Annotated in this window: 51 protein-coding genes and 2 pseudogenes (1 of these 53 running past the window's edge); 30 read left to right on the forward strand and 23 right to left on the reverse strand. The window is 73.9% G+C overall.

From position 1 onward, the window contains the following. Nucleotides 1-107: 107 nt before the first annotated feature. Nucleotides 108-698: pseudogene (locus tag ACVJO7_RS29350) on the reverse strand (transposase family protein); the annotation flags it as partial. 188 nt (nucleotides 699-886) lie between these two features. Between ACVJO7_RS29350 and ACVJO7_RS29355 the strand changes: the two are divergent. Both ACVJO7_RS29355 and ACVJO7_RS29360 read left to right on the forward strand, forming a co-directional pair. Continuing rightward, entirely contained in the window at nucleotides 887-1,030 is a 144-nt protein-coding gene (locus tag ACVJO7_RS29355; RefSeq protein ID WP_491675614.1) for a hypothetical protein, read from the forward strand. Between the two features lie 200 nt (nucleotides 1,031-1,230). Next, nucleotides 1,231-1,926, forward strand: a pseudogene (locus ACVJO7_RS29360) (transposase family protein); the annotation flags it as partial. On the opposite strand, the gene ACVJO7_RS29365 reads toward ACVJO7_RS29360, so the two are convergent. Continuing rightward, on the reverse strand, nucleotides 1,845-2,024 hold the full coding sequence (locus tag ACVJO7_RS29365) for a hypothetical protein (RefSeq protein WP_491675661.1): 180 nt from the start codon (nucleotides 2,022-2,024) through the stop codon (nucleotides 1,845-1,847). The pseudogene ACVJO7_RS29360 and the gene ACVJO7_RS29365 sit on opposite strands and share 82 nt — an antisense overlap. 123 nt (nucleotides 2,025-2,147) lie before the next feature. Beyond that, nucleotides 2,148-2,303, reverse strand: a complete 156-nt coding sequence (locus ACVJO7_RS29370; protein WP_491675615.1) for a hypothetical protein — start codon at nucleotides 2,301-2,303, stop codon at nucleotides 2,148-2,150. A 308-nt stretch (nucleotides 2,304-2,611) separates the two neighbouring features. On the opposite strand from ACVJO7_RS29370, the gene ACVJO7_RS29375 reads away from it, so the two are divergent. Both ACVJO7_RS29375 and ACVJO7_RS29380 read left to right on the forward strand, forming a co-directional pair. Next, entirely contained in the window at nucleotides 2,612-3,373 is a 762-nt protein-coding gene (locus ACVJO7_RS29375; RefSeq protein ID WP_491675616.1) for a hypothetical protein, read from the forward strand. Then, nucleotides 3,366-4,307, forward strand: coding sequence for a hypothetical protein (locus tag ACVJO7_RS29380; protein ID WP_491675617.1), 942 nt, complete (start codon nucleotides 3,366-3,368; stop codon nucleotides 4,305-4,307). The genes ACVJO7_RS29375 and ACVJO7_RS29380 overlap by 8 nt, the downstream gene beginning before the upstream one ends. 13 nt (nucleotides 4,308-4,320) lie before the next feature. Here the strand turns inward: ACVJO7_RS29380 and ACVJO7_RS29385 are convergent, their stop codons facing one another. From ACVJO7_RS29385 to ACVJO7_RS29400, 4 genes are all read right to left on the reverse strand, one after another. Continuing rightward, a complete protein-coding gene (locus tag ACVJO7_RS29385) occupies nucleotides 4,321-4,404 on the reverse strand; it encodes a hypothetical protein (RefSeq protein WP_491675662.1) in 84 nt (27 codons plus the stop codon). Further along, nucleotides 4,371-5,021, reverse strand: coding sequence for a sugar transferase (locus ACVJO7_RS29390; RefSeq protein ID WP_491675618.1), 651 nt, complete (start codon nucleotides 5,019-5,021; stop codon nucleotides 4,371-4,373). Before ACVJO7_RS29390 ends, ACVJO7_RS29385 begins: the two co-directional genes overlap by 34 nt. Then, a complete protein-coding gene (locus ACVJO7_RS29395; protein ID WP_491675619.1) occupies nucleotides 5,006-5,785 on the reverse strand; it encodes a nucleoside-diphosphate sugar epimerase/dehydratase in 780 nt (259 codons plus the stop codon). Before ACVJO7_RS29395 ends, ACVJO7_RS29390 begins: the two co-directional genes overlap by 16 nt. Before the next feature lie 233 nt (nucleotides 5,786-6,018). Continuing rightward, complete coding sequence (locus tag ACVJO7_RS29400) at nucleotides 6,019-6,693, reverse strand: YceI family protein (protein ID WP_491675620.1); 675 nt, start codon at nucleotides 6,691-6,693, stop codon at nucleotides 6,019-6,021. 187 nt (nucleotides 6,694-6,880) lie between these two features. Between ACVJO7_RS29400 and rfbC the strand changes: the two genes are divergently transcribed. Then, entirely contained in the window at nucleotides 6,881-7,447 is a 567-nt protein-coding gene (gene rfbC, locus ACVJO7_RS29405; protein WP_491675621.1) for a dTDP-4-dehydrorhamnose 3,5-epimerase, read from the forward strand. Continuing rightward, nucleotides 7,447-8,730: an NAD(P)H-dependent oxidoreductase gene (locus tag ACVJO7_RS29410; protein ID WP_491675622.1), complete on the forward strand. Its 1,284-nt coding sequence runs from the start codon at nucleotides 7,447-7,449 to the stop codon at nucleotides 8,728-8,730. Before rfbC ends, ACVJO7_RS29410 begins: the two co-directional genes overlap by 1 nt. Nucleotides 8,731-8,748: 18 nt before the next feature. Here the strand turns inward: ACVJO7_RS29410 and ACVJO7_RS29415 are convergent, their stop codons facing one another. Then, nucleotides 8,749-10,254 carry an oligosaccharide flippase family protein gene (locus ACVJO7_RS29415; RefSeq protein WP_491675623.1) on the reverse strand — a complete coding sequence of 502 codons (1,506 nt, stop codon included), beginning with the start codon at nucleotides 10,252-10,254 and terminating at the stop codon, nucleotides 8,749-8,751. Continuing rightward, complete coding sequence (locus ACVJO7_RS29420) at nucleotides 10,251-11,264, reverse strand: glycosyltransferase (RefSeq protein WP_491675624.1); 1,014 nt, start codon at nucleotides 11,262-11,264, stop codon at nucleotides 10,251-10,253. The genes ACVJO7_RS29415 and ACVJO7_RS29420 overlap by 4 nt, the downstream gene beginning before the upstream one ends. A 183-nt stretch (nucleotides 11,265-11,447) precedes the next feature. Here ACVJO7_RS29420 and ACVJO7_RS29425 point away from each other — a divergent pair, with 183 nt between their 5' ends. The 6 genes from ACVJO7_RS29425 to ACVJO7_RS29450 are packed head-to-tail and all read left to right on the forward strand — an operon-like array spanning nucleotide 11,448 to nucleotide 17,683. Next, a complete protein-coding gene (locus ACVJO7_RS29425) occupies nucleotides 11,448-12,191 on the forward strand; it encodes an SAM-dependent methyltransferase (RefSeq protein ID WP_491675625.1) in 744 nt (247 codons plus the stop codon). Continuing rightward, on the forward strand, nucleotides 12,191-12,319 hold the full coding sequence (locus tag ACVJO7_RS29430) for a hypothetical protein (protein WP_491675626.1): 129 nt from the start codon (nucleotides 12,191-12,193) through the stop codon (nucleotides 12,317-12,319). Before ACVJO7_RS29425 ends, ACVJO7_RS29430 begins: the two co-directional genes overlap by 1 nt. Next, nucleotides 12,316-13,461, forward strand: a complete 1,146-nt coding sequence (locus tag ACVJO7_RS29435; protein ID WP_491675627.1) for a glycosyltransferase family 4 protein — start codon at nucleotides 12,316-12,318, stop codon at nucleotides 13,459-13,461. The genes ACVJO7_RS29430 and ACVJO7_RS29435 overlap by 4 nt, the downstream gene beginning before the upstream one ends. Beyond that, entirely contained in the window at nucleotides 13,458-14,723 is a 1,266-nt protein-coding gene (locus ACVJO7_RS29440) for an O-antigen ligase family protein (protein WP_491675628.1), read from the forward strand. Before ACVJO7_RS29435 ends, ACVJO7_RS29440 begins: the two co-directional genes overlap by 4 nt. Further along, nucleotides 14,720-16,711 (forward strand): glycosyltransferase family 4 protein, encoded by a 1,992-nt coding sequence (locus ACVJO7_RS29445; protein WP_491675629.1) that lies wholly within the window; start codon nucleotides 14,720-14,722, stop codon nucleotides 16,709-16,711. The genes ACVJO7_RS29440 and ACVJO7_RS29445 overlap by 4 nt, the downstream gene beginning before the upstream one ends. Nucleotides 16,712-16,744: 33 nt before the next feature. Further along, nucleotides 16,745-17,683 carry a YveK family protein gene (locus ACVJO7_RS29450; protein WP_491675630.1) on the forward strand — a complete coding sequence of 313 codons (939 nt, stop codon included), beginning with the start codon at nucleotides 16,745-16,747 and terminating at the stop codon, nucleotides 17,681-17,683. Nucleotides 17,684-17,695: 12 nt separating this feature from the next. On the opposite strand, the gene ACVJO7_RS29455 is transcribed toward ACVJO7_RS29450, so the two are convergent. From ACVJO7_RS29455 to rfbD, 6 genes are all read right to left on the reverse strand, one after another. After that, nucleotides 17,696-18,934, reverse strand: coding sequence for a putative glycoside hydrolase (locus ACVJO7_RS29455; RefSeq protein WP_491675631.1), 1,239 nt, complete (start codon nucleotides 18,932-18,934; stop codon nucleotides 17,696-17,698). Beyond that, a complete protein-coding gene (locus ACVJO7_RS29460; RefSeq protein WP_491675663.1) occupies nucleotides 18,931-20,349 on the reverse strand; it encodes a sugar transferase in 1,419 nt (472 codons plus the stop codon). Before ACVJO7_RS29460 ends, ACVJO7_RS29455 begins: the two co-directional genes overlap by 4 nt. 642 nt (nucleotides 20,350-20,991) lie before the next feature. Further along, nucleotides 20,992-21,672, reverse strand: a complete 681-nt coding sequence (locus ACVJO7_RS29465) for a GOLPH3/VPS74 family protein (protein WP_491675632.1) — start codon at nucleotides 21,670-21,672, stop codon at nucleotides 20,992-20,994. A gap of 55 nt (nucleotides 21,673-21,727) precedes the next feature. Next, nucleotides 21,728-23,674 carry a hypothetical protein gene (locus ACVJO7_RS29470; protein WP_491675633.1) on the reverse strand — a complete coding sequence of 649 codons (1,947 nt, stop codon included), beginning with the start codon at nucleotides 23,672-23,674 and terminating at the stop codon, nucleotides 21,728-21,730. A gap of 12 nt (nucleotides 23,675-23,686) precedes the next feature. Beyond that, nucleotides 23,687-24,574 (reverse strand): glucose-1-phosphate thymidylyltransferase RfbA, encoded by an 888-nt coding sequence (rfbA, locus tag ACVJO7_RS29475; protein WP_358481530.1) that lies wholly within the window; start codon nucleotides 24,572-24,574, stop codon nucleotides 23,687-23,689. Next, a complete protein-coding gene (gene rfbD, locus ACVJO7_RS29480; protein WP_491675634.1) occupies nucleotides 24,571-25,404 on the reverse strand; it encodes a dTDP-4-dehydrorhamnose reductase in 834 nt (277 codons plus the stop codon). The genes rfbA and rfbD overlap by 4 nt, the downstream gene beginning before the upstream one ends. 84 nt (nucleotides 25,405-25,488) lie before the next feature. Here rfbD and rfbB point away from each other — a divergent pair, with 84 nt between their 5' ends. The 3 genes from rfbB to ACVJO7_RS29495 are packed head-to-tail and all read left to right on the forward strand — an operon-like array spanning nucleotide 25,489 to nucleotide 28,436. Beyond that, complete coding sequence (gene rfbB / locus ACVJO7_RS29485; RefSeq protein ID WP_491675635.1) at nucleotides 25,489-26,460, forward strand: dTDP-glucose 4,6-dehydratase; 972 nt, start codon at nucleotides 25,489-25,491, stop codon at nucleotides 26,458-26,460. Further along, nucleotides 26,457-27,062, forward strand: a complete 606-nt coding sequence (locus ACVJO7_RS29490) for a dTDP-4-dehydrorhamnose 3,5-epimerase family protein (RefSeq protein ID WP_491675636.1) — start codon at nucleotides 26,457-26,459, stop codon at nucleotides 27,060-27,062. The genes rfbB and ACVJO7_RS29490 overlap by 4 nt, the downstream gene beginning before the upstream one ends. A gap of 9 nt (nucleotides 27,063-27,071) precedes the next feature. Then, on the forward strand, nucleotides 27,072-28,436 hold the full coding sequence (locus ACVJO7_RS29495; protein ID WP_491675637.1) for a UDP-glucose dehydrogenase family protein: 1,365 nt from the start codon (nucleotides 27,072-27,074) through the stop codon (nucleotides 28,434-28,436). Here the strand turns inward: ACVJO7_RS29495 and ACVJO7_RS29500 are convergent. Next, a complete protein-coding gene (locus ACVJO7_RS29500) occupies nucleotides 28,406-29,335 on the reverse strand; it encodes an NmrA family NAD(P)-binding protein (RefSeq protein WP_491675638.1) in 930 nt (309 codons plus the stop codon). The genes ACVJO7_RS29495 and ACVJO7_RS29500 overlap by 31 nt on opposite strands. Nucleotides 29,336-29,424: 89 nt before the next feature. On the opposite strand from ACVJO7_RS29500, the gene ACVJO7_RS29505 reads away from it, so the two are divergent. From ACVJO7_RS29505 to ACVJO7_RS29540, 8 genes are all read left to right on the forward strand, one after another. Beyond that, on the forward strand, nucleotides 29,425-30,039 hold the full coding sequence (locus ACVJO7_RS29505) for a TetR/AcrR family transcriptional regulator (protein WP_491675639.1): 615 nt from the start codon (nucleotides 29,425-29,427) through the stop codon (nucleotides 30,037-30,039). Between the two features lie 66 nt (nucleotides 30,040-30,105). Next, entirely contained in the window at nucleotides 30,106-31,428 is a 1,323-nt protein-coding gene (locus tag ACVJO7_RS29510; RefSeq protein ID WP_491675640.1) for an MFS transporter, read from the forward strand. Between the two features lie 9 nt (nucleotides 31,429-31,437). After that, the gene (locus tag ACVJO7_RS29515; protein ID WP_491675641.1) at nucleotides 31,438-32,883 is read left to right on the forward strand and encodes a DUF2252 domain-containing protein; all 1,446 of its coding nucleotides are present in this window, start codon (nucleotides 31,438-31,440) and stop codon (nucleotides 32,881-32,883) included. An 11-nt stretch (nucleotides 32,884-32,894) separates the two neighbouring features. Beyond that, entirely contained in the window at nucleotides 32,895-33,131 is a 237-nt protein-coding gene (gene ctaJ / locus ACVJO7_RS29520; protein ID WP_491675642.1) for an aa3-type cytochrome oxidase subunit CtaJ, read from the forward strand. Beyond that, nucleotides 33,118-33,600 carry a DUF5130 family protein gene (locus ACVJO7_RS29525; protein ID WP_491675643.1) on the forward strand — a complete coding sequence of 161 codons (483 nt, stop codon included), beginning with the start codon at nucleotides 33,118-33,120 and terminating at the stop codon, nucleotides 33,598-33,600. Before ctaJ ends, ACVJO7_RS29525 begins: the two co-directional genes overlap by 14 nt. Before the next feature lie 142 nt (nucleotides 33,601-33,742). Then, nucleotides 33,743-34,408, forward strand: coding sequence for a response regulator transcription factor (locus ACVJO7_RS29530; protein WP_491675644.1), 666 nt, complete (start codon nucleotides 33,743-33,745; stop codon nucleotides 34,406-34,408). Nucleotides 34,409-34,591: 183 nt separating this feature from the next. Beyond that, nucleotides 34,592-36,166, forward strand: a complete 1,575-nt coding sequence (locus ACVJO7_RS29535) for a sensor histidine kinase (protein ID WP_491675645.1) — start codon at nucleotides 34,592-34,594, stop codon at nucleotides 36,164-36,166. A 159-nt stretch (nucleotides 36,167-36,325) separates the two neighbouring features. Continuing rightward, nucleotides 36,326-36,694, forward strand: a complete 369-nt coding sequence (locus ACVJO7_RS29540) for a (Fe-S)-binding protein (protein ID WP_344019716.1) — start codon at nucleotides 36,326-36,328, stop codon at nucleotides 36,692-36,694. A 57-nt stretch (nucleotides 36,695-36,751) separates the two neighbouring features. Here ACVJO7_RS29540 and pepN read toward each other — a convergent pair whose 3' ends face one another. Continuing rightward, complete coding sequence (pepN, locus tag ACVJO7_RS29545; RefSeq protein WP_491675646.1) at nucleotides 36,752-39,364, reverse strand: aminopeptidase N; 2,613 nt, start codon at nucleotides 39,362-39,364, stop codon at nucleotides 36,752-36,754. A gap of 106 nt (nucleotides 39,365-39,470) precedes the next feature. Between pepN and ACVJO7_RS29550 the strand changes: the two genes are divergently transcribed. The 4 genes from ACVJO7_RS29550 to ACVJO7_RS29565 all read left to right on the forward strand — a co-directional run bounded on the left by ACVJO7_RS29550 (nucleotide 39,471) and on the right by ACVJO7_RS29565 (nucleotide 44,711). Then, on the forward strand, nucleotides 39,471-40,097 hold the full coding sequence (locus ACVJO7_RS29550; protein ID WP_344019712.1) for a mycothiol-dependent nitroreductase Rv2466c family protein: 627 nt from the start codon (nucleotides 39,471-39,473) through the stop codon (nucleotides 40,095-40,097). A gap of 21 nt (nucleotides 40,098-40,118) precedes the next feature. Beyond that, nucleotides 40,119-41,525 (forward strand): aldehyde dehydrogenase family protein, encoded by a 1,407-nt coding sequence (locus ACVJO7_RS29555; RefSeq protein WP_491675647.1) that lies wholly within the window; start codon nucleotides 40,119-40,121, stop codon nucleotides 41,523-41,525. A gap of 327 nt (nucleotides 41,526-41,852) precedes the next feature. After that, the gene (locus tag ACVJO7_RS29560) at nucleotides 41,853-43,055 is read left to right on the forward strand and encodes a transglycosylase family protein (RefSeq protein WP_491675648.1); all 1,203 of its coding nucleotides are present in this window, start codon (nucleotides 41,853-41,855) and stop codon (nucleotides 43,053-43,055) included. A gap of 138 nt (nucleotides 43,056-43,193) precedes the next feature. Further along, nucleotides 43,194-44,711: a serine/threonine-protein kinase gene (locus tag ACVJO7_RS29565; protein WP_491675649.1), complete on the forward strand. Its 1,518-nt coding sequence runs from the start codon at nucleotides 43,194-43,196 to the stop codon at nucleotides 44,709-44,711. Here ACVJO7_RS29565 and ACVJO7_RS29570 read toward each other — a convergent pair. The 5 genes from ACVJO7_RS29570 to ACVJO7_RS29590 form a co-directional block, all read right to left on the reverse strand. Beyond that, on the reverse strand, nucleotides 44,698-46,575 hold the full coding sequence (locus tag ACVJO7_RS29570) for a prolyl oligopeptidase family serine peptidase (protein WP_491675650.1): 1,878 nt from the start codon (nucleotides 46,573-46,575) through the stop codon (nucleotides 44,698-44,700). The genes ACVJO7_RS29565 and ACVJO7_RS29570 overlap by 14 nt on opposite strands. Before the next feature lie 332 nt (nucleotides 46,576-46,907). After that, a complete protein-coding gene (locus tag ACVJO7_RS29575; protein WP_491675651.1) occupies nucleotides 46,908-49,199 on the reverse strand; it encodes a beta-xylosidase/alpha-l-arabinosidase in 2,292 nt (763 codons plus the stop codon). Nucleotides 49,200-49,230: 31 nt separating this feature from the next. Continuing rightward, nucleotides 49,231-50,142, reverse strand: coding sequence for a carbohydrate ABC transporter permease (locus tag ACVJO7_RS29580; protein WP_344019700.1), 912 nt, complete (start codon nucleotides 50,140-50,142; stop codon nucleotides 49,231-49,233). Then, nucleotides 50,139-51,035, reverse strand: coding sequence for a carbohydrate ABC transporter permease (locus ACVJO7_RS29585; protein ID WP_491675652.1), 897 nt, complete (start codon nucleotides 51,033-51,035; stop codon nucleotides 50,139-50,141). The genes ACVJO7_RS29580 and ACVJO7_RS29585 overlap by 4 nt, the downstream gene beginning before the upstream one ends. After that, nucleotides 51,032-52,348: an extracellular solute-binding protein gene (locus ACVJO7_RS29590; RefSeq protein WP_491675653.1), complete on the reverse strand. Its 1,317-nt coding sequence runs from the start codon at nucleotides 52,346-52,348 to the stop codon at nucleotides 51,032-51,034. The genes ACVJO7_RS29585 and ACVJO7_RS29590 overlap by 4 nt, the downstream gene beginning before the upstream one ends. A 149-nt stretch (nucleotides 52,349-52,497) precedes the next feature. Between ACVJO7_RS29590 and ACVJO7_RS29595 the strand changes: the two genes are divergently transcribed. Further along, complete coding sequence (locus tag ACVJO7_RS29595; protein WP_344019694.1) at nucleotides 52,498-53,523, forward strand: LacI family DNA-binding transcriptional regulator; 1,026 nt, start codon at nucleotides 52,498-52,500, stop codon at nucleotides 53,521-53,523. A 59-nt stretch (nucleotides 53,524-53,582) separates the two neighbouring features. On the opposite strand, the gene ACVJO7_RS29600 is transcribed toward ACVJO7_RS29595, so the two are convergent. Further along, nucleotides 53,583-54,797: a MarR family transcriptional regulator gene (locus ACVJO7_RS29600; protein ID WP_491675654.1), complete on the reverse strand. Its 1,215-nt coding sequence runs from the start codon at nucleotides 54,795-54,797 to the stop codon at nucleotides 53,583-53,585. A gap of 176 nt (nucleotides 54,798-54,973) precedes the next feature. Here ACVJO7_RS29600 and ACVJO7_RS29605 point away from each other — a divergent pair, with 176 nt between their 5' ends. After that, on the forward strand, nucleotides 54,974-56,089 hold the full coding sequence (locus tag ACVJO7_RS29605; RefSeq protein WP_491675655.1) for an ABC transporter ATP-binding protein: 1,116 nt from the start codon (nucleotides 54,974-54,976) through the stop codon (nucleotides 56,087-56,089). Then, nucleotides 56,086-57,173, forward strand: partial view of a GH1 family beta-glucosidase gene (locus ACVJO7_RS29610; protein WP_491675656.1) — the 5' portion only. It continues 361 nt past the right edge of the window; 1,088 of the gene's 1,449 nt are visible here — the first part of the coding sequence; the start codon lies at nucleotides 56,086-56,088; its stop codon lies off the right edge, out of view. Before ACVJO7_RS29605 ends, ACVJO7_RS29610 begins: the two co-directional genes overlap by 4 nt.

Raw genomic sequence — 57,173 nt, forward strand, 5'->3', positions numbered from 1 at the left:
TGTCCGCCGTCCCGGCTGCTGTGTCATGATCCCGCCCGGGCCAACGACACGTCAGGTCGTCCACCGACCGACACCACAGCCCGTCCCCGGACACCCGGGTCCTTGCGTCGACGCCGCTGCGGGACCGCGACCGTCGGGCCGGCGCCCTGATAGGCGGTATCAGCCGCCGCCGAGATCTCGTGCTCGGCCAGCGCGTCGATGATGCCGTGCTCGCGAGCGGCTCCCATATCGTGCCGTGCCCCGGGAAGCGGCGGGGAGATCCACACCAACCGCCCGACAGGGTCGGCGATGACCTGCACATTCAGCCCGTGGGCCTTGTGCTTGCCGGAGTAGAACGCGCGGTCGTACCCCGATGCCATACCGACTCGGTCGATGCGCAGCAGGGTGCCGTCGAGGATCACGAACGCCTTCCCGCGTGCGAGGTCGATCGCTTGCTCGAGTGTCGGGGCCATGGCGGCGAGCAGGTCGAGGGCCTCCCGGATGTAGCGGTAGACCGTCGAGGTGCCGATCTCGAACCCGCAGGCCAGGTCGGCGTAGGTCTCGCCCTTACGCAGGTAGGCGACTACGAGCAGGGCCTGGCGGCCGGCGGGCAACTTACGCCAGCGGGTTCGGCGCTCGTCGCGGTGTGATCGAAGCGCGTCGGCGAGCACGCCGAGGGCGCGGCTGGACACGGTCATCCCGGACGGGTAGGACAACACTTCGAAGCTCCTGGTTGGACGGACTGATCTAGGCAATCGCCCGTCTACCAAGAGCTTCACCCATTCGAGGTCACGCCACGCCGCACCCGCTCTGACCTGCCCGTCCAGCAGGTTGGCAAAGGCCCAGTGCGCAGTCGATCTACACGTGGCGCCGCCAGGACCGGATTGACAAGGGCCTGCAACCGGGTTTGACCAGCGTCGAGAAGGCCGAGCTGACGGCGGCGAACCGGCGGATCGCCGAGCTGGAGACCGAGTTGGCGATTCACCGCCGGGCCTCGGAGCTGCTGGGGAAGGTGGTGCCCCCAAAAGGCGGTACGCAGCGATCGCGGTGATGGCCGGCGAGGGCCTGCCGGTGCAGATGGCCACCCGAGTGCTCGGGGTGGCCAAGTCCGGCTACTACGAGGCACTGAACGCTTCCCAACCTGGTGATCATGAGGTTGGTCGGCCTGCGGCGTGGTGTCGCTGAAGTGGGTGAAGCTCCTGGTAGATGGGTGATTGCCTAGATCAACCCGTCTCAACCAGGAGCTTCAGGGTGCTTGTCTACCCGTCGTCGATGCCCGTGTCCAACCGCGCCGTGCAGACCCTCGCCGACGCGCTACGCCACCGCCGAACCGTGATGCGGAGCCGATGGCGCCGACTCTCACCGGGTGAGCAGGCGTTGCTGGTGCTGGCGCACCTGAACAAGGGCGAGACCTACACCGCCCTGGCCACCGGATTCGGGGTCGGCACCACGACGGTGTTCCGCTACGTCCGCGAAGGCGTCGACGTCCTCGCCGCGCTCGCACCGGCCCTGGACCAGGCCCTCGACGTGGCCCGCCGCAAGGCGTTCGTGATCCTCGACGGCACGCTGCTCGCGATCGACCGGGTCGGTATGGGATCGGGATATGACCGAGCGTTCTACTCCGGCAAACACAAGCGCCACGGCGTGAACGTGCAGGTCATCGCCGACCCCGCCGGCAGGCTGATCTGGGCCTCACCAGCCCTTCCGGGCGCCCGCCACGACATGGGCGCCGCCCGCGAACACGGAATCATCGACGCCCTGAACACGGCAGGCATCTCGACGGTCGCCGACACCGCCTACCAGGGTGGCGGTCCATCCATCCAGGTTCCGCAGCGCCGTCGCCGGCTCGACTCCGACACCGGCCGCTACCGGCGGCTGTCGCGGGCACAGAAGCAGGTCAACGTCGCGCACGCACGCCAGCGCGGTCCCGGAGAACGGGCCAACGCCCAGCCAGCGACCCCTCGGATGTCGTTGCGCGCCATGAGCATCGCGACCGCGTTGTGCCCGACGGCGATGCCCCGACCGAGGGTGAGCTCAGCGTGCACCCGCCGCGCGCCGTAGGTGCCGTTCGACGCCTGGTGAACCTCGCGGATCTGGTCGACCAGCCAGGCGTGACGGATCGCCCGGGCCGACGGCCCACGAGTCAGTGAACGCTTTCCACCTTGATTTCAGCTGGTCTGGATCAAGACCATCACGGCCTGGACCAGCGTGGTCGCTCGCTGCGGGCAACTGCGGATCTTGCGGAGGACCTTCCAGCTCATGAGCTGGATCGACGCCTGGAAGCAGTGAGCGACGACGGTCGCCGGCGTGCGCTGCCGCTGCACATCATCAGAACTGTGGTGGCCCGGAGACCACGCCCGGTGTTCGACTTGGTGACCGGGTAGCGGGAACCGAGGGGGCGCGGGTGCGGGTACCGGTGCTGCGTCTTGTGCTCCTGGCCGCGGTCGCGTTCGTCATCGGGTGCGGCGACGCGAGCACACCGCAGCCGCCGCTGCCACCCGTCGTCCCCTCGGCGGCGGGGGACGAGCAGGTCGGACCGTCCCCGGGCGCTCCGACGGCGGAGCGTCCGCGGCCGTGGGCCGAACCGGTGCCCGGGTCACCTCCGGCGGAGCCAGTACCCGGGTCGCCGCCCGTGGGAGGGCTGTCTGAGCCGCCACCCGGGTCGCCGGTCGAGCGGGGAGCGGATCCGCCCGAACCCGGAGATCCGGCGCCCGGCAACGGCCGGGCGGAGCCGGAGCGCCCGGACGGCCCGGACAGCCCGGACGGGCTCGCCTCCGGACCCCCGGAGCAGGAACCGGCAGCAGGTGAACCTCCCTCGTCCGCCGGTGCGGAACCGTCGGCGGGCACGCTGGCCGCCCCCGCCCTGACCTCGCCGCTCGCTCCCGAGTCGAGCGGGCTCAGCGGGCCGAGCTTCACGCCGTTCGGCCCGATCCTGGGTGCTCCGTTCACGCTCGGTGCGCCCGCCTACGACATCGGAGTCGTGCCGCTGGGCGCCTCCGGACGGACGACCCTCACCGTCGCCGGTTATCCCGACCACGAGATCGTGATCGTGCGGGTGGAGCTCACGGAGGACGACTCCGGCGAGCGTCCGCAGTTCACCGTCGCCGACGACGGCTGCTCCGGGCAGGCCCTGCCCGCCGGCGCGGAGTGCACGTTCGACGTCGTCTTCCGACCGGACCGGACCGGCCCCGCCGAAGCCGGTCTCCGCCTCGATCTCCTCCACGTCTGCACGGCCGAGACCTACTTCCCGTGCGAGCCGGAGCCCGAGACCGGGATCGAGACCGGCCGGAACTTCGAGCGGCAGACCTCCGGCGACCGGACGATCATCATGTGGACCGAGTCCGTCCGCAACGACGACGGCCCGTTCGGCCTGGTCGGGACCGGCGGTGGCTGACCGGGCCGGCCCCGAGCACCCGGCCCGCACCCGGCCGGTGGCGCCGGAGCCGGAGTCGCCCGGCTCGACCTTCCACGGCACGATGCAGGCGGTCGCGGCCGTGGTGGCACCGGCGAGCCTGCTCACCGCGCTGCTCTACTACTTCGGCTGGATCCGGTCCTACACGCTGTTCTCCTACTTCGGGGTCGACGTCGCGGTGCTCGGGTTCACCACCCAGGACTACCTCCTGCGCAGCGTCGAGCCGCTGTACGGGCCGATCGGGATCGGCCTGCTCGTCGCGCTCGGTGCGGTCGTCCTGCACGGTCACGTGCGGCAGGCCGTGCACCGCTCTGCGGACCGGCGGCTGCTCCGGGCCGGCCGGGTACTCGTCGCGATCGGTCTCGGTGGGCTGTTCGCGGGCATCGTCCACTCGGTGACCGGCGCGGCCGGCCGCGCACCGGTGTTCGCCACGCCGGCGCTGCTCGTCGTTGCCGTCGTGCTGACGGCCTACGGCCGGTGGATCGTCCGGCGCTGGCGGGAGCGGTGGGACGGTGCCGTCCCGGAGTCGGCCGCAGCCCGGACGGCGGTCGTCGCACTCACCGTCATGCTGCTCGTCGCGTCCTCGTTCTGGCTGGTCACCGAGTATGCCCGGGCGATCGGCCGCGGCCTCGCCGATCACTACGCGAGCCGGCTCGATCAGCGGCCGGGTGTCGTCGTGGTCAGTACCCGCAGGCTCCAGCTGACCGGCCCCGGTGTCTCGGAGGCGGTGATCGAGGCCGCCGAGCCGGACGGATTCACCTACCGCTACAGCGGCCTCCGGCTGCTGGTGTTCGCCGACCGGACGTACTACCTGCTCCCCGGTGGGTGGACGCCGGGCGGAACGGCGCCGACGTTCCGGGTCCCGGCCGATCTCGCCGGTGCACGGTTCGAGTTCGTCGCCGGGAGCCCCGGTTGACGGGCACCGGGGCTCAGTAGGCGCCCCTGCTGCGCAGCACCGCGCCGAACGTCTTCCACAGGATCAGCAGGTCCAGCGCCACCGACCAGTTCTCCACATAGCGCAGATCGAGCCGGATCGACTCCTCCCAGGTGAGCGAGCTGCGCCCGCGCTGACCTGCCACAGGCCGGTCATCCCCGGCCGCACCAGCAGCCGGCGGCGGGCGTCGTCGGCGTATCCGGCGACCTCCCTGGGCAGTGGCGGCCGGGGGCCGACCAGGCTCATCGAGCCGTTGAGCACGTTGAGCAGCTGGGGCAGCTCGTCGAGGGAGTACTTGCGCAGCCACGCGCCGATCGGGGTGACCCGCGGGTCCTGCCGCATCTTGAACAGCGGGCCGGCGCCGTCGTTGCGCTGCGCCAGCTCGGCGAGCCGGGCCTCGGCGTCCGTCACCATCGACCGGAACTTGATCATCCGGAAGGTTCGGCCGCTCGTGCCGACCCGCTCCTGGGCGAAGAACACCGGTCCCCGGTCGTGCAGCTTCACCAGCACCGCGAGTGTCAGGAACACCGGGGCGACCAGGAGCAGCAGCAGGGCGGCCACGAGCTTGTCCGTGGTGTGCTTCACCGCCCGCGCGACACCGGAGAACCGCGGCTCGGACAGGCGCAGCAGGGGCAGGCCGTCCACCGGGGTGATGTGCATGCGCGGACCGGCGATCTCCATCAGGCCCGGATCCACGGCGAGCTCGGTCCGGCTGCCCTCCAGCTGCCAGGCGAGCCGGTGCAGCCGGGCCGGGCCCCAGCCCGGTGCGCGGCACACCGCGACGACGCCGTGGGTGCCGTCCGTCGCGAGCGACGGCACCGAGTCCAGATCGCCCAGCACGGGCACGTCCTCGATGCTCTGTGGCCGTCGCCGGTCGGGGTGCAGACCCCGGTCACGTTCCAGCCGAAGTACGGGTCCCGGCGGGTGCGCCGGATCAGGTCGCCGACCGCTTCCTCGGAGCCGACCGCGAGCACCGGCAGCAGCCCGCGCCCGCGTGCACGCTGGTGGTGCAGGCACTTGCGCAGCGCGAACCGGGTACCGAGCATCGCCAGGCCGGTGAGCGGCACCAGCAGGAACACCCATTCCCGCGACGACTGGACCAGCAGCGCCAGCCCGCCGAGGGCGAGCGCGACGTCGGCCAGCACCACCGCCCGTCCCAGCCGGACGAACTCGGCCGATCCCTGGCCCAGCACCCTGCCGTCCCAGACCCGCAGGATCGGCAGGGCGAGCGCGAGCAGCCCGGCCGCCAGCAGCCCGGTCCACAGCCGTGCCCGGTCGGCGGCCTCCTGGCCGGTGAGGCCGGCGAGCACACAGACCGTGACGACGACGGCGATCGTCGTCAGGTCGCCCACCGCGACCAGGCGGGAGAAGCGCCGTTGCCAGCGGGCGCCGGGCGCCTCGGGACGGGGGTGCCGGCGTTGCTCGGGGAGGGCGATTCGTATTCCGCGGGTGCCGGGCACGGTGGCCTCGGGCCCGCGGGATACGTCCGGGAAGGTGCTCACGAGTGGAAACGGCTCCTTCGGGGGATCGGGACCGGACGCCCTTCTCGTCGTTGGGACGTCGCTTGGCGTTACCCCGTCGGGTGATCGCCCGACAACGTTCCGTGCTCGCCCGCCTGCAGCGCCGGACCGGTCACGCTGCGCGACCGGCGGCCCGTTCGGTGGTCGGCGATGCCGGTGTTTCCGGGCGGGCCTCAGCCCGCGGGAGTCAGTGCGAGCAGGAACTCGACCTCACCGGTGTCGTCGACCGTCACGACGTCGCCGAAGGCGGGCGGCTCGATGCCGAAGTCGGTGAAGGTGATCGGGATCGCGCCGGAGGCGTTGACGGTGTCGCCGTCGCGCGCGGCGGTGAGCGGGAAAGTGACCTCGCGGGTCACGTCCTTCACGGTGAGCGTGCCGGTGGCGGTGACCTCGGCCGGGGTGCCGTCGGCGAACTCCGGGCCGAGATCCAGCGGACCGGTCAGGGTGAACACCGCCGTCGGGTACCGGCCGGTCTCCATGAGGTCGCCGAGGAAGTACTCGTCGCGGCGGCCGTCGTCGCTGGTCACGGTGCTCATGTCGACGGTGACCTCGCCGGAGGTGACCTCGGTCCCGGACAGCTCGACCGGGCCGGAGACCCCGGAGGTGCGGCCGACCGCCTCGACGCGCTGACCGAACAGCAGCTCACCGACGCGGTAGCCGGCCTCGGACCCCGGCCCGACGGTGTAGCTGCCCGCCAGCTCCCCGGCCGCGGCACCGGAGCCCGGGGTGATCGCGAGGGGGGCCGCCGCGTCCGGGGCGATCCAGCGGGCGTAGACGAACGGGACGGCGACGACCAGCAGCGCGAGCAGCACCCCGGCCCCGACGAGGTAACGGACCTTCCGGCTCATGATGCTCCTGCGGTGCGTTCTGTCCGGTTTCGGCCGACCGTAGCCGGGGCGCCGTGAGATCGGTGCGTGGTGCGGCCGGCGACGTTCCGTGTCGCGGCGACCACGCTGGGCCGACGGGCTGCGTTGCACCCGTCACCATGTGGAGGCCGGACGCAACCCCGGGACACCGATGGGCGACGCTGAAGGTATGGACATCCACCCGACCCCGCTCGCCGGATCGGCCCTGATCGACCTCAAGAAGCTCTCCGACGACCGCGGCTTCTTCGCCCGCGCCTTCTGCGAGCAGGAGTTCGTCGACGCCGGGCTGGACCCGACGATCAGCCAGTGCAACCTCTCGTACAACCACGAGGCGGGCACCCTGCGCGGCTTCCACTACCAGCTGGAGCCGAACGCGGAGGTCAAGGTCATCCGCTGCGTCCGCGGCGCGATCTACGACGTGATCGTCGACCTGCGGCCCGAGTCCGACACCTACCTGCAGTGGTTCGGGGCGGAGCTGTCCCAGGACAACTACCGGGCCATGTACGTGCCGCGGAACTTCGCGCACGCCTACCTGACCCTCACCCCGGACGCGACCACCATCTACCAGGTCTCCACCCCCTACACCCCGGGTGCGGAGCGCGGGCTGCGCTGGAACGACCCGGCGCTGGACGTGGACTGGCCGGTCGAGATCGCGCACATCTCGGACAAGGACGCGAACTGGCCGCTGCTGGCCGACAACGCCGACTTCCCGGCCGTGACGAGCGGGGCCCGCTGATGCTGATCCTGGACACCGCGCTCGCCAAGCGCGCCGCGGAGAACCGCCCGATCAAGGTCGGCCTGGTCGGCGCCGGGTTCATGGGCCGCGGCCTGGTCAACCAGATCGTCAACTCGACGCCCGGGATGGACGTCGTCGCGATCGCCAACCGGACCGTGCCGACCGCGGTGCGCGCCTACACCGAGGCCGGGCTCACCCCGGTCGAGGTGTCCACCACCGGCGAGGTCGAGGCCGCGATCGCCCAGGGCACCCCGGCCGTCCTCGGGGACGCGTTCGCGCTGCTCGCCGCCGAGAACATCGACGTGCTCGTCGACGTCACCGGTGCGGTCGAGTTCGCCGCCCGGGTCACCGTCGCCGCGATCGAGCGCGGCCTGCCCGTCGTCACCATGAACGCCGAGCTGGACGGCACCGTCGGACCGCTGCTCGCCGAGAAGGCGCGGCAAGCGGGCGTCGTGCTGACCGGGGCGGACGGCGACCAGCCGGGCGTGCAGGCGAACCTGCTGCGGTTCGTGAAGGGCATCGGCATCACGCCGCTGGTCGCGGGCAACATCAAGGGCCTGCAGGACGAGTACCGCAACCCGACCACGCAGCAGGGCTTCGCCGAGAAGTGGGGGCAGGACCCCTACATGGTCACCAGCTTCGCCGACGGCACCAAGGTGTCGTTCGAGCAGGCGATCGTGGCGAACGCGTTCGGCTTCACCGTCGGTGAGCGCGGGATGTACGGCCGTGACCACGCCGGCCACGTCGACGAGCTGACGAGCGTCTACGACGTCGAGGAGCTGCGCGAGCTGGGCGGCGTCGTCGACTACGTGGTCGGCGCGAAGCCCGGCCCCGGCATCTACGTGCTCGGCACCCACGACGACCCGAAGCAGCAGCACTACCTGAACCTGTACAAGCTCGGCGAGGGCCCGCTGTACAGCTTCTACACCCCGTACCACCTGTGCCACTTCGAGGTCCCGAACACCATCGTGCGGGCCGTCGACTTCGCCGACGCCGCGCTGACCCCGCCGGGGGCGCAGCGGGTCGACGTCGTCGCCACCGCCAAGCGGGACCTGAAGGCCGGGCACACCCTGGACGGGCTGGGCGGTTACGACAGCTACGGCGTCGCCGAGGCGTCGCCGGTGACCCGGTCGGAGAGGCTGCTGCCGATGGGGGTCGCCGAGGGCGGGGTGCTCACCCGGGACGTCGCGAAGGACGAGGTGCTCACCTACGACGACGTGACGCTGCCGCCGGGGCGGCTGATCGACGCGCTGCGGGAGGAGCAGGAGAAGCTGTTCTCCTGAGCCCGGCCCGGCCCCGCCTCAGCTCCGGGCGGCGGCGAACCGGCGCAGCGACCCGACCAGGTCGCGCGCCGTCGCCGGAGCGACCAGCGCCAGCACCCCGGCGAACAGGACCAGCACCAGCACGATCTCGCCGAGTACGGCGGCCAGGCCACCGACGAGCCCCAGCTCCGTCGACCGGACGACCTCGTGCTCGAGGTACCAGACGGTCCCGGCGGCGAACGCACCCGCGATCGTCGCCGGGACGAGGCGTCCCAGCAGCGCGACCGGGCTGCTGCGGATCGCCAGCCCGGCCATCACCAGGCCGGTCAGGCCGGTCAGCACGGCGGCACCGGAGATGGCGAGGCCGACGCCGAGCAGCCCGAACGGGATCAGCAGCCAGAGCAGCCCGACCGTCGAGACCAGCCCGACGACCGTCGTCGCGTGCAGCAGATGTGAGCGCCCGCTGCCCTTGACCGCCTCGTCGGCGACCGCGCCCAGGCCCTCCCCGAGCACGAACCCGGCCATCGCGGCCAGCGCGACGCCTGCCGGGCGCCACGGCTCCCCGAGTACCAGCGCGACGATCGGCTCACCGACCGCGACCATGATCGCGGCCAGCGCGACCGCCATCGTCCACACCGCGGCGAGCGCCCGCCCGAAGGCCGCACGGAACCGCTCCGGCTGGCCGGCCAGCCGGGCGAACGCCGGCAGCAGCACGTAGCCACCGATCTCGACGACGGCCGTGCCGGGCAGCATCGCCAGCCGGCGTCCGTAGCGGAACCAGCCGACCGCCGCCTCGTCGAGCCGGCGCCCCACCAGCACGGTCTCGATCACCTCGCGCAACCGCCAGGCCGTCCCGTTCAGCACCAGCGGCATGGAGAACCGGGCCAGCTCCCGCCACAAGCGCACCGACGCCCGGCCGCGGCGCGGCCGCCAGCCGCACAGCGTCCAGGTGAGCACGATCCACACCACGTGCGCCGCGTAGTTCGCGATCACCAGGCTCCACACGCCCATGCCGGCGAGGGCGCACCCGATCGCGGTCCCGGTGTTGGTCAGGGCCATGCCCGGGTTGACGATCAACCGGCGCCGGAAGTCGAACCGCCGTTGCATCAGCGCGTCCGGGACCACGGTCAGCGCGTGCAGCAGGGTCACACCGGACACCGCCGCCGCGACCACACCGGCCGACGGCATGCCGAACACCGTCCCGATCAACGGGGCCGAGGCCAGCGCACCCAGCGAGAGCAGCAGCCCGGTACCGAGCGACGCCCAGAAGACCGTGTTCGCGGTGGCCTCGAGATCGTCCTCGCCGCGGTCGCGCTGGACGAGGGCGACCGCGAGCCCGTCGGCCGAGGTCGACACCAGGAATCCGGTGAGCACCGTGCCGATCGCGTACAGGCCGATCTCGGCGGGGGTGAGCAGCCGGGCGAGCGCCACGATCTGCACCATGGCGACGATCTGCAGCACGACGAACGTCGCCGTGGAGATCAGGGCTCCGTTGCGCAGCGTCCGGCCGAGCGAGCCGACCTCGGAGCGGTCGTCGGTCGTCACGGTGCGTTCGTCGGATCCGGAATCCTGGTGGGCGGGGACGCGATGCCGTGCCGCCGCCGGTAGGTGCCGCGCATCCGCTGCGGCGCCACGGCGAGCCCGCCGCCGATGGCGAGGGTGCGCAGGTCCCGGCGGTAGCGCAGGGCCCGCCGGACCTGCGAGCGAGCCTCCGGGACGTCGCCCTCGAGCAGGGCGATCCGGGCCTCCACGACGGCCCGGCGGTGCCGGCTCCGCCGCAGCTCGCGGTGCAGGGCGGCCGTCACGTCGTCGCGGCCTGCCTCCTCGGCGACGCGGACCAGCAGCTTCTCGCGCTGTGCCTCGACCCGCAGCACCGCCTCGGCGCCCCGGGAGACCGAGACGTCGGCCTGCTCGTACTCGGCGAGCCGGTCGGGGAGGGTGACGATCGCGCCGCCGGCGGCCGCGATCCGGACGAACACCAGGAGGTCACCGACGGTGGCGAACTCGTCGTCGATCCGGCCGTGCGCCTCCCACGTCTCGCGGCGGACCGCCGCCGTGTAGTAGGGGCAGGGCTCCTCGATCAGCTCGGGCAGCGTGAGCACCCGGCGCTCGTCGGGAACCCGGGCGCCCGCGTTCTCCCGGTAGGAGCGGGGCAGCCGCTCCCCGGTGGTGGCCGAGAAGAACCAGGCGTCGCAGGTCACGGCGTCGACCTCGGGGCGGGCGTCGAGCACCCCGCCGAGCCGCTCGCAGAAGCCGGGAAGCACCCGGTCGTCGCTGTTGAGCAGGGTGAGGACGCGGCCCCGGGCGTGGTCGGAGGCGGTATTCATGCCGCCGGCGAGCCCGCGGTTGGGCTGGCGGACCAGGCGGACCCGCGGATCGCGGTCGGCGTAGCCACGGACGATCCGGGCCATCTCGTCGGACATGCCGTTGTCGACGACGACGAGCTCCCAGTCCGGGTCGGTCTGCGCCCGCACGGAGTCGATCATCCCGGAGACCCGGTCCTCGGTGCGGTAGGCGGTGGACAGGAAACTGAAACGTGGCTCGGTTACCGGCATGACCTCTCCTCCTGCGGCCCGTGCGACAGCTACTCGCAGGACACCGGTCGAATCGTTACAGAGCGGGCACTGCTCCGGACCCGGCGTGGCGGTCGCCGCACGAACGGCCGATCGACGTAACGGAGGGTGCTGAACGACCGAACTCAGCTCACGACGTCGACGATCAACCGACTGGAGCGACGGATGGCGAGCAGGGTTCCCCTACCGGTACGCAGGGTCGCCAAGGCGGGGGTGGTGGTGATCGCCCCGGTGGCCCGGGGTGCGGTCCGGGCCGCGGTCCGCCGCAGGCCCGAGCTGGGCCCCAGGGTCGCCGACTGGGGCTGGCTGTGGCAGCCGGGTTGGAGCCGCTCCCACCACGAGGAGTTCTACGGCGCCGCCGAGGACCCGTACGGGTTCGAGCGGAAGGACTACGAGCGGGAGAAGTACGCCGCGCTGCTCGAGGCGTGCGGCGACGGCCCGTTCGACAACGCGCTGGAGGTCGGGGCCGCGGAGGGGGCCTTCACCGACCAGCTCGCCCCGCGCTGCCGGCGCCTCGTCGCCGCCGACATCTCCGAGGTGGCGGTGCAGCGGGTGCGCCGCCGCTTCGCCGACCGACCCGAGGTCGTGCCGGACCGGCGCACGCTCCCGCTGGACTTCCCGGAGGGGACCTTCGACCTGATCGTCTGCTCCGACGTGATCTACCTGTGGGAGGCGGGCACGGTCGAGATCGGGCTCCGCACGATGATCGACCGGCTGCGCCCCGGCGGCCGGCTGGTGCTGCTGCACTACCTCGGGCGGTTCAACCAGCCGGTGCACGCCGACCAGGTGCACGATCTGGCGCTGCGGCTGGGGGCCGACGCCGGGCTCGGCCATCCGGTGGCCCGGGTCCTCGAGAAGCTCGGACCGCACGAGGCCGGGTTCCGGATCGACGTGCTGACGCGGCCCTGATGCTCGCCTCCGACGCGCGTCCGGAGAGGACGCCCGACCGGCCGCGCGGGCCACGGCACGCCGGGCGCCGCGCGATCGCGCCGATCGCGGCCGCCGCGCTGCCCGGCGACTACCGGGACGCGATGTGACCACGGGACCCCGGGTGGCGTTCGTGCTCACCCAGCGTCGGGGTGGCCCGGTCGAGGTGTGCCTGGCGCTGGCCGCGGAGCTGCACGCGACCGGTGCGGCGCAGATCCGGGTGTTCGGGCCGCTCCCGTACCGGCTCCCGGCCGCACTCGGGGCGCCGGGCGAGGTCTTCGTCGAGGCCGCCGTCGACTCGAAGATCGACGTCGCGGCGGGCCGGCGGCTGCTGGCCCGGCTGCGGGCGTGGGGCCCGGACGTCGTGCACGGCCAGGACCGGCGGGCCGGTCTGGTGGTCGCGGCCCTGCGTGGCCGGCCGGGCGGCGGCGGTCCCTCGCTGGTGCACACCTACCACGGGGTGCCCGAGGATGTCACCGAGGCGTGGTTCCGCCGCGGTCCGGGTGCACCGGCCCCCTCCCGCTACACGCTGGCGACGCTGGCCGCCGATGCGGTCGTCGCCCGACTGATCGACCGCACCGTCGTCCCGGCCGAGCCGATGCGCCGGTTCCTGCGCGGCCGGCTGCGGGTGCCGGACGGCCGGCTCGTGCACATCGACAACGGATTGCCGACCGCACCGCCCGGCCCGCCGCCCGGCGGCCCGGTCCGGCACCTCATGGCCGCCGGGATCCTGCTGCCCCGCAAAGGTTTCAGCGATCTGCTGGAGGTGCTCGCGCGGCCCGGCGTGTTCCCGGCGGACGCGACGCTGACCATCGTCGGCGACGGGCCCGAGCGGGCGGCGCTGGCCGGACGGGCTGCCCGTCCCGATCTCGCCGGCCGGGTGCGGATGCTCGGGTTCCGGACCGACGTCCCGGCACTTCTGCGGACCGCGGACGCCGTCGTCGTGCCCTCCAGGATGGAGCAGCAGCCGCTGGTGGTGATCGAGGCGATGGCCGCGGGCCGGCCCGTGCTCGCCACCGACACCGGGGACACGGCCACGATGCTCGACGCGCCGCGGCTGCCGCGACCGGGCGACCTCGATGCGCTCGCCGAGGCGCTGCGCGAGCTGTTCGCCGATCCGGATCCCGCCCGGACCGGGCGGCGGCTCGCCGAGCGCGCCGCCCGGCGGTACTCCGCGGCGGCCGCCGCCCGGTCCCACCTGGAGCTGTACGACCGCCTGCTCGGACGGACGTCCTCGGCGGCGCGGGCATGACCCTGCTGTCCGCTCCACGGTCGGTGCCGCTGCTCGACGACGAGCGACGCACCGACGGTCCGGCCGCGCGTGCGCTGCAGGTGCTGGTCCTGCTGACCGTGGCGACCGCGTCGTTCGAGGGGTACCTGCTCGACGTCAGCACCGTCCTGACCAAGCTGCCCGCCGCGGCACTCGTGCTGACCTGGGGGTGCGTCCGGCTGGCCGCGCGTCGGATGCCGTCGTTCCTGCCGCTGCACCTGCCGGTCGCCGTGCTCGCCGTCGCCGTGCTCGCGTCGACGGCCGTGCACAACGGCGACACCTACGCGATGGAGTACGCGCAGCGCTGGCTGCCCTTCCTGCTGGCGCTGGTCGCGCTCGCCGACACCCTGCACCGCGAGGTGCCGGTGCGCGTCGTGGTCGCCGCATCCGTGCTCGGTGCGGCGGTGGCCGCCGGCGGGGCGCTCTGGAGCTTCCTGATCGACGGCGAACCGCGCGCGACCGGGCCGATGGAGGATCCCAACGACCTCGCCTACGTGCTGGTGGCGGCGGTCCCGTTGCTGCTCGCGATGATCCCGCCGCGCCGGCGGGCGGACGGCCGGGAGCGGGTGTCCCGGGCGGCGGCGGTGCTGGTCGGCGCGCTGCTCGTGCTGCTCGCCGTCGGTGCGGCCGTGACGGTGTCCCGTGGCGGGCTGATCGCGCTGGGCATCGCCGTCGGGTGGCTGGCCGTGCGGCGGGCGTTCTCGGCGCGGGTGCTGGTGGCCGGTGCCGTGGCGGTGGTGGTCGGCGCGCTCGGGGTGACCGCCGGTTTCTCCGAGGCGGTCTCCACGGCGCTGTTCCAGAAGACGCAGGTGGCGGGATCGAACATCGACGCGCGGGCGCTGCGCTGGGAGGTGGCGCTGTCGATGCTCCCCGAGCAGCCGCTGCTCGGGGTGGGGCCCGGGGGCTTCCGCAGCAACTACCTCGACGTGTCGCACAACGCGGAGCTGGCCGAACAGACACCGGTCGCCCACAACATGTACGTCGAGGTGGCCGCGGAGCTCGGACTGATCGGCGCCGTCGGTTTCCTCGGCATGATCGGGGCGGCGCTGTGGGCCTCGGAGCGCGCGGTCCGCGCCGCCCGCACCGGCCCCGACCGGCGGCTCGCGCTTGGCGTGCAGGGTTCGCTGCTGGCCGTCTGCGTGGCGTCGACGTTCCTGTCCGAGCAGTACTACATGCCGTTGTACGCGATGGTCGCCGCGGCCTGCGCGCTGGCCGCGCGGGCGGAGCACGGGGGGTCGGGATGAGCGGATTGCGGGTGCTGCACGTCATCAACGAGATGGGCACCGGCGGTGCCGAGCGGCTCGTCGCCGACATCGTGCGTGGCGGTGACCAGCGCGGCTGGGTCTCCGCGGTGCTCAGCTCGGGCGGGATCCGGGCCGACGAGCTGGCCGCCGACGGGTACCGGACGCTGACCATGCATCTCGCCCGCCGTTCGCCGCTGCCGCTGCTCCGGTCGGTGCGGGACGCCCGGCGGGCGCTGCGCCGGGCCCATCCCGACGTCGTCGTCGCGCACAACGTCCTGGTCAGCCTCGTGGTGTGGCTGGCGGGCCATCGGCTGCGGCACCGCCCGGTGCTGGTGACGGTGTTCCACGGCGTGGGTGCCGCCGACTACCGGCCCGCCGCCCGCCTGCTGCGCCGCACGTCGGACCTCGTCGTGGCGGTGTCCGAGGCGATCGGCGCCCGGCTGCGCGCGGCCGGTCTGCCCGCGACCCGGCTGACCGTGGTGCGCAACGCGGTCGCGCTGCCGGACGCCCCGCCCGACCGCGACGCTGCCAAGCGTGAGCTCGGCCTGATCCCCGGGGTCCCGGTCGTGCTGTGTGCGGCCCGGATGGTCGAGCAGAAGCGGCACGACCTCCTGCTCGAGGCGTGGAGCGAGATGCCCGACGACGCGGTGCTGCTGCTCGCCGGCGACGGCCCGCTGCGACCCCGCCTGGAGGACATCGCCGGGGGCAACCCGCAGATCTGCTTCCTCGGTCAGCGCGACGACATGCCGTTGCTGCTCGCCGCCGCCGACCTCACCGTCCTGACCAGCGACTGGGAGGGCCTGCCGATGGTCGTCCTGGAGTCGCTCGCGCTGGGCCGCCCGGTGGTCGCGACCGACGTCGACGGTCTGCGGGAGGTGATCGGCGAGGGTTCCGGCGGGGTGCTCGTGCCTCCCGGATCCCCGGGAGCCGTCGCCGCCGCATTGCGCGGCTTGCTGGCCGATCCGGTCCGCTGTGCCGCGCTGGCGGTGACCGGGCGGGCCCGCATCGAGCGCGAGTACGACCGCGAGACGATGCTGGACCGCTACGACGCGCTGCTGCGGGACGTGCGCCTGCGCGGCGCCGCGCGGCGCCCCGGCCTCGTCTGGGTCGCCTCCCGCGCCGTGGTCGCCGGTCTCGCCGTGTTCGCCGCCGTGCTGGCGGCCGTGCTGACCGCACCGGCGAGCTACCAGGCGTCGGTCTCGGTCGTCGCCCGGCCGCTCGCCGCCGGCCCGCAGCCGCCCGCCCCCGACCTGCAGAACCCCGTGCACACCGGGTACGGCGAGGTCGTGGCACTGGCCCTGCCGTCGCTGTCGGAGGTGGCGACCGGGCCGTCGCTGCTCGCCGACGTCGCCGCGACGGTCCCCGGTGCGCCGCCGCCGGACGAGCTGCGCGGCGCCGTGTCGGTGGATCTCGTCCCGGGCTCCGGGGTGGCCCGGATCGGTGTCCGGTCGCCCGACCCGGACCTGGCGGCCGAGCTGGCCGAGGCCGTCGCCGCCCGGGCGGCCGAGGCCGACCTGCTCGGCCGCGCCGGCTCCCTGCGGCTGCTGGACACCCGGGCGAACGTGGTGCCGGTCTCGCCCGATCCGCTCCTCGGGGGCGCGCTCGCCGCCCTCGCCGGCCTGGTGACGACGACGACCGTGTGGGCGTGGCTGCTGCCCCGGCGCCGGGCGGCCACGCACGCCCGGCTGCTGGCCGCGCTCGCTGAGGCCGGTCGTGACGGTGTCCCGGTCTTCGACGGCGCCGATCCGGTGCTCGTCGAGCGGATCCGGACGATCGCCGGGACGGACCCGCTCCGGGTGGTCGCGGCCGGTCCGGGCCTCGCGACCTCGGTGCACGTCCTGTCCGGCCGGCTGGACCGGCCGGGCCCGCCGGAGTGGACCGCGGTCCTCGCGGTGGCCGACCGGCGGCGGACCCGGACCGATGAGCTGATCGGGGCGATCGGCGCGCTGCCGCCGACCGCCCCGCTGTTGGGGGTGGTGCTGCTGTGAGCACCGGTACTGCGAGAGCGACGAGGTGAACCGATGACGACTCCGGCACCACGCTGGCCGCGGATCGCGCTGAGGGCAGTGGCCTGCGGGATGATCGCGGCACTGCTCGTCGGGGGCGTGCTCGCGGTGCTTCCCGGCAGCTACCAGGCCCGGATCGGCCTGCTGGCGCTTCCGGTGGGGCTCGACCCGCAGACCTCGCTGCAGGCCGCGGGGGTGTCCACCAGCTACGGCGAGGTGGTCTCGCTGGCGATGCCGTCCATCGCGGACGTGGTGACCTCGCCGAGCGTGCTGGACGCGGTCCGGGCCGAGGTGCCGGGTGCGCCCGACCCGGGTTCGCTCGCCGGCGCGGTGTCGGTCGAGGTGGTCCCGTCCTCGGGGGTGGCCCGGCTGTCCGTGACCACCGACGACCGGGAGACCGCGGCCCTCCTCGCCGAGTCGCTCGCCCGGCAGGTGATCGACGCGGACCTGCTGGCGCCCGCCGGGCGGCTGCGTGAGCTCGACGAGCAGGCGTCGGTCACCGCCACCGGGCCGGACCTGCTGACCGCGGCCGCCGCCGGGCTGGGCGCAGGCGTGCTCGTGGCGCTGCTGGTGGCGGCGTGGCTGCGACCGTTCCGGCCCCGGCTCGCGGTCTCCCCCGCCGTCTCGGAGATGTTGCTGGCGGCCGGTCGCGCTCCGGTCCCGGTGCTGGACGGGGCCGATCCGGCGCTCGGCGAGCGGGCCAGGATCATCGTCCGGGCCTCGGCCCGGCCGGTGCGGGCGGTTCCCGCCTCCGAGGGGGCGGCGGACGCGGCACGCGCCCTCGGCGCCGAGACCTCCCGCGAGCTCGTACCGGCCACCGGTCCGGCGCGCGAGCCGGGGGTGCTGCTGGTGGTGGAGCGGTCGATGATGCGCGCGAAGGCCGGCGGGGACGGTGCCACCGTCGTGCGGGCGCTGCCCGATTCCGAGCCGGTGCTCGCCGTCGTGCTGGTGTGACCGGGGCCCGGGTCAGTCCCGGACCAGGACCAGACCGTCGGCGGAGGGGATCGTGACGGAGCGCCCCGCGGCCCCTCCGCCGGTGAGCTGCAGCCCCGCCGGGAGAGCGACGTCGGCGTCGGCGCCGGTCGGATTGAGCCCCACCCACCCGCCGTGGAACCCGCGGGTCCACACCCCGTTCGCGGGATCGAGGACGGCCGGCCCGGCCGGGGCACCGAGATCGAGCGACTGGTAGCCCGACCAGGCCGGCTGGGAGTAGTCCACGGTGCGGGAGAGCGTCCAGTGGGTGCCAGGCCCGGCCAGCAGTGCCGCTCCGGCGAAACCGGTGCGCTCCACCGAGTTCTCCCGGGCCGAGTCGTGTCCGGTCCCGCTGACGAGCAGGGTGAGCCGGTCCCCGGCGGCCGCCACCGCGAGCATCTCGTCCCACTGGGCGCCGTGCCAGGTGAGCAGCTCGCCGTCCACGTACTGCGCGAAGTTCTCCTCCAGCGCGCCCCCGAACCGGGAGTGCGACGTCCAGCGGCCCGGGTACAACCGCGCCTCGGAGATGTTCGGGACGAACCTGCGGCCGTGTTCGGCGAGCGCCGCCCCGGCCTCCGTGATCATGGCGTCGAGACCGTCGCGCAGCAGCTCGTCGGTCTCCTCCCGGCTCGCCGTGCCGGCGACGACGGCGTCGGAGTAGAAGCCGAGCGAGGCCATGTCGTTGTCGGCGAACACCCCGTCCCAGCCGTCCCGCAGCACCTCGGCCACGACCGACTCCGTCCAGCTCCGCCGGTAGGCCGGATCCCAGACGGTCATCTGCCAGTGTTCGGGGTAGGGCCCCCACTCGATCCGGTTCCCGGCGGTGTCGAGCGCGAACCAGCCGGGATCGGCGTCGTCGAAGGTGACACCGGTGGGCACCCGGCCGTCGGGCGCCGGGGCGTAGCTGCGGGTCGAGGCGAGATCCTTGTAGACCAGCAGTGTGATGCCCGGCGCAGCGGTGCGCAGTTCCCGGGCGGCCTCCAGCTCCCACGAGTTCAGGATCACGACCGGATAGCGCTGCGCGGCGTCGGTGTACGCGACGCCGGAGAAGCCCTGGCCGGTGGCCAGCCACAGGCCGCCGACCGCCGGTTCACGTGCCGGGACGGTGGCGTCCGGGACGTCGAACGCCACCGGGGACGGTCCGGTCGTGCAGCCGGCTGCCGCGAGTCCGGCGGCCGACAGCGCCAGCGCCCCGAAGCGTCGACGGGACAGCCCGGATCGTGCACCGCTCAATGCTCACCCCTGCGCAACAGCTCGCGGGCCGTCCGGAGCAGGATCTGGACGTCCAGCCAGAGCGACCAGCTCGCGATGTAGTAGTTGTCGTGCTTGGCCCGGTCGGCGATGGAGGTGTCCCCGCGCAGGCCCGAGATCTGGGCGAGGCCGGTCAGGCCGACCGGGACCCGGTGCCGCTTCGCGTACAGGTCGTGATCGGCGGAGAACCGCTCGACGAAGGACGGCCGCTCCGGCCGGGGGCCGACCAGGCTCATGTCGCCGCGCAGGATGTTCCAGAGCTGGGGCAGCTCGTCGAGCGAGGTCCGGCGCAGGAACCGGCCCACCGGACCCACCCGCGGATCCCCGACCAGCGACCACCTGGTCTGCTGCTCGGCCTCCGTGGCGGGACGCATGCTGCGGAACTTGTAGAGCACGAACGGTGCGCCGTCCAGGCCGATCCGCTCCTGCCGGAAGATCAGCGGGCGGCCGCTCTCCAGCAGCACCGCCAGCGCGACCACCGCCATCACCGGCGACGCGATCGTCAGGCCGACGCCCGCGGCGACGATGTCCATCAGACGCTTGAACCGCCAGCTGAACCTGTTCATGGGGTGGGCGGGCAGCCGGAGCAGGGGCAGACTGCGCAGCCGCTCGATCCCCGCGTAGTCGTGGATGAGCTCGGCCAGCCAGGGGAAGAGGAGGACCTCCAGCCCGTGCCGGCGGGCCTCGATCGCGGCGTCCAGCACGACCGAGTCCGGCACCTCCGGACAGGCGAACACCACGACGCGTGCGCCCTGTCTCCGGGCGCCCTCCCGGATCCGGTCGGACAGCGTGTGGAGCTCCCGGGAGGCCTGCAGGTCGAGGTCCTCGGACAGCACGTGCCCGAGCGGGCGCAGACCGTAGACGGGGTGCGCCCGCATGGTCTCCTCGAGCTCGACCGCGCGGCGCCCGGTGCCGACCAGCAGCGTGGGCTCGATCAGTCCGAGCCGGCTGCGAGCGGTGCGGGCGAGCAGCAGCACTCCCGCACGCAACAGCAACGCCAGCGCGGTGGCGAGCAGCACGCTGAGCACGGGACCGGCCACGTCCAGATTGGTCCCCATGGTGTATTGGGCGAGCATGCCGCCGGACAGGACCAGGCCGAGCGTGATCAGGCAGGCCGCGAGCTCACGGGGTAGGTCGTCGAACCAGGACAGCCGCAGTCGCGTCCGGTAGAGCCGCGAGCCGCACCGCACGAGGAGGAGCGCGGCGACGGTGAGCGCGACGCCGCGGCGGCCCGACGGCGAGACGACGAGGAGCGCTACCGCCACGGCGATCAGGTCGGCGGCCACCAGGGAACAGGTCAGCAGGCTGACCCGGTAGCTGAGCCGGAGTAGTGCCCGCGGGACCCGGGGAGCGGCCGCCGCAATCCGGCCACGACTCTCCGTAATCGTTTCTGGAATTGTCGCGGTTTTCGGTTCGACAGCCGCCCGGGCGCGCGGAAAATGCGGCACCGCGGCCTCGGTGTCGAGGTCCGGTCGGATCTGGCCGGTCAGGCCGGTGGAATCCGCATGCATTCCTTACCCCCGGACAGGATCGCGTTCGGAACGGAGCCGATCGCGCAGGGAATCGTGGGAATCGTCCTGAGATCCGCGAAATCGACCACGGAACGTGTCGGAACACGCGGAGCCTAGCACGACGCTGGGTCACCACCAGTCCGAAGTTGACCTGCATTGGTGTCGCACAACTCTCCTGACCAGTACCGAAAGCACCATTGTCCGACCACTCACCGTATGTACGTCGCCCGGGCGGGTGCTTACGTTACGTGCGGTGATCCGGCTAGCCGGCCCTGCGCCGTCCGGCGGTCGGCTGCTCCCGCGTGCGGCGCGTTCTGGTCCGGTCATCCGTTGGCAGACGCTGCGCTGCACGGCGCAATGGTGATTGGGCGGTGCCCGGTCGTCCAGTGAAGTCGGATCGTGACGCGCGCGACACGCCTTCGGGTCGGTGGGCGAATTTTCCTACAGTTCACATACGTCTCGAATTCGAACGATGACGGAACGTGCACAGAACGGCGGGCGGCTCCGGGTACCGGCCTCCGGTCGGGCTCACCCGGAGCCCGACGAGGTGACGACCACCGTGGTGACGGCGGCCGTCACCGCGGCCGCCACCACGGCGTCGTACTGCGCCTTCACCACGGGGTTGTCCTTCAGTCCCTTCGCGATCGTCGCCGCCCGCTTCGTCCCGATCCTCCGCTGCGCCGGGTCCGCCCCGGCGAGTGCCGCCTTGACCTGCGACGTCGCGTTCAGCAGCGTGATCAGCAGCGCGTCGTGCGCCCCCGGCTCGATCCCGGTGACCAGGATCCCGCGCAGCCGCTCCCGCAGCGCGCGCTCCGGCGCCGGATCGAGCGCGGGCAACCGGGTGGTGCGGAACAGCCCGAGGACCTTCCCCTCCTCGCGGCTGAGCACGCCGTCGTCGACCAGCCGCTCGGCGACCAGCTCGGCCGGCTTCGTGTGCTTCCACGGCAGCGTGCTCGTCCAGTGCGAGACGGTGCGCGGCTTGCTGTCGGCCGCGACGACGTCGTAGACCTTCCGCAGCGCCGGATGCTCGGGCGCCCGGTCGCCCGGGTGCAGCTTCTTGCGGTCGTCGACGGTCACCGCGCCGCTCCCGATCAGGTCGCAGACCAGTGCGCCGTGCAGGCAGGACGGGTCGAACCAGCCGTCGGCCTTCCCGGTCTCGTCGTGCAGTCCGATGAGCAGCAGTTCCTCGCTGAGCAGCAGTTCCCCCATGCCCGACGACGGTAACCGGGCCGGGCCCGGCGCACCTCCGTCGCGAGGACGAGATCTACGGCGCCGCGGTGACCTCCGGCGGACCCATGGCGTCCGGCCCGCGCCGGTCGGTGCGCAGCTCCACGGTCACCTCGCGGGACCCGCCGCGCGGTGACCGGGTGTGCAGCGCGGCCCGTACCCGGTACACGTGCTCGGCGGTGCGCCCGATCCGCAGCAGCCCGAGCGCCTCCGGGTTGCCGCGACCGAGCCCGGTCAGCGAGACCGCGACGTCGCCGGCGTCCGGATCGGGGCGGACCACCGCCCGGCTGCGCAGGTCACCGATCCGGGCCAGCGGCGCACCGGGGGCGTAGGGGTCGCGGACCGCCGATCCGCCGGACAGCGCCCGCAGCAGCTTCGCGGGGACCGCGAACAGCGTCTCGACGAGGGTGGACCCGGCGACCAGCGACATCGGCGACGACACCAGCTCCAGCAGCGGCAGCGACGGCGCGTGCCCGACGTAGCTGGCGTGGATGTCGCCGCCGACGGTCACCGTGGGGCGTCCGGCCCGGGCGGTGACCAGGCCGTCCCAGAACCGGGCGTACTGGTCGGGGTAGTCGGCGATCTGCAGGTCGATCGCCCGCTCCACCCGGGCGCCGAACGGGCGGTCCCGCAGTCGGGTCCGGTACGGCGGCACCAGCAGCGGCTGCGGGGTGACCAGCACCAGCACGGGCGCCTCGGCGGCGATGGCGAGCGCCTGCCCCAGCGCCTCGGCATCGACGAACGCCGACAGTGCCGGGTCGTCGGTCCGCCGGGTGCGCCGGGTCCGGGTGTCCAGCAGCACGATCTGCACGTCGTCGAGGTCGATCCGCTGCACCACCTGGTTGAGCGGCCGGTGCACCCGGCCGGGCGGGTCGTGCCGGGGCGGGCGGTGCGGATCGGCGGCAGGATCGTCGTCGAGCTCGCCGCGGGTGATCCGGCCGGTGTCGCGGTCGCGCACGCTCGGCGTCTGGAACGAGCCGTACAGATCGAACGCGGCCCGCCCCCAGGCGTCCCACTCGTCGGGGTGCGGCGGGTGGTAGTTCTGCACCAGCGGATCGTCCGGCGCCGGGCCGGGATCGGCCGGGACGGGCACCGGATCGCCGGGCCGCCGCCGGGCCAGTGCCAGCTGCCTGCGGACGGTGCCGATAGCCGCGCGGGCGATGTTGGCGTAGGAGTGCCGGGCGGTGACCGAGGACTGCGGCCAGTTGTTCCAGAACTCGTGGTCGTCGGGCAGGAACCAGTGCGGGCCGTGGGTGAGCAGCGCGCGCATCCCGAGACGGCGGTGCTCGCCGTAGCGCTGCATCCCCCAGGACGTCCAGTACTCCAGCAGCCCGTAGGTGCGCGGGGTGCTGCGGGCCATCGTGCCGTAGAACTTCGCGGGCGCGTCGGCGTAGACCTGGTCGCCGGTCAGCAGCGTCAGGTCCGGCTCCGCGATCCCGTCGCGCAGCCTGCGGAACGCGGCGTCGAGCGCGTTCGTGGTGTCGGTGTCGGCGTCGTAGCAGGATCCGACCAGCGCGGTCAGCTCGCCGCCGATCCCGATCCGGTGCGGCAGCGTCCGCACCCGGCAGGACGCCCGCCGGTGCTCCTCGCGCAGCCCGGCCACCGGGGCGAGCTCGACCGACGCCTCGCCCCAGCTGTCCGGCTCCAGCCGGTCGACGACGACGTGGCCGTGGAAGAACCGGGTGCCCGACCGCCAGCCGGTGACCGGGCGCTCGGAGTCGAACCCGAACCGCAGCAGCTCGGTGGTCACCGGCCCGCCGGTGCCGAGATCGACCCGCACGGTCGCGGTCAGCGTCTCGGCGGCGCAGCCGTGCACCAGCGCGCCGATCCACAGCCGCACCTGCCGGGTCCCGGCGTCCTTCCCGACGACGAGCAGGCCCGGCTCGATGTCGCCCTCCGGGCCGCCGCGGTGCCCGAGCAGCCACTGGCCCAGCCGGAACAGGGCGTGCTGGAAGCGCCGCACGGGCGCCGTCGCCTCGGTCACGCCACCAGCCTGTCAGCCCCGGAACTGCTCTGCGACACCCATCACGTACTCACCGTAACCGGAGCCGGCCTGGCGGGCGCCGAGCGCGTGGCAGGCGTCGGCGTCGATGAAGCCCATCCGCAGGGCGACCTCCTCGACGCAGGCGATCCGCACGCCCTGCCGGTTCTCCAGCACCCGGACGTACTGGCCGGCGTCGGTCAGCGACTCGTGGGTGCCGGTGTCGAGCCAGGCGAAGCCGCGGCCGAGGTCCTGCAGCTCGGCCCGGCCCTGCTCCAGGTAGACCCGGTTGACGTCGGTGATCTCCAGCTCGCCGCGGGCGGACGGGGTGATCGAGGCGGCGATGTCGACGACCTGGGAGTCGTAGAGGTAGAGCCCGGTGATCGCGCGGTCGGAGCGCGGCTTCTCCGGCTTCTCCTCGATGGACACCAGCCGGCCGTCGGCGTCCGCCTCGCCGACGCCGTAGCGCTCCGGGTCGCGCACCGGATAACCGAACAGCACGCAGCCGGTCCGCCCGCTCGCGACGTCGGCGGCCCGCCGGCGGAGCATGCTCCCGAACGACGCGCCGTGGAAGATGTTGTCGCCCAGCACCAGCGCCGACGGTCCGCCGCGGACGTGCTCGGCCCCGATCACGAACGCCTCGGCCAGGCCGTTCGGGCTGGGCTGCTCGGCGTAGCCGATCTCCAGGCCGAGCTCGGCGCCGTCGCCGAGCAGCCGCTGGAAGCCGGGCAGGTCGTGCGGGGTGGAGATCAGCAGGATCTCCCGGATCCCGGCCAGCATCAGCGTGGTCAGCGGGTGGTAGATCATCGGTTTGTCGTAGACCGGCAGCAGCTGCTTCGAGACCGCCCGGGTGAGCGGGAAGAGCCTGCTGCCGGTGCCCCCGGCCAGGATGATCCCCTTCACGACCGGGCTCCCAGGTGGGTGTCGAGGGCGTCGCGCCACGACGGCATCGTGACGCCGGCCCGGGTGAGCAGGCTCAGGTCGAGCACCGAGTTCGCCGGCCGGCGGGCCTGCTGCCGTCCCGCGGCGTACTCGGCGGTGGACACCGGGCGGACGTCGGCCGGGTCGCGGCCGTGCCGGGCGAACACCTCGGCGGCCAGTCCGTGCCAGCTGACCGGCTCGCCGTCGTTGGTCACGTGCACCGTTCCGCGCTCCCGCCCGGTGAGCAGCACCAGCGCCGCAGCCAGGTCGGCGGCGAAGGTCGGCCTGCCGATCTGGTCGTCGACGACGGTGGGGGAGACGCCGTCGCGGGCCAGCCGGGCCATCGTCGCGACGAAGTTGCCGCCGTCACCGACCACCCAGCTGGTGCGGACGACGAGGTGCTCCGGGGCGCCCGCACGCACCGCGAGCTCCCCGGCGGCCTTGGACGCCCCGTAGACGCCGAGCGGGGAGAGCGGCGTGTCCTCGGGCATCGGGCCGGGAGCGGAGCCGTCGAACACGTACTCGGTCGAGACGTGCACGAGCAGGAAGCCGTACCGGGCGGCGGCCCCCGCCAGGTGCGCGGGACCGAGCGCGTTGACCCGCCACGCCGCGGCGGGCTCGTGCTCGGCCCGGTCGACCGCGGTGTACGCGGCCGCGTTGAACACTACGTCGGCGCCGGTGAAGTCGTGGCCGGCGACGGCGCCCGGATCGCCGATGTCGAGGGCGCCGTGGCCGAGGGCAACCGCATCCGGCAACGCCGCGGTCAGGGCCCGTCCGAGCTGCCCGTCCGCACCCAGCACGCACGCGCGCACGCCGGTCACCTCCCTCGCCCTGGTGTGGTCGCTCGGAGCGACTCTGACACGCTGGCCTGCGGACACCGGCGACGGGGAGGGCGAATGCAGGTCGTGGTCACCGGCGGAGCGGGCTTCATCGGCTCGCACCTCGTGCGCACCGTCCTCGCCGACCGGCACCCGTCGTTGGCCGGTGCCGAGGTGGCGGTGCTCGACGCGTTCACCTACGCCGGCCGGATCGAGAACCTGGCCCCGGTGCGCGACTCCCCGCGGCTGCGGATCGAGCACGCCGACATCCGCGATCCCGTCCGGGTCCGCGAGGTGCTCACAGGCGCCGACCTGGTGCTGCACCTGGCCGCCGAGACGCACGTGGACCGCTCGATCACCGGCGCCGCGGACTTCGTGACCACCAACGTGGTCGGCACCCAGGTGCTGCTGCAGGCGGCGCTCGATCTGGGAGTCGGCCGGTTCGTGCACGTCTCCACCGACGAGGTGTACGGCTCGATCGAGGACGGCTCGTGGCCGGAGACCGATCCGCTGGAGCCGAACTCGCCGTACGCGGCGGCGAAGGCGGGCAGCGACCTGCTGGCCCGCTCGTACCACCGCACGCACGGCCTGGACGTCGTGGTGACCCGCTGCTCGAACAACTACGGCCCGTACCAGTTCCCGGAGAAGGTGGTCCCGCTGTTCGTCAGCAACCTGCTCGACGGCCGGCCGGTCCCGCTCTACGGCGACGGCGGCAACGTCCGCGACTGGCTGCACGTCGACGACCACTGCCACGGCATCGCGCTGGCGGCGGCGAAGGGCCGGGCCGGCGAGGTCTACAACATCGGCGGCGGCACCGAGCTGAGCAACCGCGAGCTCACCCACCGGCTGCTCGCCGAAGTCGGCGCGGGGGAGGACATGATCGAGCGGGTGGCCGACCGCAAGGGGCACGACCGCCGGTACTCGGTGGACTGGACGAAGATCCGCGATGAGCTGGGGTACGCGCCCCGGGTGCCGTTCGACGAGGGACTGGCCGCGACCGTGGCCTGGTACCGGGACAACCGTGACTGGTGGGAGGCACTGCGCACGTGAAGGCCACCGAACTCTCCATCGACGGGCTGTGGCTGTTCGAGCCGACCGTCTTCCCGGACGACCGCGGGTCGTTCACCGCGCCGTTCCAGGGGCCGGCGTTCCGCGAGGCGCTCGGCTTCGACCTGACCGTGGCCCAGGCGAACCAGTCGGTGAGCCGGCGCGGGGTGATCCGCGGCGTGCACGTCGCCGACGTCCCGCCGGGCCAGGCGAAGTACGTGCACGTCGCCGAGGGCGCCGTCCGCGACGTCGTGGTCGACCTGCGGGTGGGCTCGCCGACGTTCGGCCGGTTCGAGGTCGTCGATCTCGACGCCGGGTCGTTGCGCGCGCTGTACCTGGCGGAGGGGCTGGGGCACGCGTTCCAGGCGCTGAGCGACCGGGCGACGGTCGGGTACCTGTGCTCGACGCCGTACGCCCCGGCGGCCGAGCACGGCATCGACCCGCTGGACCCGGAGCTGGGGCTGCCCTGGGCGGACGGCGTCCCGCCGGTGCTGTCGGCGAAGGACCGGGCCGCCCCCACCCTGCGGCACGCGCTGGACACCGGGATGTTGCCCTCTCGCGAACTCTGTGACGTCCGGTATCAGCAGCTCCGGGCGGATGATTAGTCTCCGGCCATGGCGCAGAGCAACGAGCTTGCCGAATCACCGCGGGCCCCGGAGGCGCTCAGGATCTCGGTGATCGGGTGCGGCTACCTGGGCGCGGTGCACGCCGCGTCGATGGCGGAGCTGGGGCACGAGGTCGTCGGGGTCGAGGTCGACGTCGAGAAGGCCGAGGCGCTGGCCGCCGGCCGGGTCCCGTTCTTCGAGCCCGGCTTCGAGGAGCTGCTGCGGCGCTCGCTGGCGTCCGGCCGGCTGAGCTTCTCCCCGGACATGAAGGCGGCGACCGGGGCGGCGGTGCACTTCGTGTGCGTCGGCACCCCGCAGCGCCGCGGCGAGTACGCGGCCGACCTGACCTACGTGGAGGCGGCGACGTCGTCGCTGCTCGACGTGCTGGGCCCCGGCGAGCTGGTGGTCGGCAAGTCCACCGTCCCGGTCGGGACCGCGGCCCGGCTGGCCGCGCTGGTCGCCGAGCGGGTGCCGGAGGCGGCGCTGGCCTGGAACCCGGAGTTCCTGCGCGAGGGCTTCGCGGTGCAGGACACCCTGCACCCCGACCGCCTCGTGTACGGCGTGCCGGACGGCGGACCGGTCGACGCCGAGGCCCTGCTGGACCGGGTGTACGCGCGGATCGTCGCCGACGACACCCCGAAGGTCGTCACCGACTACGCGACCGCCGAGATGGTGAAGACCGCCGCCAACTCCTTCCTGGCGACCAAGATCTCCTTCATCAACGCGATGGCCGAGCTGTGCGAGGCCACCGGCGCCGACGTCAAGCAGCTCGCCGACGCGATCGGGCACGACGACCGGATCGGCCGCAAGTTCCTCAACGCCGGGCTCGGCTTCGGCGGCGGCTGCCTGCCCAAGGACATCCGGGCGTTCATGGCCCGGGCCGGTGAGCTGGGCGCCGACCAGGCGCTCACCTTCCTGCGCGAGGTCGACAACATCAACATGCGGCGCCGGATCCGGATGGTGGAGCTGGCCCGTCAGGTGTGCGACGACTCGCTGCTCGGCAAGCGGATCGCCGTGCTGGGGGCCGCGTTCAAGCCCGACTCGGACGACATCCGGGACTCCCCGGCGCTCAACGTCGCGGCCCAGCTGCAGCTGCAGGGCGCGAGCGTGCGGGTCACCGATCCGCAGGCGCTGCCCAACGTACGCCGGCAGTGGTCGCAGCTCGACTGCGTCGACACCCCCGAGGAGGCCGCCGAGGGTGCCGACGCGGTGCTGCTGCTCACCGAGTGGCGGCAGTACAAGGAGCTGGACCCGGCCGCGTTCGGTGCGGTGGTGCGGACCCGCCGGGTGCTCGACGGCCGCAACGCGCTCGACCGGGAGGCGTGGGAGGCCGCCGGCTGGACCTACCGCGCGCTGGGCAGGCGCAACGCCTGACGCTGCGCGAGCGCCCACTCGGTGAATCCGGTGGTGGGCAGGCCCAGCTCCCGGGCCGATCGCGGGTCGGCCGGGGACGGGTGCCGCGCGGCGAACTGCTGGGCCCGGACGAGGACGTCCGGCAGCCCGGCGGCGCGGGCGACGTCCGGATCGTCGGAGACGGTGATCGCCAGGTCCCAGGCGCCGGACAGCGCGGCCGCGGCCGCCCGGAAGCTGATCCGCTCACCGGCCAGCTCCAGGACGACGCCGTCGAACCGGTCCGGCTCGGCGAACGCGGCGGCCGCCGCGGCGCCGATGTCGGCCAGCGCGACGAACGGCTGCGCGACGGAGGCGTCAGCGGCCAGGATCATCCGCTCCGGGTCGCCCCCGGCGTGGTACATCGAGGGCTGCAGGAAGTTCTCCATGAACCCGGCCGGGCGCAGCACGGTGACCCGGCCCGCGCCGCTGCCGGTGAGCAGTCGCTCCGCCGCGAGCTTGGTCCGCCAGTAGTGCGGCATGTGCTCGCCCCAGGTCAGCGGGTCCACCGCGCCGGCGCGCCCGTGCAGGCCGGCTCCGCTGACCGAGGTGTGCACGACCTGCTCCACCCCGGCCGCGCGGACCGCGTCGGCGATCGCGCCGGCGTGCCGCAGCTCGCGGTCGCCGAGCAGGTCGGTCAGGTCCGGCATCTGCACCGAGAACACCGCCCGCGCGCCGAGGGCCGCCGCGGCCACCGACGCCGGATCGTCGAGATCGCCGGTCACCAGGTCGATCCCGGCGTCGGCGAGCGCCAGGGCCTGCTCGGTGCCGGGATCGCGGACCAGTGCGCGCACCGGCCGCCCGGCCGCCCGCACCGCCCGGGCCACCGCACCGCCCTGCTTGCCGGTCGCTCCGGTCACGAGTACCGCGTCGTTCATCGTCATCCCCTCATCCAGAGAAACGGAGATGTTCTCCGTTTCGCTCCCGCTACGATATGGAGAACCACCCCGTTTGTCGAACGCCGGAGCTGCCGATGACCCCGACCACCGGTCGCGCCGACCGCAGGCGGAACCGGGAACGGCTGATCGAGGCCGCCGCCGAGGTGTTCCGGCGGGACGGGCCGGCCGCCCCGCTGGAGGAGATCGCCCGCCGCGCCGGGGTCGGCTCGGCGACCCTGCACCGGCACTTCGGCTCCCGCCGGGACCTGCTCGAAGCGGTGTGCGCCGACGGGATCGACCAGCTCTGCGTGCGCGCCGAGGAGCTCGCCGCGGGCCCCGCGGGTCCGGCGGGTCCGGCGGAAGGGGCCGGGACGGTCCTGTGGGGCTGGCTCGACGAGCTGGTCCGTTTCGCCTCGGCGACCCGCGGCGTGGTCGGTGTCCTGCTCGCCGAGCCGCCCGGGCCGGAGCTGCCGGTCTGTCACAGCAACCGGCTGCGCGACGTCCTCGGGCCGCTGCGGGCCCGGGCCGGCGGATCCGGGGCGGTACACCCGGAGGCGACCGTGGACGACCTGCTCGCCCTCGTCACCGGGATCTCCCGGGTCACCGAGGACGATCCGGAGGCGGCGAGCAGGCTGCTGCGGCTCGCCCGGGCCGGGGTCGGATCGGATCGAATCAGCCACGAAAGGGTGACTCGCATGGGCGGAGCGTGATCGGCTGATTGCGCAGCGGCACGAGAGGTGGGCTCGACGGCCGCATCCGAGCGGGAGGCCCGACGCGTGAGTACCGATCTCCGTGCTGTCATCGACGATGCCCCGATGCGCGCCTTCCAGTGGCGGGCGATCGCGATCTGCGTGCTGCTGAACGTGCTCGACGGCTTCGACGTGCTGGTCATGGCGTTCACCGGCCGGACCGTCGCGCAGGAGTGGGGGCTCGGCGGCGCCGAGCTGGGCCTGCTGCTCTCCGCCGGGCTGGTCGGGATGGCGGCCGGCTCGCTCGCGCTCGCCCCGGTCGCCGACCGGATCGGCCGCCGCCCGGTGATCCTGATCGGGCTGCTCGTGGCCGGCAGCGGGATGCTGCTGTCCTCGCTCGCGCCGTCCGCGGTCGCGCTGGGTGCGCTGCGGGTGCTCACCGGGTTCGGCGTCGGCGGGGTGCTGGCCTGCAGCACCACCATCGCCACCGAGTACGCCGCGCGCCGCTGGCGGCCGCTCGCGGTCGGCCTGGTCGGGATCGGATACGCCGGCGGCGCGACGCTCGGCGGCCTGCTCGCCGTCACCATGATCGAGGCGTTCGGCTGGCGGGCCGTCTTCCTGACCGGCGGGCTCGCCACCCTCGCCGCCGTGCCGGTGGTGCTGCTCGCGCTGCCCGAGTCGCTGCAGTTCCTGCTCACCCGCCGCCCGGCGGGCGCGCTGGACCGGGTCAACCGGCTGCTGGCCGGGCTGCGGGCGCCCACGCTGTCCGAGTTGCCGCCGCCGGTCGCCGGTGCGGCCGCCGCCGGTGATGGCTTCCGCGCCCTGCTGGCGCCCGGTGTGTGGCCCACCACGCTGCGCCTGTGGGCGCTGTTCTTCCTGGTCATGGCCGGCTTCTACGTGGTCACCAGCTGGACGCCGACGCTGCTGGTCGAGGCCGGTCTGTCCGAGTCGCAGGGGCTCACCGGCGGGACCCTGCTCAACCTCGGCGGGATCTTCGGAACCCTGCTGCTGGGGCTGCTGGCCGCGCGCTGGACACTCCGCTCCGTCCTCATCGGGTACATGCTCGCCACCGGCGTGCTGCTCGCAGCGTTCCTGCCCGCCCTGGGCTGGCTGGCGGTGGCCTTCTCGATCGGGATCGTGATCGGCGTCGTGGTGAACGGCTGTGTCGGCGGCATGTACGCGCTCACCGCGACCGGCTACGACGACGGCATCCGGGCCACCGGCGTCGGCGCAGCGATCGGGATCGGCCGGATCGGGGCCGTCGTCGCACCGACCGCGGCCGGTGCGCTGCTCGACGCCGGATGGAGCCCGAACGCGCTCTACCTCGCCTGCGCGGTCCTCTTCGTGCTCGGCGCCGGGGTGCTGCTCGGGCACCGGCCGACCGTGGCCACCGAGGCCCGGCTGCAGTAGGAACAGGGGGTGACCTCGCACCCGGTACTGGCCGGCGCCGATCGCGAACCCTACGGCTCGCTGCACCGTCGATCCACACCGCGCTCGGAGCGCTACCGGATCGGCCGGGGCCTGCGGAGGACCGCGCCGCGGTCCACACTGGCGTCCTGGGCGTCGGCGCTGCGCCGGGTCGATCCGGTCGACCTGGTGGAGGCCACGAACGCCGGCCGGGTGCCCGAGCTCGTCCCGCTGCGGATCCAGCGGATGAGCGCCTCCCCGCACGCCTTCCTGCGCGGGGCGGCCGCGCTGCACGCCGCCGACTTCGCGGTGCTGCCCGCCACCGGCATCCATCCGGTCATCTGCGGCGACGCGCACCTGGGCAACTTCGGCTTCTACGCCTCGCCGGAGCGCGAGCTGGTCTTCGACCTCAACGACTTCGACGAGGCCCATCCCGGTGCCTGGGAGTGGGACCTGCGCCGGCTGGTCGCCTCCACCTGGACGGCCGGGCGGGACTCCGGGGCGTCCGAGCGGCAGTGCGAGGAGGCGGTCCGCCGCTGCGTGCGCGCCTACGCCGAGCACCTGCGGGCGCTGGCCGAGCAGCCGCTGCTGGGCCGCTCGTTCGACGTGATGGACGTCGACACGCTGCGCTCGGACACCGGCAACAAGCGGGCCCGGCGGGCCGTCGACAAGGCCGCCGAACGCGCCCGCACCCGGACCAGCGACCGCGCGCTGCCCCGGTTCGTGACCGACGACGGCGGGGAGCGCCGGATCGTCACCGAGCCGCCGCTGATCACCCATCCCGACGACGAGCACACCGAGCGGATCCTGGCCGCGCTGGACGGCTACCTGGCGACCCTGCCGCCGCACTGGGCGCGCATCCTCGGCGGCTACCACGCCGTCGACGTGGCCCACAAGGTCGTCGGCGTCGGCTCGGTCGGCCTGCGCGCCTATCTCGTGCTGTGCGAGGGATCCAGCCCGGACGACGTGCTGTTCCTGCAGCTCAAGCAGGCCCGCCGGTCGGTGGTCGCGCCGTTCGTGCACGGCACCGAGGCGTGGCACGACCACCAGGGACAGCGCGTCGTCGAGTACCAGCAGGCACTGCAGACGGTGTCCGATCCGCTGCTCGGCTGGACCAGCATCCACAGCAGCCGGCACGGCCTCCAGCAGTTCTACGTGCGCCAGTTCCGGGACATGAAGGGGGCGATCGTCCCGGACCGGCTGGACGGCCCGGCGCTCGCCGACTACGCCGCCGTCTGCGGCCAGCTGCTCGCGAAGGGACACGCCCGCACGTCCGGCGCCTCGATGATCGCCGGCTACCTGGGCGGCGGCGGGCGGGTGGCGGACGCGTTGTGCGCCTTCGCCCGCGCCTACGCCGACCAGACCGAGGCCGATCACGACTCCTTACTGCGCGCAATCCGTTCCGGACGCCTGTCGGATCGGACACCTGGGCAGGTGCCGGGCGGCGCCATCGGCTAGGTTCTGGCCCCGTGACCGTCGTCGAGACACTCCTGGTCTACGTGGTCGCGCCGGTGGTTCTGTACTTCGCGGTCTGGGGATGGATCGCAGTGCGCAGCCGGAGCGGCCGCTCCCGCAACACGGCGGGGGGCGCGTGGCCGTACGAGCCCCTGTTCTGGATCGCCAACCCGGCCGGTGCCGCGCACGATGCTGCGCACGCACCGGCGGACGGCAGCGACGCGCGAGGAGGTACCGGTGGGAAGTGGTAGCGGCGTCGCCGTCTTCCAGGGCAACGAGGACGAGCTGCCCGAGGGCTCGGTCGTCACCAACTCCGGTCGCCTGTCGGTGGCCCGCGAGTTCCGCGAGCCGGACCCGTCCGAGCAGCCCTTCACCCCGGTCCAGCTCGCCCGCCTGGACGACGCGCTGACCCTCACCAGCCGGGAGACCGGCCTTCGGTTCGCGCTCTACCTCGGCGACCTCGGCGACGACGCGCGGCGGACCGCGGTCGACCTGCACGGCCGGATCGAGGGCTACGACGACGCCGTGCTGGTCGCGGTCAGCCCCGGGCAGCGGCTGCTGGAGATCGTCACCGGGGCCGAGGCCAAGGTCCGGCTCCCGGACCGCGGCGCCAAGCTCGCCCTGATGAGCATGGTGGCCTCCTTCAAGGAGGGTGACCTGTTCAACGGACTGCTGTCCGGTCTGCGGATGCTGGCCGACCAGGCCGGCACCCGGCGCTGACCTCGGCGTTCCACCCCGACCGGGCACGCGGCCGCCGCACCGGCGGACGCACCAGCCGCGTGTCCGGTACGTGGACGACACCACGAAGGGCCGAACGGTTCTAAGGTGTCTTTATGTCGTCCCCGGAGGGGGCGGTCAGGGAATGACCGCCGGCAGTCCGATCCTGATCGTCGACGACCACGAGCTGGTCGGTTCGGCGCTCGCACTCAACCTGCGCGCCGAGGGTGAGGACGCCACCTTCTTCCCGGTGCGGTCGGCGGCTGTGGTGCTGGAGCGCGCCCGCACCGGCGAGCCCGGCCTGATCGTGCTGGACCTCGATCTCGGACGGGACCCCGACGGCAACCGGATCGACGGCGTGCAGCTGGTCGGCCCGCTGGTCGACGCGGGTTGGCGGGTGGTCGTGCTGTCCGGCAGCTCCGACGCCGGCCGGGTGGGCGCCGCGCTGGACGCGGGGGGCTTCGTGTTCGTCCCGAAGAACGCGCCGTTCCCGGCGCTGCTGAACGCGATCCGGGAGGCCCGGATGGGACGCTCCGTGATGCCGCCGGGGCGGCGCGAACAGTTCATCCAGCTGTACCGGGACCGCGAGCAGGAACGTCGCGAGCTCTACGGAAAGCTCGGGAAGCTCACGCAGCGCGAGCGCGAGGTGCTGGCCCTGCTGGCGGGCGGGAAGCGGGCCCAGGCGGTGGCCGACCACTTCGTCGTGTCGCTGGCGACGGTCCGGACCCAGATCCGCGCGGTCCTCACGAAGCTCGAGGTCGGTTCCCAGCTCGAGGCCGTGGCGTTGTATCGGAAGGCCGCAGGCATCTGACCTGCAATTACACTGAATGGTCCTACGTAGTTGGGGCAAAAGGTCCTATGGTGGACCGACCGTGCTCGACCGTACGCTCCGTCACGACAAGGCCGTTCGTCCGCAAGGGTGACCCCCTCTCGCCTTATATCACCGACGTCATATCATTGACCATTCATCAATCTGGGGGATACGGAGCGTAAGTTGGCGGCCGGCAGCTTCAGCGGTGTCCTCGGGCGGCACCGCCGCGCGCGGTTCATCGCCGGGCATCTCGGGGATCTCCTGGTTGTCGTCACGCTGTGTGTCGTTGTCGTCGCGGTCACCCGCCCCCAGGTCGTCGGCGGCTGGATCGACGTCGCGACCGCCACCGCCGTCCTGACCCTCGTCGCGGCCGCGTTCGGCTCGGCCGCCGCGATCGTCGCCCTGGTCACCGGCCGGCTCACCGGCGATCCGCGGCCCTCCTGGTTCGGCGCGGCGCTGTTGCTCTACGGCGTCGTGCTGCTGCCGATGTCGGCGCTGGTCGTGCAGAACAACCCGGACGGCGTGGCCCGGCTCGCGGTGCTGTCGATGCTGGTGATCGGGCTGTGCATCCTGATCGCGGCGCTCCGCCCGCCGGCCCGGCTCGGCGCGTGGGGCGGCTGGGCGCTGATCGCGCTCGCCTTCGCGGTCGGCGCGATCGTCGCGCTGCAGGAGGAGAGCCGGTTCACCACGCTGCTCGCCGGCAGCCCGCTGACCTCGCTGGTCGCCCAGGCCGGGTGGGCGACGGTCGCGGTGCTGTTCCTGCTCGACGGCTACCGGCGGCAGAGCCGGATCCGGGCCCGGCTCGGCCTCGGGCTGCTGGTGATCGCGGTGTCCCAGCTCTACCGCACGGTCGTGCCGTCCGAGCCGGTCACCGGCCTGGCGTACCCGTCGCTGCGGATCCTCGGCATGGCGGTGGTGCTCTCCGCCCTGCTCACCATGGCGCTGCGCGCGGTCAGCCAGATCCAGGACGACTACGACCGGCTGCAGGAGACCCTCGGGGACGCGACGCTGCTGCTGGAACGGGCGGCCGGGCAGGCGGCGGAGCGCGATCACGAACTGCGCAACGGGCTCGCCGGTCTCGCCGGCGCGGCCTACCTGCTCTCGCACGGCAGCGGCGACCCGCAGACCGGGCAGCTCCGCGACGCCGTGCTGACCGAGCTGGGCAGGCTGCGCGAGATGCTGGAGAACCCGCTGACCGCGCACGTCGAGGACGGCCCGGCGGTGGCGCAGGCCGACCCGATGATCGACGAGCGGGACGCCGAGCTGCTCGACCTGGGCCCCCGCTTCAGCCCGGCGGCGACCGCGGCCGAGCCGGCCGAGGTCCCCGACTCGCACCGGGTGGACGTGGTGCTGCGCCAGCTGGTGAGCCTGCGCGCCGAGCTCCCGATCCGGCTCGACGTCGACGACGACCTCCCGGTCGTCGCGGCGCCGGACACGGTGACCCGGCAGGTCGTCACCAACCTGCTCGCCAACTGCGACCGGCACGCACACGGCGCCCCGGTCGAGGTCCGCGGGCGCACCGCCGACGAGCCCGGGTTCGTGACCGTCGAGGTCCGCGACGAGGGCCCCGGCCTCCCGGACGGGCAGGACGAGCTGGTGATCACCCGCGGGGTGCACGACGAGCGGGCCGGCGGGTCCGGCCTCGGGCTGCACATCAGCGCCCAGCTGGCGCAGGAGTACGGCGGCGAGCTGGTACTCCGGACGGCGCACGACCCGCGGGGCTGCCTCGCCGTGCTCACCCTTCCGGCCGTCACCTGATCGGGGCGTTCGGGCAGCCGGAACCGCAGGTCAGGCCACCGAGGGCTACTTCGAAGCGGACAGTCATTCCCCGGAAGCCCGTTCTGATCCCATACTGGACGTCGACGGTGTCCGCCGAGCGACGACGCACGGGCCACCGTCCGTACGAAGGAGGTCACCATGGCGCACCCGCACGACGGCGCGGAGAGCACCGCAGGATCGCGGCCGAACGGACGCCGGTCGATGTCGCACCCCACGACCCCCTCGGCAGCGGTCCTCACACCGCCGACCGGCCTGCCCGCGGTCGAGCCGACGGCCCCGCCGCGGATCCCGGCACAGCGGACCCCGGCCACCCCCACCCCGCCGGCGCCGGTGGACGCGGGGGTGCGGACGTGTTCCTGCGGGCACCCGGAGGAGATGCACGAGCACTACCGTCCCGGCACCGACTGCGGGGCCTGCGGGGCACGCACCTGCAGCTCGTTCCGGCTCGACGGAGAGGACCGGCCCGCCGGCCGGCTCCGCGGGCTGCTGCGGCGCCGTCGCGGCTGACCGCCCGGCCGGGCCGGCGGGACGCGAGGTCCCGCCGGCGCGGTGACGTCCGGGCGGCTACGGCTGCTCGACCGCGGTCGCCTGGTCCGGCGTCGAGGGGGTCGGCTGGGCGTCGAACTCGCGCGCGGCGAGCGCCCGCACGATCCCGGCCCGGCCCTCCGACACCAGCCGGCGCAGCGCCGCCGGCTTGGAGCCGTCGGCCAGCCAGTGGTCGGCGGCGTCGACCGTCTGCTGGTCCACCGCCCACGACGGGAACAGCCCGATCACCACGTTCTGCGCCACCTCCGAGGTGCGGCGCGCCCAGACGCCGTCGATCTCGGCGAAGTAGCGCTCGACGTAGTCGCCCAGCAGCCCGCGCTGCGCGGGGTGCGAGAACCCGGCGATGATCGACTCGTTGACGGCGTTCGGCAGCGTGTCGTCGTGCACGGCACGCTGCCAGGCCCGCTCCTTCGCCTCCGCGGTCGGCACCAGCGCGCGGGCCCGCTCGGCGTGCCGGGCGCCGGTCGAGGTCGGGTCGCGCTGCTCCTCCTCGGCGATCTCGGTCTCGCCGGCCTTCCCGTGCGCGACCAGCGCGTGCAGCAGCCGCCAGCGCAGGTCGGTGTCCACGGTCAGCCCGTCCGGGACCCGGACGTCGAGCAGCCAGCCCTTCATCGAGTCCAGGGTGTTCTCCGGCAGCACCGACGCGGCGAGCGCGTTCACCACGGCGAGTTGGACGTCCGACCCGGGCGGGGCGGTGTCCAGGCGGAACCGCAGCGCGTCGGTCAGCAGCGGCCAGCCCCGGCCGGTCGCCCACTCGGGCGTGCAGTACGAGGCGGTCGCCGTCTGCGCCTGCAGCAGCAGCCGCTGGACCACGCCGATCTCGGACTCGGTGTCGAACCCGCCGGCGACCAGGGTGACGAAGTCGCGGGCCTTCAGCTCGGCCTCGCGGGTCATCTCCCAGGCCGAGGACCAGCACAGGGTGCGCGGCAGCGGATCGGCGATGTCGCCGATCCGGTCGACCAGGGTGGCCAGCGAGCCCGGGTCCAGGCGCAGCGCGCAGTAGGTGAGGTCGTCGTCGTTGACCAGCACCAGCTTGCCGCGGGGCAGCCCCACCAGCTCGGGGACCCCGGTGCGCTCGCCGGACACGTCGAGCTCCACCCGCTGGGTCCGGACCAGCTTGCCGGTCGCCGGGTCGTCGTCGTACACGCCGACGGCGATCCGGTGCGTCCGCAGCTCACCGGCGCCCGGCCGGGCGCCGCCCTGCACGACGTCGAAGCTGGTGAACTTCCCGGCCTCGTCGACCCGGAAGGACGGCCGCAGCAGGTTCAGGCCGGTGGTGCGCAGCCACTGCGCGCCCCAGTCGGACAGGTCCCGGCCGGACGCCTTCTCCAGCGAGCCCAGCAGGTCGTCGAAGGTCGCGTTGCCCCAGGCGTGCGCGGCGAAGTAGTCGCGCAGCCCGGCCAGGAACGGCTCCAGGCCGACGTAGGCGACCAGCTGCTTGAGCACCGAGGCGCCCTTGGCGTAGGTGATGCCGTCGAAGTTCACCTCGACGGCCTGCAGGTCCGGGATGTCCGCGGCCACCGGGTGGGTGGAGGGCAGCTGGTCCTGGCGGTAGGCCCAGGACTTCTCCAGGTTCGCGAACGTCGTCCACGCGTTCGTGTACTCGGTCGCCTCGGCCTGGCACAGCACCGACGCCCAGGTGGCGAACGACTCGTTCAGCCACAGGTCGTCCCACCAGCGCATGGTCACGAGATCGCCGAACCACATGTGCGCCATCTCGTGCAGGATCGTCTCGGCGCGCCGCTCGTAGAGGGTGCGGGTGACCCGGGACCGGAAGACGTAGTCCTCGAGGAAGGTGACGGCGCCCGCGTTCTCCATCGCGCCCGCGTTGAACTCGGGCACGAAGAGCTGGTCGTACTTGCCGAACGGGTAGGTCACCCCGAAGTTGCGGTGGTAGAACCCGAAGCCCTGCTTCGTCTCGGTGAAGATCCGCTCGTGGTCCATGTGCGGGGCCAGCGAGGCGCGGCAGAAGATGCCGAGCGGGATCTCGCCGAACTCGTCGTGGTAGGTGTCGTGCCAGCTCTCGTACGGCCCGGCGATCAGCGCGACCAGGTAGGTGGAGAGGATCTCGGTCTGCTCGAAGCGGTGCACGCCGGCGCCGCCGCCCAGGGCGTCGACCGCCCCCGGCGCGTTCGAGACGACCTTCCAGCCCTCCGGCGCGGTCACCGTGAGGGTGTAGCGGGCCTTGAGATCGGGCTGGTCGAAGCAGGGGAACAGCCGCTTGCAGTCCGCGGTCTCGAACTGCGAGTACAGGTAGACGCCGCCGTCGACCGGATCGACGAAGCGGTGCAGGCCCTCGCCGGTGTTCGTGTAGCGGCCGGTGGAGACGACCGTCAGCTCGTTGTCGGCGGCCAGGCCGGGCAGCGCCAGGCCGTCGGACTCGGTCCAGCCGGAGACGTCGAGGGCGGTGCCGTTCAGCTCGGCCGAGGTGATGCCCTCGCCCACCCACTCGATCCAGGTGCTCCCACCGGGCTCGGTGGCGGTGAAGCGGACGGTGGTGGTCACCGCGAAGGTCCGCTCCGACGGGGCGCCCGCGCCGTCGGTGAGGTCGATCGTGACGTCGTAGGTCGACACCGCGATCTGCGCCGCGCGCTGCTCGGCCTGGGTGCGGGTCAGGTTGGGCGGGGTCATGGAGGTGCTCGGGTCCTCTCCGGGATCGGTGTCGCAGGGCATCCAATCACGTGCCCCGGTGGGCGGCGTGCGGAATCTCCGCGCACCGTCCGTCGTTGCGTCGGTCATGACGACTGCTGCTGGTGGAGGCCGTGCCCGGGTCGACGTCTGGTTCGACCCGCTGTGTCCGTGGGCGTGGCTGACCTCCCGCTGGGTGCTGGAGGTCGAGAAGGTCCGCGAGGTCGACGTGAGCTGGCACGTGATGAGCCTCGCGGTGCTCAACGAGGGGCGCGACCTGCCCGAACAGTACGTCGAGATGATGCGGAAGGCGTGGGGCCCGGTGCGGGTGTGCATCGCCGCCGCCGAGCAGCACGGCGAGCAGGTGCTGGCCCCGCTCTACACCGCGCTCGGCGAGCGGATCCACAACCAGCAGAACAAGGACTTCGACGACGTGATCGCCGGGGCGCTCAAGGAGCTGAACCTGCCCGCGTCGCTGGCCGAGGCCGCGCACAGCACGGAGTGGGACGACAAGCTCAGGACCAGCCACCACGAGGGCATGGACCCGGTCGGGCTGGACGTCGGCACCCCCACCATCCACGTCGACGGCGTCGCGTTCTTCGGCCCGGTGATCTCCCGGGTGCCGAAGGGCGAGGACGCCGGACGGCTGTTCGACGGCGCCCGGCTGATGGCGGAGAACCCGCACTTCTTCGAGCTGAAGCGGACCCGGACCGAGGACCCGTCGTTCGACTACTGATCCGCGTGTGAGTATCGGGGGATGAGCACCCTCCAGCACTTCATCGACGGCGCCGACGTGACCGGGGGCGCCGAGCGGATCGAGGTGACGGACCCGGCGACCGGCGCGGTCGTCGGATCCGTCCCGGCCGGCACCGCCCAGGACGTCGACCGCGCCGTCGCCGCCGCCCGCGCCGCGTTCCCCGGCTGGTCGGCCACGCCGGTGGCCGAGCGCGCCGCCGTCGTGCAGCGGATCTCCGACGGCATCAAGGAACGGGCCGGCGAGATCGCCGCCACCATCACCGCCGAGATGGGATCGCCGATCACCTTCTCGCAGAAGGTCCAGGTCGCGATGCCGGTCGGCTCGTCCGCGGCGTTCGCGGCGCTGGCCGCGGACTTCGCCTGGACCGAGGAGATCGGGAACTCGCTGGTCGTCCGCGAGCCGGTCGGGGTGGTCGGCGCGATCACGCCGTGGAACTACCCGCTGCACCAGATCGTCGCCAAGGTCGCCCCGGCGCTGCTCGCCGGCAACACGGTCGTGCTCAAGCCGACCGAGGTCGCGCCGCTGACCGCGCAGATCCTGGCCCGGATCACCGTGGCCGCCGGGCTCCCGGCCGGCGCGTTCAACATCGTGCACGGCACCGGCCCGGTCGTCGGCGAGGCGATCGCCGCCCATCCGGACGTCGACATGGTCTCGTTCACCGGCTCGACCCGGGCCGGGAAGCGGGTGTCGGTGGTCGCGTCGGACACCGTGAAGCGGGTCTCGCTGGAGCTCGGCGGCAAGTCCGCGAACGTGATCCTCGACGACGCCGACCCGGGCAAGGCGGTCAAGGTCGGCCTGGGGAACGCCTGGATCAACGGCGGCCAGACCTGCACCGCGTGGACCCGGATGCTGGTCCCGGCCGCCCGCCAGGACGAGATCGTGTCCCAGCTCGTCGACGCCGCGCAGCGCTACACCGTCGGCGACCCGACCGACCCGTCCACCCGGATCGGGCCGATGTCGTCGGTGGCGCAGCAGGAGCGGGTGCGCTCCTACGTCGAGCGCGGCGTCGCCGACGGCGCCCGGCTGGTGTTCGGCGGGCCGGAGCCGGTCGACGGGCTGAACGGCGCCTACGTCCGGCCGACGATCTTCGCCGACGTCGCGCCGGACGCCGTCATCGCCCAGGAGGAGATCTTCGGCCCGGTGCTCTCGGTGATCCCCTACGCCGACGAGGAGCAGGCCGTGCAGATCGCGAACAGCACCGTCTACGGCCTGGCCGGCGCGGTGTTCGGCGAGCAGGAGCACGCGCTCGCGGTCGCCCGGCGGCTGCGGACCGGGCAGGTCGACGTGAACGGCGGGGCGTTCAACATCCTGGCGCCGTTCGGTGGGTACAAGCAGTCCGGCAACGGGCGCGAGCTGGGACGCTTCGGGCTGGAGGAGTTCCTGGAGACGAAGTCCATCCAGCGCTGACGCTCGGTGCGGGTGCGGGGCCGGATAAGGGGTGCGGCGTCGCGCCCCGCTTCGCCGTCGCACCCGTGGCGCGGTGTCGGACCCGTGGCGCGGTGTCGCACCCGTGGCACGGCGCACCCGTGGCACGGCGTCGCACCCGCTGCAACGGGTGCGAGGTCGCACACGGGGTGCGACCCAGGGCCGGCGCGGACGTGATCACCGTCGTGGTGCGCCGGGCCGCGGATCGCGCGGTCCCGCGCACCACGACGACGATCATGCGGGTGCGATCGCGAACCGTATGCCCGGATCGGCCGTGGCCGGGGGCGCGGATCGGCAGGGTGCCCGGCCGTGGACACCTGGTGGGAGCAGCACCGGCCGGCGTCGGTGCTCGGGACCGTGTTGCTGGTGGTGGGCGCGCTGGCCGGCGCGCAGGTCGCGGTGGGGGCGGTGCTCGATCCCGTCCCGGCGGACGAGCGGATCCGGGCGGCGCTGAGCCCGTACCGGGACGGGGCGTTCACCGTCCGGGCGGCGTCGGTCGATCACCGCGTCGACATCGCGACCGCGGAGGACGGCTCCTACGTGCTCGGGCACACCCCGGCGGGGAGCGACGTCGTGCTCGACCTGGACCTGCTCGAGGGTGACGCCGCCCGGGCATGGTGGGTCGAGCCGGACACCGGCCGGACGATGGAGCTCGACACCCTGGAGAGCGCGGGGGTGGCCCGGTTCCCGGTTCCCGAGGGCGGCGGTGTCGCCTGGGTGCTGGTCGTCGACGACGCCGCCGCGGGCTACCCGGTGCCCGACGTGGACGCGATCGCCGAGTTCGTCGGGCAGGCCGTCCGCGCCGGGACGGCGCGGGGGGCCGGTCCGGGGTCCGGCGGGGGCGGCGACGGAGCAGCGGCGGGGGATGCGCCGCCGGGGAGCCGGTCCGATCACGACGGCACCCGCCGCGAGGCGGAGGCCGGAGCAGGCGAGGCGGACCGGAGCACCGGGGACGGCCCGGCGGACGGGAGCGCGGGCCCCGGGTCTGCGCAGGGCCGGAACGCCGAGGGGCACGCGCACCGCGCCGGGGACGCCCCCGCCTCCGGCAGCGACCCGGACGCCCGGGAGTTCCGCACCGGCGGACCCGCGCCCGGGGAGCAGCGTGACGAGCAGCCCGCGCCCCGGGAACCGCGCGACGAGCAACCCGACCGGCCGGCCCCCGGGAGCGGCAGCGCCGACCAGGAGCGCCCCGGCAGCCCGGAGCCACAGCAGCCACAGGAGCCGCAGGAGCAGCAGCAGCCACAGGAGCAGGAAGCCTCCGACCCGACCTGGGACCGGCTCGCCCAGTGCGAGTCCTCCGGCGACTGGTCGATCTCGACCGGCAACGGCTACTACGGCGGCCTCCAGTTCGACCGGCCGACCTGGACCGAGTTCGGCGGCACCGCCCACGCCCCGACCGCCGACGGCGCCACCCGGGAGCAGCAGATCGAGATCGCGACGAAGGTCCGGGACGCCCGCGGCGGTTACGGATCGTGGCCGGCCTGCGCCCGGAAGCTCGGACTTCCACGCTGACCGGGGCACGGTGGTGTCGCCCTCGATCCATGGAACCGCGACCGGTCAACGCGTAGGGTCGAGGGTCCTCCGACCGGATGCCCGGGGCGGGTGCCCTGGTGGTCGCCGTCCCGGTCCGATTCCCTACCCTTGGACCCCATGAGCTCGCCCACCCCCGAGGCCCACCGGATCGGGAACCGCTACCGGCTCGACGAGCGGATCGGTGTCGGTGCGATGGGTGCCGTGTGGCGTGGGACCGACGAGCTCCTGAACCGGACGGTGGCGGTCAAGGAGCTCCTCGCCGCCGCGCTGCCCTCGGCCGACCAGCTCGAGGAGTCCCGCCAGCGGATCCTGCGCGAGGGCCGGATCGGTGCCCGGCTGCAGCACGCGCACGTGATCAGCATGTTCGACGTCGTGGTGCACGACGACCGGCCGTGGCTGGTCATGGAGTACCTGCCGTCCCGCTCGCTGGCCGCGGTGCTCGCCGAGAAGGGCCCGATGAGCCCGCGCGAGGCCGCCGCGATCGGCCGCCAGGTCGCCGACGGGCTGGCCGCCGCGCACACCGCGGGCGTCGTGCACCGCGACATCAAGCCGGGCAACGTCCTGATCGCCGAGGACGGCCGGGCCAAGATCACCGACTTCGGCGTCTCCCGGGCCGTCGACGACGTGCAGCTGACCCGCACCGGGGTGATCGCCGGCACCCCGGCGTTCCTCGCGCCGGAGGTCGCCCGCGGCCAGGAGCCGACCGCCGCGTCGGACGTGTTCGCGCTCGGCGCCACGCTCTACGCCTCGGTCGAGGGGGAGCCGCCGTTCGGGCTGGACGACAACGCCTACGCGCTGCTGCACAAGGTCGCGACCGGCGCGATCTCGCCGCCCACCCAGGCCGGGCCGCTGACCGCGCTGCTGATGCGGCTGCTGTCCAACGACCCGGCGGAGCGGCCCAGCGCACCGCAGGCCCGGGACGCGCTGGCCCGGATCGCGGCCGGGCAGTCGATCGCCGGGCTGGCCACGCCCGCGAGCGCGGCCGCGATGATGGACTCCGGCGACGACGTCGCGGCCGAGCAGGCCGGCGGCACCGTGGTCGACGCCCCCGCCGTCCCGGCGCCGCAGGTGATCCCCGGCAGCGGCGCCCGCCGCGGAGCCGCCGCGGGAGGCGCCCGGCGCAAGCGGCTGCCGATCGTCCTCGGCGTGGTGGCGGCGCTGCTCGTCGTCGGCGGCGGGGTGGCGTTCGGGGTGCTCAGCACCCAGCAGCAGGAGCAGCCGCCGCCGGCCGCCGCGCCGACGTCGCAGGCGCCGCCGCCGACCAGCGCACCGCCGACCTCGCCGCCGCCGCCCACCACCAGCGCCTCGCCGACGCCGACCCCCGGCCAGGCGACCGATCCGGTGACGTTCGTGCAGGAGTACTATCGGATGCTGCCCGACGACATCGACGGCGCGTTCGCCCGGCTCAGCCCGGAGGCGCAGTCCCAGTCGCAGGGGATCGAGAGCTACCGGGAGTTCTACAGCGGCATGCGCACCGTCTACGCGGAGAACCTGCGCAACGCCGGGCCGAACACGGTCACCGCGACCGTGGTGTTCCTGCGCACCAACGGCACCGAGTCCCGGGAGAACTACCGCTTCGTGGTGGGCACCGACGAGCAGGGCAACCAGGTCCTGCAGTCGTTCAGCCAGGCCTGACCCCGGTCACCTGCGTCACCCACCGGACGATCCGGCCGTTCGCCGCGGCCCGGGTGTCCCGGTCGAACACGTCGTGCCCCTCGTCGGCCATCCGCAGCAGCTCCACCGGCGTGCCGCGGGCGGACAGCGCGGCGTGGATCGCGAGCGCCTGCCCGACCGGCACGTTCGTGTCGTTGTCGCCGTGCACCACGAGCAGCGGCGCGCGGATCCGGTCCGCCCGGTACAGCGGGGACAGCTCGTCGAGCAGCGCGCCGTCGGTGCGCGGGTCGCCGTACTCGGTGCGGGCCGGCCCGGCGATCCACGGCTCGGTGCGGGCGTAGAACTCGGCCAGGTCGGCGATCCCGCAGACGTCGACCCCGCCCGCGTACAGCTCGGGGAAGCGGACCAGCGCGGCGAGCGTCAGGAACCCGCCGTAGGACCGCCCGGCGACGACGATGCGGGCCGGGTCGACGTCCGGTATCCCGGCGAGCAGCCGGGTCGCCGCCCGCACGTCGGTGATCGACGACGGCCGCAGCGCGCCGTCGTCGAGCCGGGCGAACGTCCGGCCCCGCCCGGACGAGCCGCGCACGTTCGGGGTCAGCACGGTGACCCCGGCGGCGACCAGCTCGTGCAGCAGCGGCGCCCAGCCGGGCCGTTCCTCGGACTCCGGGCCGCCGTGCAGCCACAGCAGGCCCGCCCCGTTCGGCGACGACGGCCGGTGCAGCCAGCCGCCCAGCCGCAGCCCGTCCTCGGCGGGGAACACGACCCGCTCGGGCTGCGGCGTGACCGGCGCGACCGGCGTGCCGCCGAGCAGCGGGGTGGCCGCGCCGCCCCGGACCGGGACCCGGACGACGTGCGGCGGGACCCCCGGCGCGTGCCCGGCGACGAGCAGCGAGGTGTCGTCGCGGGCGAAGCTCACGTTCGTCACGACGTCGCAGGGCACCAGCACCCGCTGCGGCCGGCCGCCGCGCAGGTCGGCGATCTCGATCTCGCTGCGGCCGCCGGTGTTCCACACCAGCGCCGCCCGCGCGCCGCCCGGGTCGAGCGCGACCACGTCCAGATCGGCGCCGGGCCGGACGGCGACCGGCCGGGCCGGGGCGATCAGCTCGTCGCCCGCGTGGCCGAGCGCGACGGCGAGCAGCGCCGAGTGCTCCCGGTCGGCGTCGGTGTGCACCCACAGCGTGCCGGGCGCGGCGCCGAACCGGGCGGTCGCGTTCAGCGCCCCGCCGGGGCCGCCGACGATCTGGGTCCGGCAGCCGGTGCGCAGGTCCACCAGCTCCAGGCCGCGCTCGCCGCGCCGGCCGGTGCGCAGCACCACCCGCCTGCCGTCGGCGGAGACGGCCTGCACGACGGCCGCCTGCCCGGTCCCGAGCACCACCGACGAGCCGTCGCGCACGTCGACCAGGCAGGCGGTGCCGTCGCCGTAGCGGTCGGAGTCCGGATCGCCCGCGTCGGTGAGCACGGTGACGCCGAGCCGCCGGCCGGTCGGCTCCCAGGCGCCGAGCACCACGGCGGTCGCGGCCGGGGCGATCTCGGTCGGCGGGCCGCCGTCCGGGTCGAGCAGCGCGACCCGGGTGCGGTCACCACCGGACGGTGCGATCTGGACGGCGATCCGGCCGCCGTCCGGCGACCAGGTGAACGAGGTGACGTCCGGATGCGGGCCGCCGATGCCGGTGGCGTCGAGCACGGTCGCGGCGTCCGGGTCGATCGGGCCGTGCGCCGGCATCGCCGCGACGTGCAGCCGCGGCCGCCCGGTCCGGTCGGAGATCCAGGCCAGCCGGGTGCCGTCAGGGGAGACGACCGGCGAGTGGTGGCCGACCGCCGCGGAGGCGGTGGGCACAGCCGGGGCGGCAGGCACCGCGGGTGCCGTCCGTGCGACCTCCACCGATCCGACCTCCGTTCTGCCCCTGATCCGGTACGTCCTTCCCGCGGCGGCCCGCCGGGCGCGACCGGGCCCCCGCGGGAGATCACGCAGAGATCATCGCGCTCCGGGTCCGGTCCGGGAAGCCACCGGGCCCGGACGGCCGGCAACGGAAAGTACCTCCCGGCCGTTCCCGGCACGGACGCCGGGACGCACAGCACGGACGCCGCCGGCGCAGCTGCGCCGACGGCGTCGGTGTCGGTGTCGGTGTCGGTGTCGGTACATCGGTCAACCTCACGTCCGTCCTGCGACGGCCGCAAGACCCCGGACGTTTCCGGGGTGTGAACGTCGCCGGGCTACCGGGGGAGCACCTCGACCTCGACGAGCCGCCGATCGGCCGGCCCGATCTCGTGCACCGGCCCGGTGAGCTCCACCGCGGACCGCAGCACCGGATCGGCGCAGGAGGTGCCGACGAACAGCTCGACGGTGCCCGGTTCGACGACGTGCCGCAGGTCCCGGTCGTACAGCCCGATCCGGTGGGTGGGGACGTCGAAGCGCACCTCGGCGCTCGCGCCGGGCGCCAGCTCGACCCGGGCGTAGCCGAGCAGCACGACGACCGGGCGGGTGACCGAGGCGACCACGTCGGTGCCGTAGAGCTGCACGACGTCGGCGCCGGCCCGGTCCCCGTCGTTGCGGACCCGGCAGCTGACGGTGAAGGCGCCGCCGGTGGGCACGCCGTCATCGGGGACCCGCAGGTCGGAGTGGGTGAACGTGGTGTAGCTCAGGCCGAAGCCGAACGGCCGGACCGGGGCGGTGTCCACCGCGGTCACCGAGCTGGCCGCGCCGAGCCGCGGATGCAGGTAGCTGTAGGGCTGGGCGCCGGCCGAGCGGGGCAGGCTCACCGGCAGCCGGCCGGACGGGTTGACCCGGCCGGACAGCACTCCGGCGAGCGCGCCGGCGCCCTCCTGGCCGGGGAAGAACGCCTGCACCACCGCGGCGCAGCGGTCCAGCTCGCGGTCCAGCACGTAGGGCCGTCCGACGAGCAGCACCAGCACCACCGGGGTGCCGGTGCCGAGCACCTCCTCGACGAACCGGCGCTGCACGCCGGGCAGCTCCAGGGTGTCGGTGTCGCAGCCCTCGCCGGAGGTGCCGCGGCCGAACAGTCCGGCCCGGTCGCCGACCACGACGACGGCGACGTCGGCGTCCCGCGCCGCCGCCACCCCGCCGGCGAATCCGGAGACGTCGTCGGTGTCGACGTCGCAGCCGCGGGCGTGGGTGATCCGCGCACCCGGCAGCTCGGCGCGCAGCGCGTCCAGCACGGTCGGCACCTCGATGCCCAGCTCGACGCCCGGATGGTGCGGCAGCACGTGGTTGGCGAAGCTGTAGCAGCCCATCAGCGCGGCCGGGTCGTCGGCGTTCGGGCCGAGCACCGCGATCCGGGCGGTGTCCGGGGCGAGCGGGAGCACACCGTCGTTGCCGAGCAGGATCACCGACTCCTCGGCGAGCCGGGCGGCCAGCGCCCGGTGCGCGGGCGGGTCGAGATCGACCTCGCCGGTGGGCAGGGTGTCGGCGAACCCGGGCTCGAGCAGGCCGAGCCGCTGCTTCTGCTCCAGCACCCGGCGCACCGCGCGGTCCACGACCTCCTCCGGCACCTCGCCGGACCGGACGCGCTCGGCGAGCGGCTCCAGGTAGCCGGTGCCGGTGGGCAACTCGACGTCGATGCCCGCGGTGAGCGCCTGCGCGGCGGCCGACCCGAGGCCGTCCGCGACGCCGTGCAGGGTGTGCAGGAACGCCACCGAGAAGTAGTCGGCGACCACCGTCCCGGTGAACCCCCACCGCTCGCGCAGCACGCCGGTCAGCAGCCGCTCGTCGGCGGCGACCGGCAGGCCGTCGATCTCGGCGTAGGAGTTCATCACCGATCCGGCGCCCGCGTCGAGCAGCGCCGTCTCGAACGGCGGCAGCAGCACCTCGGCCAGCTCCCGCGGCCCGGCGTGCACCGGGGCCAGGTTGCGGCCGGCCCGGGAGTTCGAGTACCCGGCGAAGTGCTTGAGCGTGGCGACGACGCCCGCCGACTGCAGTCCCCGCACGTAGGCGCCGCCCACCGTGCCGACCAGGTACGGGTCCTCGCCGATGCACTCCTCCACCCGGCCCCAGCGGACGTCGCGGACCACGTCGAGCACCGGCGCGAGCCCCTGGTGGACGCCCAGCCGGGCCATCGTCGCGCCGATCGCGGCGGCCGTCTCGCGGACCAGCTCCGGATCGAACGACGCACCCCACGACGGCGGCGCCGGGAACGTCGTCGCGCCCCACGCCGCCAGCCCGGTCAGGCACTCCTCGTGCACCAGCGCCGGGATGCCGAGCCGGGTCGACGACGCCAGCCACCGCTGCCGTTCCGCCAGGTGCGCCAGGCCGTCGGCGGACTTCACCGGGGCCGTGCCGAACAGCCGGGTAAGCTGGCCGAGCCCGTGCCGGGCGTACTCGCCGAACGCGGCGTGCTCGCCCTGCATGCTGTCCTGCATCGGGGCGACGGCCGTGTCCTCCTCGCTCTCACCGGGGGAGTGGTCCCTCCCCTCCCACAGCCCGACGAGCTGGGCCAGCTTCTCCTCGAGCGTCATCCGCGCGATCAGGGCGGTCACCTCGGTGCTCATGGAGTCCTCTCGTGGTTCGGGGCGGGCCGGGTCAGCGGCCGGCGCCCGCGGTCAGCCCGGCCAGCAGCTGGCGGCGGCCGAGCAGGTAGACGACCAGCAGCGGGAGCAGCGACAGCAGCACCGCCGCGGTGATCAGCGGGACGTTGGTGCCGTACTGGCCCTGGTAGTCCCACAGGCCCAGGGTGAGCACCCGGACCGACACGTCCTGGGTCAGGACGAGCGGGAACAGGAAGCCGTTCCACGCCTGCAGGGCGGTGAAGATGCCGATCGTGGCGAGCCCGGGCCGGGCCAGCGGCAGCACCAGCGAGACCAGGGTGCGGGCCGGTCCGGCGCCGTCCAGGACGGCGGCCTCGAACAGCTCGTTCGGTATGTCGCGCAGGCTGGAGGTCAGCACCACCACCGCCAGCGGCAGCGCGAACGCCGCGGTCGGCAGGATGATCGCCAGCAGGGTGTCGTAGAGCCGCAGCTGGGTGACCATCAGGTAGAGCGGGACGATGACCGCCTGCGCCGGCACGGCCAGCCCGAGCAGCATCACCGAGAACGCCCGGGCGACCGACCGGTTGCGGCTGCGCACGATCGCGTACGCCGCGGGCAGCGCCAGCACGAGCACGATCGCGACGCAGGCCGTCGCCACGATCACGTTGTTCAGGAAGTACAGCGGGAAGTTCGAGGTCAGGACGTCGACGTAGTTCTCGAACGTCAGGCCGGACGGCACCGCGAGCGGACCGTCGGACAGGTACTCCGACGACGACCGCAGGCTGGTGACGAACAGGAAGTACAGCGGCACGGCGACCAGCACGAACCAGACGCCCGCGCCGAGCCCGCCCAGCCAGTTGAACCCGCGGCGCAGCCGTCCGCGGCGGGGCGGCGGATCGGGCGTGCCGGTGGTGCGGCCCGGCCCGGCGGGCGCGGTCGGGGTGGTGGCGGTGGACACGGTGGTCACATCCCCTCCCGCTGGCTCGCCATCGTGCGGTAGCCGGTGACCCGCGCGATGAACAGCGACAGCGCCGTCCCGAGCACCAGGAGCACCACCGCCAGCGCGCTCGCGTAGCCCATGTCGAAGCTCCGGAACCCCTCGAGGTACATGTGCAGCGGCAGGATCCGGGTGGACGTGCCGGGCCCGCCGCCGGTGAGGATCAGGACCACCTCGAAGGTGGTCATCGACCCGACGACGATCAGCACCCCGGAGGTGATGATCGTGTCCCGCAGCTGCGGGACGGTGATCGAGCGGAAGGTGCGCCAGCGGCCGGCCCCGTCGATCCGGGCCGCCTCGTAGAGCTGCACCGGGATCGCCCGGGCGGCGGCCTGGTAGAGCAGCGTGTGGAACGGCATGTACTGCCAGCCGATCACCAGGATGACCGCGGCGAAGGCGTACCGGCTGTCGCCGATGATGTTGCCGTCGTCGATCCCGACGAGCGGGCCGAGCACCGAGGCGAGCCCGAAGTTCGGGTCGAGCAGGGTGCTCCACAGCACGGCGATGGCGGCGCTGGACATCAGCAGCGGGATGAAGAAGATCGCGGCGAGCAGCGCGCGGGAGCGGCCGCGCCGGGCCAGCCAGACGCCCAGCGGCAGCGCCACCGCGGTCTGCAGCACCCAGGACGCGGCCGTCAGCACGAACGACAGCCGCAGCGTCTCGACGAACAGCGGATCGGTCCCGATCCGGGTCCAGTTCTGCAGGCCGACCCACTGCGGTGGGTTCAGGCCGTCGTAGGCGGTGAAGCTGAGGTACACCACCACGACCATGGGCAGCAGTGCGAACAGCCCGAAGAAGGTCAGAGCGGGGGCGACCCAGATGAATCCGGGCCGCCCCGCCCGTACCGCGGTGGAACTGCTCACCGGCTCGCCGTGTCCATCGCGTCGGCGAACTGCTCCGGGGTGAACTCCTTGGTGAACACCTTCGACAGGTTGGTCAGCATGGTCTGCGCCTCGGCGGCGGGCAGTGCCTGGTCCCAGGACTGCACGAAGGTCGGCGCGGCCTTGGTCTGCTCGTAGGCGTAGGTGTTGAAGTCGGCGAACGGCCCGGTGGCGGCCACCTGGTCCTCGATCCCGGTGAGGCCGGGGACCTGGCCCTTCTCCAGCATGCCCTGGACGTACTCGGGGCTGGTCATCTCGTTCATCAGGAACTCGGTGGCGGCCTCGACGTTCGCCGAGCCGGCGCTGACCGAGTAGTAGTTCGACGGGTTGCCGATCACGTTGCGCGGGTCACCCGCGCCGCCCTCGATCTCCGGGAACGGCGCCCAGCCCAGCTTGTCCTGCTCCAGGAAGTCCGGGAAGTTGTCGTTCAGGCTGGTGACCTGCCAGGAGCCCATCAGCTCCATGCCGGCCCGGCCGCTGGTGAGCAGCGCCTGGGACGCCTGGTTGTCGTAGTCGACGGCGGTGAAGTTGGTGCCGAACGCCTCCCGGTCGACCAGGTCCTGCACCATCCGCATGGACTCGATGACGGCCGGATCGCGCCAGGCGCCGGGCTCGCCGTCGGCGATGGCCTGGAACTTCTCCGGGCCGCCGATCCGGTCGAGGAAGTACTCCGGGTACATCATCGAGGTCCAGGTCTGCGCGCCGGCGAGCGCGATCGGCTGGATGCCGGCGGCCTTGAGCTGGTCGACGGCCTCCAGGAAGCCGGTCCAGGTGGTCGGGAACTCGGCGATGCCGGCCTCGGCGAACGCGTCCTTGTTGTAGAAGAACGACAGCGGCTGGACGCCCTGCATCGGGATGCCGGTGACCTGGCCGTCGATCGTGCCGGTCTCCAGGACCTGCGGGATGAACGACTCCTTGACCTCCGGGTTCGCGTCGAGCGCCGGGGTGAGGTCGGCGACCTGGCCCGCGTCGACGTAGCCGTTCAGGTTCCCGCCGCCCCAGTTGTAGAAGATGTCGGGGCCGTTCGGTGTCCCGATCGCGGTCTGCAGCGCGGACTTGTAGGGGTCGTTCAGGTAGGTGGTCAGCTCGATCTGCGGGCCACCGGCGGCGTTGAAGCTGTCCACGGCCGCCTGCTGGACGGTGTTGATGCCCTCGTTCTGCAGTGTCCAGAGGCGGAGCTCCTCACCTCCTCCGGCGTCCTGCGGGCCTGCGGTGCCACAGGCCGCGGTGACCGCGAGTCCGGTGGCGAGTGCGGCAGCGACGAGTGTCCTGCGTACGCGTGACGAGGTCGACATGAGCTCTCCTTCGAGCGGGGCCGATCGAAAGTTTCCGAGACTTGCGAAGGCGCTGGACGCAAGTTAGGCCCCACAGAACCCGCCGTCAAGGAGGGGAAGTGCCGCGTTTCACCCGGGACTTCCACTGAAAGTTTCGATACCGTCGCGCTGTGAATCGCAGCCGTGTGACGATCGCCGAGATCGCCGAGCAGGCAGGCGTCTCGGTGCCGACCGTCTCCAAGGTCCTCAACGGGCGGGCCGACGTCGCCGTCGCGACCCGGGAACGGGTGCAGCAGGTGGTGGCCGAGAGCGGCTACCGCCGGCGCGGCGCCTCGGCGCCCCGGCGCCGGACCGGGCTGGTCGACGTGGTGCTGGACCGGCTGGACTCGTTCTGGGCGATGGAGGTGCTGCGCGGGGCCGAGACCGAGGCCCGGCGCACCGACCGCCAGATCGTGCTCAACACCTCCGAGAACGACGAGCCGGGCTCGCGGGCCTGGCTGGACCGGCTGGCCGGGCGGGGCACCGACGGCGTCGTCGTGGTCGTCGGCGACCAGGACCCGGACACCGCGGCCACCCTGGTGGCGCTGGACGTGCCGGTGGTGCTGCTGGACCCGGTCGGCGGGGACGACCCGTCGTTCGCGACGGTCGGCGCGACCAACTGGGCTGGCGGGCTCAGCGCCGTCGAGCACCTGCTCTCGCTCGGGCACCGGCGGATCGGGATCGTCTCCGGCCCGACCCGGCTCTCCAGCAGTCAGCAGCGGGTGGACGGCTACCGGGCGGCGCTGCGCCGGGCCGACATCGCCGTCGACGAGGACCTGATCCGCTACGGCGACTTCCTGGTCGGCGGCGGGCGCCGTGGCGCGGTCGACCTGCTCGATCTGGCCGACCCGCCGACCGCGATCTTCGCCGGATCGGACATGCAGGCGGTCGGCGTCTACCAGGAGGCGGCGCAGCGCGGCCTGCGGATCCCGGAGGACCTGAGCGTCGCCGGGTTCGACGACATCGCGCTCTGCGAGTACCTGCGCCCGACCCTGACCACGGTCCGCCAGCCGCTGGCCCGGATGGCCGCCGAGGCGGTCCGGCTGGCCGTGCAGGAGCCGCGGACCGACCCGGACGGGACCGCCCCGCGCCTGGAGCTCGCCACCGACCTGGTGGTGCGGACGAGCACGGCGGCGCCACCGGCCCGGCCCGCCTGAGCTGCGCGACCCGCCCGGCCGGCTCGACCTGCGCGACCGGCCGGGGCGCGGCCGGTCGCTCAGTCGGCGAGCCACCGGCCCGGGTCCGCGACCAGCGCGGCGACCGCCGCGGCACCGGCGCCGCGCATCACCGCGTCCGGGCCGAGTGTGCCGCGCCGCAGCCGGTCCGGGTCGATCCCGTGCCGGGCGAGCTCGGCCGCCACCGCCGCGACGAACGCGTCGTCGGCGGTGCCGAACCGTCCGCCCAGCACCACCCGCGCCGGGTCCAGCGGGGCGGCGAACCCGGCCAGCGCCCGGCCCAGCGCCCGCCCGGCCCGGCGTAGCTCCGGAGCGCCGGCCGCCCCTGCACCTGTACCTGCCTCTGCCCCGGGGCCGCTGCCTGCCCCGGAGCCTGCGCCCGGCCCGGGGCCGCTGCCTGCCCCGGAGCCGCCACCTGCCCCGGAGCCTGCGCCCGGCCCGGAGCCGCCGCGGGTCCCGGAGCCGGCGCCCCTCCCGGAGCCGCCGGCCGTCCCGGAGCCGCCGGCCGTCCCGGAGCCGCTGCCCACCCCGGAGCCGCTGCCCACCCCGGCCGGGCGGGCCTCGGCGGTCACGCAGCCCCGCCGCCCGCAGTGGCACCGGGTCCGGCCGCCGCGGACCGGGAGATGGCCGAACCGGGTGGCCGCGTCGCCGTCGCCGGTCCGGCCGTCGTGCAGCAGCACCACGCCGGTCTCCGACCGCCCGCCGACGAACACCGACAGCCCGGGGACGGCAGGCTCCGCACCGGCGGCCAGCGTCACCCCGCACCGGACCGACAGGCCGATCCCGCCGGCCCCCACCGCGTCCGCCTCGGCGGCGAGCAGCGCCGCGAGCCGGTCGTCCGGCTCGCCCGGCAGCCCGGCGACGATCCCGGCCGCCGGGCGGTCCCCGGCCGCCGCGGCGAGCAGCAGCTCGCCCAGCACCGGGCCCGCGACGGCGGCGACCGCCGCCGGACCGGCCCCGTCCAGGTCCGCCCGGCGCCACCGCCGGGCCCCGGCGTGCCCGGACAGGTCCACCAGGCAGCCGCCGACGCCGTCGGTCTCGATCTGCAGGCCGATCCCGACCGGGCCGGCCGGGTCGGGCACCAGCCGCTGGCCCGGGCGTCCGGTGGCGGTCCCCGGCCCGGCCCCGATGTCGCGCACCAGGCCGCCGTCGAGCAGGTCGGCGGTCAGCCCGGACACCGTCGAGCGGGTCAGCCCGGTCTGCGCGGCGACCGTGGCGCGGGTGATCGGCGCGTTCCGCACGATCGTGCCCAGCACCAGCGCCAGATGGTGTCTGCGCAGGTCACCCGAGGCGATCCGGCCGCTCGCGACGATGACGGCCTCCGCGGTGAGTTCGTACGGGCGATGAACAAATGCTAGTGGCGTGGGCCACGGCCCGGCTAGACATCTCCCGCCGGCACCGCAGCCGGCCCGCGACGAGAGGACCGAGAACAATGGCCGAGGTCGCCTACCGGGCCGCGTCCCGCATCTATCCCGGCCCACCGCCGGTACGCGCCGTCGACAAGCTCGACCTGGAGATCGCCGACGGCGAGTTCCTGGTGCTCGTCGGGCCGTCCGGGTCCGGCAAGTCCACCGCCCTGCGGATGCTCGCCGGCCTGGAGGAGGTCGACGAGGGCGGGATCGAGATCGGCGGCCGCGAGGTCAGCGCGCTCGAACCCAAGGACCGCGACATCGCGATGGTCTTCCAGAACTACGCGCTCTACCCGCACATGACCGTCGCCGACAACATGGGCTTCGCGCTCAAGCTGCAGCGGGTCGGCCGCGACGAGATCACCCGGCGGGTGCGCGAGGCGGCCGCGCTGCTCGATCTGGTGCCCTACCTGGACCGCAAGCCCAAGGCACTGTCCGGCGGGCAGCGCCAGCGGGTCGCCATGGGCCGCGCCATCGTCCGCGAGCCCGCCGTGTTCCTGATGGACGAGCCGCTGTCCAACCTGGACGCCAAGCTGCGGGTGGAGACCCGCGCCGGGGTCGCCGCGCTGCAGCAGCGGCTCGGCGCCACCACCGTCTACGTCACCCACGACCAGGTCGAGGCGATGACGATGGGGCACCGGGTCGCCGTGCTGCGCGACGGGCTGCTCGAACAGTGCGCCACCCCGCGCGAGCTCTACGACCGCCCGGCCACCGCCTTCGTCGCCGGCTTCATCGGCTCGCCCGCGATGAACCTGCGCACCGCACCGCTGGTGCCCGACGGCGCCGACCTGGCCGGGCTCACCGTGCCGCTGCCGCGCGAGGTGCTCGACCGGGCGCACCGGGACGGGCTCTCCGAGATCACCGTCGGGGTGCGCCCGGAGGGGATGCGGGTCGCCGCCGACGACGAGAAGGCCGTCGACCTCACCGTCGAGCTGGCCGAGGAGCTGGGCTCGGACACCTACCTGCACGGCCGGGTCGGCACCGACACCGGAGCCGACACCGACACCGGGGCCCGCCGGTTCGTGGTGCGCACCGCCGGCGGCGAGGCCCCGCCGGTCGGCCGGGAGATACGGGTGACGCTGCGCGATCCGGGGGCGGTACACGCCTTCGACCCGACGACCGGGATGCGGCTCGCATGAGCGCGGCCCGCAGCTTCCCGCCCGGCTTCGACTGGGGCGCCGCCACCGCCGCCTACCAGATCGAGGGCGCGGTCGACGAGGACGGCCGCACGCCGTCGATCTGGGACACCTACGCGCACACCCCCGGCCGCACGGTGGGCGGGGACACCGGCGACGTCGCCGCCGACCACTACCATCGGGTGGACGCCGACGTCGGGCTGATGCGCGAGCTCGGCCTGCACTCCTACCGGTTCTCGATCAGCTGGAACCGGATCACCCCGCAGGTCGACGCCGAGCGGCTGGGCCCGGTGAACACGGCCGGGCTGGCGTTCTACTCGCGGCTGGTCGACGCGCTGCTCGCCGCGGACATCACGCCGGTGGTCACGCTCTACCACTGGGACCTGCCGCAGGCCCTCGAGGACGCCGGCGGCTGGACCTCGCGCGCGACCTCCTACCGCTTCGCCGAGTACGCCGCCGTCGTCGCGGCCGAGCTGGGCGACCGGGTCGGGGTGTTCACCACCCTGAACGAGCCGTGGTGCAGCGCGTTCCTCGGGTACGCCGCCGGGGTGCACGCCCCGGGCCGGACCGATCCGGCGGCGGCGCTGGCCGCGGTGCACCATCTCAACCTGGCGCACGGGCTGGCCGCGCGGGCGATCCGGAAGCGGGTGCCGTCCGCCCGGATCGCGGTCAGCCTGAACCTGGCCTGGGTGGTGCCGGAGACGGATTCGGCCGCCGATCTGGACGCCGCCCGCCGGGTCGACGGCCTGCAGAACCGGCTGTTCCTGCAACCGATGCTGACCGGCGGTTACCCGGCCGACGTGGTCGCCGACACCGCAGGCATCACCGACTGGTCGTTCGTCCGCTCCGGCGACGAGGAGCTCGCGCTGGCCCCGCCGGACGTGCTCGGGGTGAACTACTACACCCCCACCCACGTCCGGCACTGGACCCGCGAGCGCCCCCGGGAGACCGCCGACGGGCACGGTGACGGCACCGGAACGCCCTGGATCGCCTGCGACGACGTCGAGTTCCCGCGACCGGTCGGCCCGCTCACCGACATGGGCTGGGGGATCGACGCCCGCGGGCTGGCCGAGGTGGTCCGGCGGAT

The sequence above is a fragment of the Pseudonocardia sp. DxW genome (assembly GCF_058448985.1).

Excerpts from the sequence above, each read along its gene's own strand:
- ACVJO7_RS29400 (WP_491675620.1), bottom strand. The coding sequence starts at position 6,693 with ATGAGCCGGAAGGTCCGTTACCTCGTCGGGGCCGGGGTGCTGCTCGCG.
- rfbC (WP_491675621.1), top strand. The coding sequence starts at position 6,881 with ATGGACATCCACCCGACCCCGCTCGCCGGATCGGCCCTGATCGACCTC.
- ACVJO7_RS29410 (WP_491675622.1), top strand. The coding sequence starts at position 7,447 with ATGCTGATCCTGGACACCGCGCTCGCCAAGCGCGCCGCGGAGAACCGC.
- ACVJO7_RS29420 (WP_491675624.1), bottom strand. The coding sequence starts at position 11,264 with ATGCCGGTAACCGAGCCACGTTTCAGTTTCCTGTCCACCGCCTACCGC.
- ACVJO7_RS29425 (WP_491675625.1), top strand. The coding sequence starts at position 11,448 with ATGGCGAGCAGGGTTCCCCTACCGGTACGCAGGGTCGCCAAGGCGGGG.
- ACVJO7_RS29430 (WP_491675626.1), top strand. The coding sequence starts at position 12,191 with ATGCTCGCCTCCGACGCGCGTCCGGAGAGGACGCCCGACCGGCCGCGC.
- ACVJO7_RS29440 (WP_491675628.1), top strand. The coding sequence starts at position 13,458 with ATGACCCTGCTGTCCGCTCCACGGTCGGTGCCGCTGCTCGACGACGAG.
- ACVJO7_RS29445 (WP_491675629.1), top strand. The coding sequence starts at position 14,720 with ATGAGCGGATTGCGGGTGCTGCACGTCATCAACGAGATGGGCACCGGC.
- ACVJO7_RS29450 (WP_491675630.1), top strand. The coding sequence starts at position 16,745 with ATGACGACTCCGGCACCACGCTGGCCGCGGATCGCGCTGAGGGCAGTG.
- ACVJO7_RS29465 (WP_491675632.1), bottom strand. The coding sequence starts at position 21,672 with ATGGGGGAACTGCTGCTCAGCGAGGAACTGCTGCTCATCGGACTGCAC.
- rfbB (WP_491675635.1), top strand. The coding sequence starts at position 25,489 with ATGCAGGTCGTGGTCACCGGCGGAGCGGGCTTCATCGGCTCGCACCTC.
- ACVJO7_RS29495 (WP_491675637.1), top strand. The coding sequence starts at position 27,072 with ATGGCGCAGAGCAACGAGCTTGCCGAATCACCGCGGGCCCCGGAGGCG.
- ACVJO7_RS29500 (WP_491675638.1), bottom strand. The coding sequence starts at position 29,335 with ATGACGATGAACGACGCGGTACTCGTGACCGGAGCGACCGGCAAGCAG.
- ACVJO7_RS29505 (WP_491675639.1), top strand. The coding sequence starts at position 29,425 with ATGACCCCGACCACCGGTCGCGCCGACCGCAGGCGGAACCGGGAACGG.
- ACVJO7_RS29530 (WP_491675644.1), top strand. The coding sequence starts at position 33,743 with ATGACCGCCGGCAGTCCGATCCTGATCGTCGACGACCACGAGCTGGTC.
- ACVJO7_RS29540 (WP_344019716.1), top strand. The coding sequence starts at position 36,326 with ATGGCGCACCCGCACGACGGCGCGGAGAGCACCGCAGGATCGCGGCCG.
- pepN (WP_491675646.1), bottom strand. The coding sequence starts at position 39,364 with ATGACCCCGCCCAACCTGACCCGCACCCAGGCCGAGCAGCGCGCGGCG.
- ACVJO7_RS29550 (WP_344019712.1), top strand. The coding sequence starts at position 39,471 with ATGACGACTGCTGCTGGTGGAGGCCGTGCCCGGGTCGACGTCTGGTTC.
- ACVJO7_RS29555 (WP_491675647.1), top strand. The coding sequence starts at position 40,119 with ATGAGCACCCTCCAGCACTTCATCGACGGCGCCGACGTGACCGGGGGC.
- ACVJO7_RS29565 (WP_491675649.1), top strand. The coding sequence starts at position 43,194 with ATGAGCTCGCCCACCCCCGAGGCCCACCGGATCGGGAACCGCTACCGG.
- ACVJO7_RS29575 (WP_491675651.1), bottom strand. The coding sequence starts at position 49,199 with ATGAGCACCGAGGTGACCGCCCTGATCGCGCGGATGACGCTCGAGGAG.
- ACVJO7_RS29590 (WP_491675653.1), bottom strand. The coding sequence starts at position 52,348 with ATGTCGACCTCGTCACGCGTACGCAGGACACTCGTCGCTGCCGCACTC.
- ACVJO7_RS29605 (WP_491675655.1), top strand. The coding sequence starts at position 54,974 with ATGGCCGAGGTCGCCTACCGGGCCGCGTCCCGCATCTATCCCGGCCCA.